The organism is Sphingomonas sp. M6A6_1c, assembly GCF_053345135.1.
On the sequence record NZ_JBKEZO010000002.1, the window covers coordinates 394,660 to 447,969 of the forward strand.

The window sequence follows — 53,310 nt, forward strand, 5'->3', positions numbered from 1 at the left end:
GAACCCCGGCGCGCGGCCGACGCTCTCGACCAGCACCGTTCCCAGCCCCGGACAGCGCGCCGCATCCGCCGCGGCGCGCAGCAGCGCCGCCTCGTCCGCGACGATGCCCAGCACCAGCGAGTCGGCGGACAGGCCGAGTTCGATCAGTCCGCCGGCATGCAGCCGTCCCTGCGTCCGCTCGCACGCCTCGGTCCGCAGCCACAGCAGCGGCACGGCCCGTGCCGCCAGCGCGACGGCGATGCCGAAGCCCGCACCGCTCGGCCCGTCACCCTCCTCGACCGCATAGATTTCATGCAGTTGCGCGCGCGTCAGCCCCTGCGCCAGCCAGGCGTCGACGGGCGCGGCGACGGCTTGCGTAGCGCCGTCACCGGCGGCAAGGCGCCGCAGACGGGCGATCAGGGCGGACGAGTCGCTCATGCATGTTCTTGTAATGTTCTAATGGCTGAGTCGCCAAGCCGAAATCGTGTTGCTGATTTTGTACGATTGCTGTTGCAGCCCCCGACAAGCGCTGCTAGTGGCGCGCCTCACCCAAACGGTGGCTCGCAGGAGCAACCGGAATACGGCGCCAGAGCGGGCGTAGCTCAGGGGTAGAGCACAACCTTGCCAAGGTTGGGGTCGAGGGTTCGAATCCCTTCGCCCGCTCCAGTTTCAGTTATCGTGACACGACAGAGCGGTCCTACGGGCCGCTTTTCGCGTGTCCGCGCGCTATCGGATGAAGTCGACGAAGGCGCGCAGCGGCGGCGGAACGAGGCGGCGGCCGGAATAATAAAGGAAGGGGCCGGAGAACGGCTGCCACCAGTCCTCCAGCACGGGCATCAGCGTGCCGCGGTCGAGATGCGGGCGCAGCCAGTCCTCGAACAGATGGACGATGCCGCTGCCCGCCACCGCCATGTCGACGACGAGGTCGGCGGCGCCGCCGACGCTGGCGATCAGCGGTCCCTGCGGCTCGATCCGGACGATCTCGGCGGCGTGCTCGAACTCCCATGGGCTGGTCGTCGCGCCGCTGCTGAAGCGGCCGCGCAGACAGGCGTGGCCGAGCAGGTCGCGCGGATGCGTCGGCCGGCCGTGGCGGTCGAGATAAGCGGGGGCGGCGGCGGTCGCGAACCGCTGGATTCTTGGGCCGATCGGCACCGCGATCATATCCTGTTCGAGCCGCTCGTCGTAGCGGATGCCGGCGTCGCAGCCCGAGGCGACCATGTCGACGAAGCCGTCCTCGGCGACGATCTCGACCTGAATGTCGGGATAGGCGGCGAGGAAGCCGGGCAGGATCGCCGGCAGTACCAGCCGCGCCGCGCTGACCGGCACGTTGAGCCGCAGCGTACCGGCGGGACGGTCGCGGAACAGATGGACCGTTTCGAGCGCCGCCGCGACCTCGCCTAGCGCCGGCGTCAGCCGTTCGATCAGCCGCGATCCCGCCTCGGTCGGCGTGACGCTGCGCGTCGTGCGGTGGAGCAACCGGACGCCGAGCCGCGCCTCCAGCCGCCGCACCGCCTCGCTCAACGTCGACGCGCTCGATCCGCTCGTGCGCGCCGCGTCGCGAAACCCGCGTGCCCGGGCGACGGCGAGAAACGCGTTGAGGTCGGCGAGATCGGCAATCATCGTTCGGTTTTCCGCACAGCCCGTGCCGATCATGCCGGCTTATCGCCCTGATCCGCAACGCCTAAATGATCGCCCAGCACTGATCGCTACGAGCAAGGAGACGGACATGACCGATCAACATTATTCCCTCGGCCAACGCAGCGTGAAGCGACTCGGCTATGGCGCGATGCAGCTCGCCGGCCCCGGCGTCTTCGGACCGCCGCGTGATCGCGACCAGGCGCTTGCGGTGCTGCGCGCCGCGGTGGCGGCCGGCGTCGACCATATCGATACGAGCGATTTCTACGGCCCGCACGTCACCAACCAGCTGATCCGGGAGGCCCTGTCGCCCTATCCGCAGGATCTGGTGATCGTCACCAAGATCGGGGCGCGGCGCGGCGACGACGGATCGTGGCTGCCGGCCTTCGCCCGCGACGAACTGGTCGCGGCGGTCGAGGACAATCTGCGCAACCTCGGGCGCGAAACGCTCGACGTCGTCAACCTGCGGCTGATGTTCGATGCGCATGGCCCGGCGGAAGGATCGCTCGCCGCGCCGCTTTCGGTCGTCGCCGATCTCCAGCGGCAGGGGCTGGTACGGCAGATCGGGATCAGCAACGTCACGCCGGCGCAGATCGAGGAGGCCCGCGGCATCGCCGAGATCGTCTGCGTCCAGAACCAGTATAATCTGGCGCATCGCGACGATGATGCGGTGATCGACATGCTGGCGGCGGCGGGCATCGCCTACGTGCCGTTCTTCCCGCTCGGCGGGTTCAGCCCGCTGCAGTCGGCGGCCCTGTCGGCGGTGGCGGCGGACCTGTCGGCGACGCCGATGCAGGTCGCGCTGGCCTGGCTGTTGCAGCGTTCGCCCAACATCCTGCTGATCCCCGGCACGTCGTCGCTCGCGCATCTGCACGAGAATCTCGCGGCGGCGTCGCTCGTCCTGCCCGATGCGGCGATCGCCACGCTCGATGCGATCGGCCGGCCCGCCTAACCGCCGGCGATCGACGTGCCCTCGATCATACCGCGGATGCGGGCGGTGAGCGCGTCGATCGCGAAGGGCTTGGTGATCATCTGCATGCCGGGTTCGAGGAAGCCGTTGGCGATCGTCGCATTCTCGGCATAGCCGGTCATGAACAGCACCTTCAGCTCGGGCCGCTGCTGGCGCGCGGCGTCGGCGACCTGGCGGCCGTTGAGCCCGGGCAGGCCGATGTCGGTGACGAGCAGGTCGACGCGCATGCCGGACTGGAGCAAATTCAGCCCGGCAGGCCCGTCCGCCGCCTCCACCGCGCGATAGCCGAGGTCGCGGAGCACCTCGACGACGAGGTCGCGCACCGCCGTCTCGTCCTCGACGACCAGCACCACCTCGCCCGCGGCCCGATGCGCCTCGTCCGGCCCAGGCGCGACCGCGTCGGCGGCATCCGCCGCACCGTGGTGGCGCGGCAGGTACATTTTGATCGCGGTGCCGCGGCCGAGCTCGGAATAGATACGGACATGGCCCTCCGACTGGCGGGCGAAACCGTAGATCATCGACAGCCCCAGGCCGGTGCCCTGGCCGATCGGCTTGGTGGTGAAGAAGGGTTCGAACGCGCGCGCGATCGTCTCGGGCGACATGCCGGTGCCGGTGTCGGTGACGCAGACGCAGACATAGTCGCCCGCGCGCACGTCGCGCTGCTGCGCGACATAGGCGGCGTCGAGCCGCGCGTTGCACGTCTCGATGGTCAGCGTGCCGCCGTCGGGCATCGCGTCGCGCGCGTTGATCGCGAGGTTGAGGATCGCGCTTTCGAGCTGGTGCGGATCGCAGCGCGTCCGCCACAACCCGATCGCGCCCACCATCTCGAACGCGATGCTCTCGCCGATCGTGCGGCGGAGCAATTCCTCCATGCCGGCGACCAGCCGGTTGGCATCCACCGCCTTGGGATCGAGCGGCTGGCGGCGGGAGAAAGCGAGCAGCCGATGCGTCAGCGCGGCGGCACGGTTGGCGGAGGTGATCGCGGCGGTGGCGTAGCGTTCGACCTTGTCCGTCTCGCCGCGCGCGAGGCGCCGTTGCAACAGATCGAGCGAGCCGATCACCCCGGTCAGCAGATTGTTGAAATCATGCGCGATGCCGCCGGTGAGTTGCCCGACCGCCTCCATCTTCTGCGCCTGGCGCAATTGCTCCTCGGCCTGCGCCAGCGCGGCTGCCTGCGCCTTCTCGGCGGTGACGTTGCGGCCGGAGGCATAGGTCATGTTTCCCGCCGGCGCCGCCACCCAGGCGATCCAGCGGATCGAACCGTCCTTGTGGCGATAGCGATTCTCGACGTTGGACCTGCCGCCCGCGGCGGCGCGTTCGTAGGCGTCGATCGTCTCGTCATGATCCTCGGCGACGATGAAATCGCTGACGTGGTGGCCGATCAGCTCGTCGGCGTCATAGCCTAGCATCCGCGTCCATGCCGGATTGGCGCGATGGATCACCCCGCCGGCATCCATCACCAGCATCAGATCGGGCGAGGTCTCCCACATCCGGTCGCGCTCGGCGGTACGCTCGGTGACCTCGTCGCCCAGCCGATCGTTGAGCCGTTGCAACGTCTCTTCGGCGGCGCGGCGTGCGGAGATGTCGTTGAACAGCACGGCTACGCGGCGATCGGCGGGGGCGCCGACGCGGAACGCTGCGATATCGAACCAGCGACCGAGCGCCGCCGATCCCTGTTCGAACCGCACCGGTTCGCCGCTCGCCGCGACACGGCCATAGACCTCGTACCAATGCTCTTCGAGATCGGGCATCGATTCGCGCAGCCAGCGGCCGTGGATCGCCGTGGTGAAGCCGGTCTGGCGGTAGAAAGCGGGATTGGCCTCGACGACGCGATAGTCGGTCGGCGTATCGGCGGTGGCGGGTGCGACCTCGACCACGCAGAAGCCCGATTCGATCGATTCGAACAGCGTGCGGTAGCGCGCCTCGCTGTCGGCGAGCCGCCGTTCCGCCTCGCGCCGGTCGTGGATGTCGATCACCGAGCCGATATAGCCGAGGAACTCGCCCTCCGGCCCGAACCGCGGCGAGGCGGCGTCGATCGCCCAATGATAGCTGCCGTCGGCATGACGCAGCCGATAGTCGAGGCGGAACGGCACGCGCGCCGCATGCGCCTCGCGGAAGAGGCGCGCCGCCTTCGCCCGGTCGTCGGGATGGGTGGCGTCGAGCCAGCCGGCCCCCTGCGCCTCGGCGGCGGTCTGGCCGGTGAAATCGTACCAGCGGCGGTTGAGATAGATGCAATGGCCGTCGCGATCGGTCACCCACATCATCACCGGGGCATGATCGGCCATGTTGCGGAAGCGCCCTTCGCTGTCGACCAGCTCGATGCGGGTGCGTGCCAGTTCCTCCGCCTGGCTGCGCTCGCGCGTCTCGTTGCGTGCGATCTTGAGGAAACCGCTGTGGCCGCCGTCGCGCTCGATGATCGGATGCGTCGATCCAGTCATGAACACGCGCGTGCCGTCGGCGCGCAGGTGCCAGCGCACGTCGGGCGCGCAGCCCTCCGCGGCGGCGGTGGCGCATTCGCGTGCGGGGATGCCGGCGCGGCGGTCCTCGGGCAGGAACAGATCGTCGATCGGCCGGCCGATCGCCTGCTGCTCGGTCCATTCGAACGTCGCCTCCGCGCCGGCGGACCAACTGGTGATGCGGCGATCGGTGTCGGTGGTGACGATCGCATAATCGCGCGCGCTGTCGAGGATCAGCCGCAGCCGCTCCTCGCTGGCGCGCAACTGGCCGTAGCGGCGATCGCATTCCTCCACCGCGCGACGCAGATCGAGCTGTGCCATCACCTGCCGGGAGAGCACGCGCAGCGTTTCCTGCTGGAGATCGGTGAACGGGCGGACGCGATGGTCGAGCACGCACAAGGTGCCGATCGCCAGCCCGTCCTCGGTCTTGAGCAAGGCGCCGGCATAAGCGCGGATATGCGGTTCGCCGATCACCAGCGGGTTGCAGTCGAAGCGGGGGTCGCGGGTGAGATCCGGCACGACGAGCAGATCGTCCTCCAGCAACGCCTTGACGCAGAACGAGCTTTCCAGCGGCGTCGCGCGCACGCCAAGGCCGACCTCGGCCTTGAAGAACTGGCGGTCCGCGGCGACCAGGTTGATCACCGCGATCGGCGCGTCGCACAACCGGGCGGTCAGCGCGGCGAGTTCGTCGAACGATGCTTCGCGCGGCGTATCCATCACCGCATAGCGGTCCAGCGCTGCGAGCCTCTGCGTCTCCCGCTCGGTGATGGGGTCCATTTCGCTCGTTGATCCAGCCATATGCGGGCGTGAACGGCCAGCGACCGCTTAACATCATGTACCGAAACGGTCCAAAAGCGGCAATGGCCGCGATGCGGCGGCCGGCCTGCCGCTACCACCCGAAGTAAAGCGCCAAGGTTGCAGAGACTTAACCCGCGCCGCCGGGCGCATTTCCGCTGGTCAACGTCGTTCGGGCGGGCCACCCTGCCCCGCGTCCACTCCAACAAGCGGTGTCGATAATGCGCTTTCTTCTCGCCGCCACACTGCTGGCAAGCGCCGCGCCCGCCGCTCAGGCACCCGAACAAGGCACCGGCCGCTATCCCGCGCTGTTCGAGGAGCGGCCCGACCTGCCCGACCATGTCGTCTATCGCCCCGCCGATCTGACGCGGCTGAAGGGCGAGCGACTCGGCATCTACGTCTGGGGCAATGGCGGATGCAGCGCCGACGGGACGAGTTCGCGCAATCATCTGCTGGAGATCGCCTCGCACGGCTATCTGGTCATCGCCGCCGGCCGCATTCCCGGCCCGACGCCGACGCCGACGCCGACGCCGCCGGCCGCCCCGCCCGCCACCGCGCCCGCGGCCAACCTCACCGTGGCGACGCCGACCCGGCTGCTCGCCGATGCGATCGACTGGGCGCAACGCGAGAACGGTCGTGCCGGCAGCCCGCTGCGCGGCCATATCGCGATCGATCGGGTGGCGGCATCGGGGTGGAGCTGCGGCGGGCTACAGGCGCTGGCGACCGCGCAGGACCCGCGCGTCAAGACCGCGATCATCATGAACAGCGGCTTCTTTCCCGAGGGGGCCAATCCGATCGCCGGAATCGTCTCGGACAAGGCGTTGCTCGCCGGGCTGCACGGGCCGGTGCTTTACGTGCTCGGCGGTCCGACCGACATCGCCGCCGCCAACGGCACCGACGATTTCCGGCGAATCGACCACGTCCCCGCGGCGCTGGTCAACATCCCCGTCGGCCATGGCGGCACCTATATGCAACCGCATGGCGGAGTCGGCGCTTTGGTCGCAACCAACTGGCTCGACTGGCAGTTGAAGGGCAAAACCGCCGCAAAAGCCGCTTTCGTGGGTCGGAATTGCCGATTCTGCCACGATCCACGGTTGACGCTGGCGCGCAAGAACTTCAATTAGGCGCATTGGTGCCCACCGAAAGCAAAGACCTTCCATGCAGATCATCGTTCGCGACAATAATGTCGATCAAGCCCTCCGCGCCCTGAAGAAGAAGCTCCAGCGGGAGGGTGTCTACCGCGAGATGAAGCTCCGCCGGCATTACGAGAAGCCGTCGGAAAAGCGCGCCCGCGAGCATGCCGCCGCGGTGAGCCGTGCGCGCAAGGCCGATCGCAAGCGCGCCGAACGCGACCGCTGATCCCCGTCGGATGATGCCACCGCCGTCCGGCCCCGGCCGGACGGCGGTGGTGCGTCAGCCGTTCGCGACCGCCTTGGCGAGGACCGGACTCTGCTGATGCTGGACGACCCGCCACACCTCGTGCTCGAGTCGGCGGATCGTCGAGGTGCAATGCGCCTCATAGGCTTCGCCGTCGCGCTGCGCGTGGACGTGATAGCCGATGACGATCAGGCCCTCCTGCGGCCGTGACACCTGCCGCTCGGTCAGCTCCGCCGCGTTCCACACCGGCGTGTCGGCGACCGCGTCGATCGCCTCGCTGCCGCGCAGCACGAACGGCGGTCGCGGCAGCACCATGACGACCTCGGGGTCGACCTTCTCGCGGTAATTGTCGGGACCTTCGGTCCACAGGCTCTGCTCGAAGCTCCACAAACGGCTGTCGTCCATCGCATTCTCTCCCATGAGGTCAGGGAGGAAGCGGGGCGCGACCCCGAATGTTCCCGCGGCACCGGATGCGAATCGCCTGCGCCGGCCGCGTCACCAACCGCGCGATGATGCGTTGGCGCCTCTCTCACAGGAGGCATCATGACCGACGACACCGCCATTCGTACCCGCCAGCGCGAGATCGCCACCGAGCATCTCTTGTTCAAGCTGATGGAATATGTCGAGGAGCGCCATCCCGGGCTGCTCGACTATATGGAGCGCAGCCTCGATCATCTCGGCGATCCCGCCGGCGACGGCAGCAAGGACGACGATGCGGTGCGCGCGATCGCCCGGCGCATAATCGTCGGCGCCCGCGCCGAGCGCAAGGACTGACGCTCCCCGGTCAGGCGGCGGCCGGTTCCGCCGCCGCCGGATCGAGCGCCAGCGCCCGGCGCAGCGCGGTCACCTCCGCGTTGAGCGCCGCGAGCCGTTCGCGGCTGATCCCGGTACGTTCGACGATCATCGGCGCGAGGCAGCCGGTCTCGCGCCAGCGGTCGCGGCCCGCGTCGGTCAGGCGCACGCGTACCTGCCGCTCGTCGGCCGGATTGCGCAGCCGCGTGACCAGCCCCGCCGCCTCCATCCGCTTCGCCAGCGGCGTGATCGTGCTCGGTTCGAGCGCCAGCCGTTCGGCGATCGTACCGACGGGCACGCCGTCCTCCGCGCCGCTCAACACCTGGAGCACCAGGAATTGCGGATAGGTGATGCCGAGGCGGTCGAGCACCGGCTTATACGCCCGGTTGATCGCGATCGTCGCGGCGTACAGCGAGAAGCACAATTGTTCATCGAGGGGTAGCGGACCCGGCATCGTCACTCTCCTTGCCAACGGCTTAGCACGAAAATGATTATCGCGACAAATAGTTCTGGACGATCATGTGCGCACGCCCTAGATGCTTATCGCGATAAGCAAGCAGGAGATTCATCATGTCCGTCGACGTCAAATACAGCACTGCGGCCACCGCCACCGGCGGTCGCGACGGTCACGCCCGCTCGGACGACGGCAGGATCGACGTCCAGCTCGCCACGCCAAAGGAACTCGGCGGCGCCGGCGGCGACGGCAGCAATCCCGAACAATTGTTCGCCGCGGGCTATTCGGCCTGCTTCATCGGCGCGCTGAAGGCGGCAGGCCGCGAGCTCAAGGTCAAGGTTCCCGACGATGTCACGGTCACCGCCAAGGTCGGCATCGGTCCGCGCTCCGAGGGCGGCTTCGGCATCACCGCCGACCTGCAGGTGTCGCTGCCCGGCGTCGAGCGCGACCAGGCGCAGCGGCTGGTCGACACCGCGCACCAGATCTGCCCTTATTCCAACGCCACCCGCGGCAACCTCGACGTCGGTCTGACGCTGGTCTGATCGTCCGTCATGTCCTCCCCGCCGGCGCGGTGAGGATATTATCCCGATGCGCGTCGGCCCGTCCGGGATACGGATGCGATCATACGGATTGTAGCCTGCGAACCCGTTTCGGAGAGCATTGCATGATCCGCTCGTTTCTCATCGGTCTCGTCGCCGGCCAGCGCGGCATCACCCCGCTGGCGGTGATCGCCACCGCCACCCGCCGCGAGGAGATTCCGGCGACGCTGCCGCTCCAGACGCTGTTGCGCAATCCGGTGATCGCCGCCGGCACCGCGGCTTTCGCCGCGGCGGAGATGGCGGGCGACAAGATGAAGACCGCGCCCGACCGCATCGTGCCGATCGGCCTCGCCGTGCGCAGCGTCACCGCCGCTTATGCCGGCGCCGCGCTGGCGCCGCGCGACAAGAAGGTGCTCGGTGCCGCCGTCGCGGTCGGCAGTGCGCTCGCCGCATCCTATTTCGGCTGGCGACTACGCCGTGCGGCGATGGCGCGCTATGGCCAGACCGCGACCGGCTTCGTCGAGGACGCGATCGTCTTCGCCGCCGGGCTGGCGATCGCCAACCCCAAACTGGTCTCCGGCAAGGCCTGACCTGGGACGCTCACCGCAGCGTGGCGAGCGCCGCCATCAGCAGCGCGGCGACGCTGGGGTAGAAGGTCAGCGCGAAGCCGAGCGCGCGCGCCTCGGCGCCATCGCGATAGCCGGTCCAGAACAACAATCGCCCGGCGGTGAAACAGGCGGCGAACAGCGCCACCGGCACCCGCGCATGATCGCTGAGCAAGGTCAGCGCGCCATAGGCGACAAGCGCGAGCACCACCTGTTCGGCGGTGTTGCGCAGAACCGCATTGGCGACGTCGACATGCGGGTCTGCGCCGTTACGGCCGTCGATCGCGCCGTCGGAGGCGAAACGCCGCCGCGCCACGTTGCCGATCGCCGCCGCCAGCCACAGGCCGAGCACCAGGGCGGCTATACCCAGCGTGGTCAGCCGGCTTTCGAGGATCGCCGCCGAACTGCGGCTATAGCCGAGGATCGCCGCGGCGATCGTCAGTCCCAATCCGATGCCGATCCCGCGCGCGACGCCGGTCTGCGCCTTGCGCAAGCTCGGGGCTGGCACGGGCTCCGTCACACCAGCAATCCCTGCAACAGCTTCGGCAGGGTGCCGGTTTCGCCCCGCGCCTCGGCCATGAAGCGGTTCTTGAGCGGCGGCAGTTTGTCGACCGCGCCGATGCCGAAGCGGCGGACGGCGCTGGCGGTCTTGCCGGGGATGCCGAACAATCGGGTCAGCGTGTCGGTGGCGGCGGCGACCATGAACGTGTCGAGCCCGCGCCAGCGCTGATAGCGGTCGAGCAAGGCGGGATCGCCGAGATCGAGACCGAGCCGTTTACCCTCGACCAGCACCTCGGCGAGCGTCGCGACGTCGCGCAGGCCCAGATTGAGCCCCTGCCCCGCGATCGGATGGATGCCGTGCGCGGCGTCGCCGACCAGCACCAGCCGCTCGGCGGTGACCCGCGCCGCATGATGGAAGCCGAGCGGATAGCTCGCGCGCGGGCTCGGCGCGGTCAACGCGCCGAGGAAGCCGCCCATCCGCTTGCTCGCTTCGGCGAGGAAGGCGCGGTCGCCGAGCTTCATCATCGCCGGGCCATCCTCGCCGTTCACCGACCATACGATCGCCGAGCGGTGGCCGATCTCGTCGTCGGGCAGCGGCAGCAGCGCGAACGGGCCGGAGGGGTAGAAGATCTCGTAAGCGATATCCTCGTGCGGATATTCGTGGTGGAAGGCGCCGACGATCGCGGCGTGATCGTATTGCCAGCGCGCGACGGTGATGCCGGCCGCCTCGCGCGTCGGCGAATTGCGCCCCTCCGCGGCGATCAGCAGCGGCGCGGTGACGGTCGCGCCGGAATCGAGCGTCGCGGTGACGCCGGCGGGGCCGCGCACCACGTCGACCGCGCGGGTCTGCATGCGAAGATCGACGTGGCTCGCCGCGCTCGCCGCCTCGAACAAGGCGGTACGCAGCCGCTTGTTCTCGTACATCGTGCCGAGCGCGCCATCGCCCGCGTCGGGCCGGAAATCGAGCTTGCCCGGCTCCAGCCCGTCGCTGACCCGGATGTGGCGGATCGCGCAGCCATGGCCGGCGAGCACCGCGCCGATGCCGATCGCATCGAGCATCCGCCCGCTCGCGCTGGCGATCGCCGAGGCGCGCCCGTCGAAGCCGGGCGCGAGCATCACCGCCGGATCGGCGGGATCGATGACGATGCTGGTGAGCCCATGCGCGTCGAGCGCGAGCGCGAGCGTCGCGCCGACCAGGCCACCGCCCAGGATGATGACGTCCGTGTCCATATCGTCTCCCTACGCCTGCCGCGCGCAGGTGCCAACGGTTGCCCGTGTCGATCCATCCTCGATCCATCGCAGCCAACCGCCTTGACGTAACGCGCGCGCGGCCCGATGATTTCCGCGCATTTTCGCACATTGAAGGGATCGGGCGATGGCGAGCCGTGCGCAGCCAGGGCTGTTGCGTGAGACGGTGAAGGCAGGGGCGGTACGCGGCGGTGCCTTGATCACCGCGATCGCGCTGTTCCTCGTCACCGCGCTAATGGTGCTGGCATTGACCAGCTATCACGCCAGCGACGCGGCTTTGAACACCGCGTCGGGCGGCCCGATCCTCAATCTGGCGGGTCCGCCGGGGGCGTGGTTCGCCGACCTGGCGCTTACTTTGTTCGGGCCGGCGGTGGCGCTGCTGCTGCCCGTCGCGCCGATCGTCGCGATGCGGTTGTGGCGCGACCAGCCGCCGGGCCGCTGGGTCGCGATGCTGCGCAATGCGGCGATCGGCGTCGCGCTGATGGCCGCCGCGCTCGCCTTCGTATCCGATTCCTCGGTGCTGGCGCTGCCCGCCGGCTGGGGCGGCGTGATCGGCCTGTCGGTCGCGCATCTCGTGCAATGGGGGCTGAGCTTCGTCGGCCAGCCCGGCGTCGAGCGCTGGGTGGCGCGCGGCATCGGCCTGGTCGCCGGGGTCGCGGGGATCGTCATCTGGGCGAAGAGCCTGGAGATCGACCTCGGCGAGCGCCGCTTCCGTCTGCGCCGGACGCGCGTCGCTGCCGATGGCGAGGATATCCTCGACGCCTATGACGATATCGACGACGACGAGGACGAGGAGCCGCTGCAGCTCGCGCGCAAGGTGATCGAGCCGCGCGCGGTCGCCGAGCCCGATACCCGCCCCGCGCCGGTCATCGCCGATCGCGCGGTGGCGCCGTCCGCCGCCAAGCCCAAGCCGCGCCAGCAGAGCCTCGACCTCGGCCACACTTATGCGCTGCCGCAGCTCGACCTGCTCACCCCCGCGCCGCCCGCGCCCAAGGGACAGATCGACAAGGCGGCGCTGGAGCGCAATGCGCGGCTGCTCGAGAACGTGCTCGACGATTTCAAGGTGCACGGCGTCATCAACGAGGTGCGCCCCGGCCCGGTCGTGACGATGTACGAGCTGGAGCCGGCCCCCGGCATCAAGGCGAGCCGCGTCATCGCGCTGGCCGACGATATCGCACGCAACATGTCGGCGGTGTCTGCTCGCGTCGCGGTGATCCCGGGCCGCAACGTCATCGGCATCGAACTGCCCAACCAGAAGCGCGAATCGGTATCGCTGCACGAACTCGTCGGCAGCCAGACGTTCGAGGATCAGGCGGCGCAATTGCCGATCATCCTCGGCAAGAACATCGCCGGCGATCCGGTGATCGCCGATCTCGCGCCGATGCCGCATCTGCTCGTCGCGGGCACCACCGGCTCGGGCAAGTCGGTCGGGCTCAACTGCATGATCCTGTCCCTGCTCTATCGGCTGACGCCGGACCAGTGCCGGATGATCATGATCGATCCCAAGATGCTCGAATTGAGCATGTACGACGATATCCCGCATCTCTTGTCGCCGGTGGTCACCGATCCGGCCAAGGCGGTGCGGGCGCTCAAATGGGCGGTCGAGACGATGGAGGATCGCTATCGCCAGATGTCGTCGGTCGGCGTGCGCAGCCTCGCCGGCTTCAACGACAAGGTGCGCGCCGCCAAGGCGAAGGGCCAGCGGCTCGGCCGTCGCGTGCAGACCGGCTATCATCCCGAGACCGGCCAGCCGGTGTATGAGGAAGAGCAGCTCGATTACGAGCCGCTGCCGCAGATCGTCGTCATCGTCGACGAGCTTGCCGATCTGATGATGACCGCGGGCAAGGAGGTCGAGTTCCTGATCCAGCGGCTCGCGCAGAAGGCGCGTGCGGCGGGCATCCACCTCATCATGGCGACGCAGCGGCCGTCGGTCGACGTCATCACCGGCGTCATCAAGGCGAACCTGCCGACGCGGATCAGCTTCCACGTCACCAGCAAGATCGATTCGCGCACCATCCTCGGCGAACAGGGCGCCGAACAGCTGCTCGGCAAGGGCGACATGCTCTACATGCCCGGCGGCAAGGGCATCGTCCGCGTCCACGGGCCGTTCGTCAGCGACGACGAGGTGCGCAGCATCGCCGATCACTGGCGCAGCCAGGGCCAGCCCGACTATATCACCTCGGTCACCGAGGAGCCCGAGGACGGCTTCACGCTGGAAGGATCGCCGGAGGGCGAGGATTCGGCCGAAGACCAGCAATATCGCGCCGCGATCCAGCTCGTCTGCGAATCGCAGAAGGCCTCGACGAGCTGGCTCCAGCGCCAGTTGCGCATCGGCTATAATTCGGCGGCACGGCTGATCGAGAAGATGGAGAAGGACGGCATCGTCAGCCGCCCCGATCACGTCGGCCGCCGCGAGGTGCTGCGCGATACCGAAGGGCACGCGATCTGAGCAAAGTGTTCCCCGGTGGGGGCACGGACCCTCCCCGCCCCTCGCGCGGTTAAGCGGTCATTCAATGCCACAGGACCACAGGACCCGCATGATCCGATACGCTCTAGCAATCGCCGCGATCGCGGCCCCCGCCGCGCTGCCCGCCCAGGCGACCGGCGACCTCGCCGCGGTACAGCGCCACCTCCAGTCGATCACGACGATGACGGCGGACTTCACCCAGACCGACCGCAACGGCAAGGTGCTGACCGGCACCTTCACGCTCAAGAAGCCCGGCAAGCTGCGCTTCCAATATGAGAAGGGCGTGCCGATCCTGATCGTCGCGGAAGGCGGCGCGCTGACCTTCATCGACTATTCCGTCCGCCAGGTGCAGCGCTGGCCGATCAAGAACTCGCCGCTGGGGGTGCTGCTCGATCCCGGCCGCGACATCACCCGTTATGCGCGGGTGGTGCAGACGGGTAACGATCGCGTCGTCTCGGTCGAGGCGAACGATCCCAAACATCCCGAGATCGGCCGGATCACGATGATCTTCGCGCGCGACGCCGCCGCGCCGGCAGGGCTGGCGCTACAGGGCTGGGTACAGCTCGACAGCCAGAACAACCGCACGACGATTCGCCTCGCCAATCAGCGCTTCGGCGGGGCGGTTAGCGACGGAACGTTCAAATGGGTCGACCCGCGGAGATCAAATACCCGTTAATGAACGGGAAGTGCCGGCGCCATTCATCATCGCGACAGGTTCGCGAGGGTAAAAGCTTCCTCGCGGATGTGGGGCGTCCGGGATTTTTCCCCCTGTTGCCCGGATGACCAAACCCACTTCCCGCCTGCGTGACGAACGCTAGGTCGGCCCTCGCTCCATGCCCCCGGAGCGGGGGCCTTTCCGTTTTCGGTGCCTATCGGCGGTTCTTGCCGGATCGATGCGATGGCTCGGCGGCTGTGGGCGGAAGGCGTCGTCGCTCTGGCGGTGTCGCCTGCCCCTCGCTACATGGCGGCGGTGAAGATCGTCTCCTGGAATATCAATTCCGTCCGCTTCCGGATCGCCATCGTCGAGCAGTTCCTGCGCGAGGCGGAACCCGATATCCTGTGCCTGCAGGAAACCAAGGTGGTCGACGACGACTTCCCGTTCGAGATGTTCCGCGCGCTCGGCTACGACCATATCGTCATCCATGGCCAGCGCATGCATCACGGCGTCGCGATCCTCAGCCGCGTGCCGATCGCCGAGGACGACCGGTTCGACTGGCAGGCCAATCGCGAGGCGCGCCACGTCGGCGTCCGCCTGCCCAACGGCGTGCGGCTGGAGAACGTCTATGTCCCCGCCGGCGGCGACGTGCCCGATCGCGACGTGAACCCCAAATTCGGGCAGAAGCTCGATTTTCTGGAGCGGATGACCGACTGGTCGGCGGGACTGGATGGCCCGACGATCCTGACCGGCGACTTCAACATCGCGCCGTTGCCGAGCGACGTGTGGAGCCACAAGGCATTGCTCAAGACGGTCAGCCACACCCCGATCGAGGTCGCGGCGCTCGACAGATTGCAGGCGTCGAACGACTGGGTCGATCTCGGCCGCCACTTCCACCCTGCCCCGGCGCGGCTGCATACCTGGTGGAGCTATCGCTCGCCCGACTTCACCAAGAACGATCGCGGCCGGCGGCTCGACCATATGTGGGCGACCGGCGATGCCGCAAAGGCCGCGCGCGCGCACACGGTGTTCGAGGATTGCCGTAGCTGGCTCAAGCCGTCGGACCATGTGCCGATCATGACCGAGTTCGCCTTTTGAGCGGCGCGCGCGACGTCGCGCGGGCGATCGACGCGCTGCGCCGCGGCTGGCCGATCGCGATCCATGCGCCCGGCGAGGCCCCCCTGCCCCTGCTCGCGGTCGAGACCGCCGATCCCCGCGGGCTCGACGCCTTCGCGGCGGGCGGCGCGGGACCGCTGCTGATCTCCAACGGCCGCGCCGCGACGCTGAAGCTGACCAACCAGCTCGCCGCCGCCGATCCCGATACGCCGGTGGTGGTCGAGGCAGCGCCCTGGCTCGACTTCAGCACCGCGGTGGCGCTCGCCGATCCGCAATTCGATCTGGCGACGCCGCTCAAGGGGCCGTTCCGCACCGCGGCGGTGACGCGGCCCGCCGCCAGCCTTGCCGCGATCCGGCTGGCGCGGATCGCCGGGCTGCTCCCCGCCTTCTTCATCGACGGCAACGACCCGGAAATCACGATCGCCCCCGCGGCGATCGACGCGCATCAGGACGCGCGCGCGCTGCAACTCGCCACGCGTGCGCGCCTGCCGGTCGAGGGTGCCGAAGATGCGGAGATCGTCGCCTTCCGCGCCCCGGATTCGAGCGACGAGCACGTCGCGCTGCTGATCGGCCAGCCCAATGGCAATGCGCCGCTGGTGCGGTTGCACAGCGAATGTCTGACCGGAGACGTGCTCGGCAGCCTCAAATGCGATTGCGGGCCGCAATTGCGCGCGGCGATCGCCGCGATCGCGGCGAACGGCTGGGGCATCCTGCTCTATCTGCGGCAGGAGGGGCGCGGGATCGGGCTGGTCAACAAGCTGCGCGCTTATGCCCTGCAGGATCAGGGATTCGATACCGTCGACGCCAACGTGCGGCTGGGATTCGCGGTGGATGCGCGCGATTTCGGCGTCGCGGCGCGGATGCTGGAGCTGCTCGGGCAACGCGCGGTGCGGTTGATGACCAACAATCCGGCGAAGGTGGCTAGCCTGGAAGCGGCCGGCGTAAGCGTGGTCGAGCGGGTGCCGCACCAACTGCCGCCCAATCCGCATAATGCGCGCTATCTCGCGACCAAGCGCGATCGGACCGGTCACCAATTGTGACGGACCGCCCGCCCTCGGCGGGCAACGCTAGGCGCTGAACGCTTCGGGATCGACCAGACCGGTCACCCGCCGCGCGGCGCGGCGCGCGAACGCCAGGGTGTCGCGCTTGCGGACGTGCGCGGGGAGCGGCACGGTATGCGCCTCGCGGATGATCGCGGCGTCATAGCGATCGGCGACGATCACCCCGGTGCGTTCGGGCAGAAACGCCGCGCCGTCGAGCGGCGCGGTATCGAACCCCGCCGGCACCGCCCAATAATAGCGATCGCAATGCGCGAGATAGTCCGGCCATTTGGCGTCGCCGAGCAGGTCGGCGCGCGACACCTTGATCTCGACGACGATCAACTGGCCGCGCGAATCGATCGCCATCAGGTCGGCCCTACGGCCGCCCTCCAGCGGAACCTCCGCGATGGTGGTGATATCGTGGCGCAGCAGCATCCGCGTCACGCCGCGGGCGACATCCGCAGCACAGATCGCGGGATCGCCGCCGTCCAAACACGAAGCGGGGGCCATGTCCAACATGACCCCCGCTTAGGAACATTCCGCGAACGGGACAAGCCCGCTCGAAACGATCAGCGATAGAAGACGTGGTTGCCGATCATCGCGATCTTGGTGACGTTGCCGGCTGGGCGGCGGTTCGGCGTGTTGAAGAACAACGCCTTGGGGGCGGGGCTTTCCCACGCCGCGGCGAGCGCGATCTTGGCGACGGCGAGCGCGGTGCGATAGGCGGCGCGGCCTTCGTCGATCGACGGGATCTCACCGCCGCGCACGAAGCTGAACTGTCCGCGCTGCTTGACCACCGAGCAGACGTTGGTCGGGAAACGTCCCGACTTCGAACGGTTGATGATCACGTTGGCGACCGCGAGCTGGCCGGCGAGCGGCTCACCCTTGGATTCGAAATAGATCGCGCCGGCGAGGCAGCGCTGCGTCGCGTCGACCTGCTCGGCGTCCTGCGCGGCGACGGCTTCGGCGAGGCTATTGAAACGGTCGTCCTCGGCCTGCTGCACCGTGGGGATCGGCTCGACCGTCGCGGCGACCTGCGGCGTGGCGCTGGCGGCGGGGACGGGAACCGACACGGGGCTGACCGAGTTGATGATCTGAATGGTCGAGGCCGGCGCGGGAATCGACGTACGGTCGATGTCCGAGGCCTTGACGGGCGAGCTGTGGCTGATGAGGCCCGCCAGAGAGAAAGTCATCGCCGCGATGGCCGCGGCGCGCTGCATAATCGTCATCTACGTATTCGATATGCGGTTGGACCACGGACCCGATCGGCCAGGCCGATCGTCCGGGCATCCCCCCGACTGCGTCACCGACCCGGATCGCACCCAGGCACAGCACAACGCGCATTCACTGTGCGCGTGGCATTCGTCACACCGCTGTCATGAGTCAATTCGACGCGATCGTTTCAGCGGCGAACCGTTCGGCTTCCGGGATGTCCAGTTCGATTACCCACAAATCCGGATCGTATTCGCGTCGCCGCCGCCAATAGGCCTCGGCATCGTCGGTCTTGTCCGAATCGGTCAGGATCGCATGCCCATCGAAGGCGATCCGGCGCTCGAGCACGCGCGTCGGACCGTGGCGATCCTCGATCAGCAGCAGGATCGCGCCGCCCTGCGGCTCGCCCTTGGCGCGTACCATCGCGCTGCCGCCGGCGTCGTTGACCCGCCGGAGCAGCGCGCCGACGATCAGATGCGTCGGCAGCCGGCCGGTCATGCGCTGCGATAGCCGGGCAGGCCCGACAGCGCGATCTGCGAGCGCATGAAGGTGCCGGTACCGCGCGCGACCTCCTCGCCCTCGGCGTCGATCAGCCGCGCGTCAGCGACGTAGACGCGGCGCTTGCCGCTGATCCAGCGGCCTTCGGCGACGACCAGCCCGGATTTCAGCGGCCGGGTCAGCAGCAGGTTGAACGCGGTGGTGAGCAGGAAGCGATCGGTGACCAGGCTGTTCGCCGCATAGAAAGCGGCATCGTCGAGCATCTTGAAATAGCTGGTGCCGTGGACCGCGCCGGCGGCGTGATAATGATCCTCGGTCAGCCGGAAGTGGATGCGCGCGACGCCCGCCTCGACGATCTCCAGGCGGGATTCGAACAACCGGTTGATCGGCGCCGCGGCGTAGAGCGATTCGAGCGCGCGATAATGCGCCAGCGCGCCGGCGTCAGGCGGCATCGCGCGCGGCATCGGCGGTGAACAGGGCATACAGCGCATCGCGCGACCCGGCGCCGCGCAATTTGGCGAGGAAGGTGCGGTCGCGCAGCCGCCGCGAGACGCGGGCGAGCGCTTTCAGATGCTCCGCCCCCGCATCGACCGGCGAGAGCAGCATGAAGACGAGATCGACGGGCAGGTCGTCGACCGCATCGAATTCGATCGGCTGCGCCAACCGCACGAACACGCCGGTGACGCCGGACAGATCGGGCAGCCGCGCATGCGGGATGGCGACGCCGCCGCCGAAACCGGTCGAGCCGAGCTTCTCGCGCGCCGCCAGCCGCTCGGCGGCCAATTTGCCGTCGAGGCCCATCGCCTCGGCGGCGGTGCAGAGCTGGGCGAACAGCGCCTTCTTGTGCGCGACGGCCACGCCCTCATAAACCGCCTCGGGGCGCAGCAGATCGCTGAAGTCGTGCATGCGTCACTCGAATGGAAGGCCCCGCCGGCCTCTATCGGAACCGGCGGGGCGGGGGAAGGTCAGCGCGCGGCGGGCTGCGCCGCCTGCTCGCGCTGCGGCTCGACCCAGCCGATCGTGCCGTCGCCGCGGCGATAGACCATGTTGTACGAGCCGGTACCGGCGTTGCGGAACAGCAGCGCGGCGGTGTTGCGCAGATCGAGCATCATCACCGCATCGGACACGCTGGCATCGGGCACGTCGACGCGCGTCTCGGCGATGATCAGCGGTGCGTCGCCGACGTCCTCCTCGCTCTGCGGCGTCTCCTGGAACAGGGTGTAGCCGGCATTGTCATAGCCCATGTCCTCCTGGATCGCGGCGGCTTCGCTCGCATGGCGATCCTTGAGGCGGCGCATGTAGCGGCGCAGTTGCGTCTCGATCTTGGCGGCGGCACCGTCGAAGGCGGGATGCGCGTCCTGCGCCTGGTGGCTGCCCTTGAGCACCAGCCCCTTCATCACGTGCACGACGATATCGCAGCCGAAGCCGACGTCGTGCGGGCCTTTGCCGAACGTCACCTCGGCCGAAAGGGCGCGGGCGAAATGCTTGCTGGCGATACCCTGGAGTCGGTCGCTCACATGATCCTTGAGCGCGTCGCCGGTCGCGACCTGATGACCAGAAATCCGGATATCCATCGTATTCTCCATCATTAAGGGCTGGCCTGTTGGCCTTTGCCCGGTTGGGGTCATTCCAACGCCCCGACCCCCCAAAGCGGATCCTGTAGCTTCGAAACAAATGCTGCGTGGGCTGCAAGTTCCGCGTCCGACGGGCGGAAGACGCGCGGCGGACGGACGGTGACGGGGCGGCGTACCGCGACTTGCGTCGTGGTGGCGATGGGCACGTCGCTGACCAGGCCGAGGCCGATCTGGCGACCGCCGAGCAGTTCGACATAGACCTGCGCGAGGAGCTGCGCGTCGAGCAGCGCGCCGTGGAGGACGCGGTGCGACCGGTCTACGCCGAAGCGCGAACACAAAGCGTCGAGCGTATGCTTGGCGCCGGGGTGGCGGCTGCGCGCGATCTGCAGCGTGTCGACCATCCGCTTGACGTGGACGATCGGCCGGCCGCAGCGCTGCAGCTCACCGTTGAGGAAGGAGAAGTCGAAGCCGGCGTTGTGCGCGACCAGCGGCGCGTCGCCGAGGAACTCGATCAGTTCGTCCACGCCCTGCGCGAACTTCGGCTTGTCGCTGAGGAAGGCTTCGGAGATGCCGTGCACCGCCTGCGCTTCGGCGGGCATGTTGCGTTCCGGGTGGTAATAAGCGTGGAAGGTGCGGCCGGTCTCGACGCGGTTGACCATCTCGACGCAGCCGATCTCCACCAGCCGGTCGCCGCCGGCGAAGCTCAGGCCGGTGGTTTCGGTGTCGAAGACGATCTCGCGCATCCGACCTCTATCCGCCTGCGCGGGCCGCCATGCAAGCGATCACGCGGCGAACCGCGGCGCGGGTCTGGTCGAGCGGCACGTCGGTGGCGATGACGTGCGTGGCGCGGGCGCGCTTGTCGGCGTCGGGAAGCTGGCGGGCGAGGATCGCGTCGAACTTGGCGGGCGTCATGCCGGGGCGGGCGAGCGTGCGGGTACGCTGGACGTCTGGCGCGGCGGAGACGACGACGATCGCGTCGACATGGCGGTCGCCCCCCGTCTCGAACAGCAGCGGCACGTCGAAGACGACCAGCGCGGCGTCGGCATGGGCGGCGAGGAAGGCGGCGCGCTCCTCGGCGACGGCGGGGTGGACGATCGCTTCGAGCCGCTTCATCGCGGCGTCGTCGCCCAGCACCGCGGCGGCGAGGGCAGGGCGGTCCACCCCGTCGGCGCCGGTGGTGCCGGGGAAAGCGGCCTCGATCGCCGTAACGAGACGGCCACCGCGGCCTTGCAGACGATGGACCGCGGCGTCGGCGTCGAAGACGGGCACGCCCTCGGCGGCGAACATCGCCGCCACCGTCGATTTGCCCATGCCGATCGAGCCGGTGAGGCCCAATATCTTCACGCCAGCAGCGCCGCGCGCAGGTCGTCGTCGCGATCACGGGGCGGCGCGGCGCCGAAGAACAGTTCGAAGGCGAGCGCGGCCTGGCCGATCAGCATCTCCAGCCCGTCGACCGTCTCCAGCCCGCGGGCACGGGCGGCGGCGAGCAGGGGGGTTTCGAGCGGCGAATAGACGATGTCGTAGACGACGCTATCTTCACCAAGCTCCCGCAGATCGAGGTCGAGCGGCGGCTGGCCGGTCATGCCGAGCGTGCTGGCGTTGACCAGCAGGCCGGTGTCCGGGGGCAGGGGCGCCGACAGCGGCAGCGCCTGGCCCTTGAGCCCGAACGCCGATAATAAAACGCCTGCCTTCAATACGTTACGATTGAGCAGCGTGACCGGGCCGACCCCCATCCGGGCGAGCGCGAAGAGGATCGCGCGCGCCGCGCCACCGGCACCGATCACCGTCACCGTCACCGCGCGGCCGGTAAAGTCGAAACCGGCGAGCGGCGCATAGAAGCCGCCGGCGTCGGTGTTGGTGCCGATCGCGACGCCGTCCGCGTCACGGAAGACGGTGTTGATCGCGCCGATGCCGCCGCGCACGTCGCCGCGGTCGTCGACATGGTCGAGCGCGGCGAGCTTGTGCGGCATGGTGACGTTGCAGCCGCGCCAGTCGGGATCCGCGCGCCGTTCGGCGAAGAAGGCGGGCAGGTCGTCCGCCGTCACCAGCGTCTTGCGATAGGCGGCGTCGAGGCCGAGCTGATCGAGCCAGAATTGGTGGATGATCGGCGATTTCGACTGGGCGATGGGGTCGCCGATGACTTCGGCATATGGCTGGCCTTCGCCGGCGGGTGCATAGGGACGGGTCATGCGGGGATCACTTCACGGGTTCGGAGATAGTCGAGGACGTTGAGCAGCGGCAGCCCGAGCACGGTGAACTGGCTGCCGTCGATGCGGGTGAAGAGCTGCGCGCCGGGGCCTTCGATCCGGTAGCAGCCGACGCAGCCAGAGATCGCCGGCCATTCCGCATCGAGATAGCCCTGGATGAAGCCCGGGGAGAGCGGGCGGACGTGCATCTTCGCCGCCTCGACGTGGCGCCAGACCGGGCGGCCGTTCTCGGCGATCACCGCGGCGCTCCACAGATCGTGGCGCGCGCCGGACATGCGGGCGAGATGATCGGCGGCCTGGTCGCGGCTCTCGGGCTTGTCGAGCAGGCTGCCGTCGGCGAGCGCGACGACGCTGTCGCTGCCGAGCACCAGCCGGCCGGGATGGCGAAGGCTGACCTTGACCGCCTTCATTTCGGCGAGCGCATCGGCGAGGTCGCGCGGCTTGATTCCGGCGAGACCGGCCTTGGCGGCGTCTTCGTCGACGCCGGCGGCGGTCGCCTCGAACGGCACGCCGGCGGCGGCGAGCATCGCGCGGCGGGAGGCGCTCTGCGAGGCGAGGAGGATCATGCGGGGGCTTTCTTCATCGGGGTATTTGTCCCCGCCTCTTCATCCCGGCGGAGGCGGGGATCCATAGACGCTGACGGTCGCGATGGCGCCGCGAGGTCCGCGCGTATGGATCCCCGCCTGCGCGGGGATGACAGACTGGGCAGCGGTGACGGAAGGAGCGGGGGTGACGAAGAAGGGGCGGGGGCCGTGCGCATCGCTGTCACGTCCGCACCGCCTTGCGGTCGTTGGCCAGCGCGATGATCGCGGCGGCGGTTTCCTCGATCGAGCGGCGGGTGACGTCGATCACCGGCCAGCCGTTGTCGGCGAACATGCGGCGCGCATAAGCGATCTCGCGGGTCACCGCTTCCTCCTCGACATAGGGGGTGTCGGGCATCTGGTTGAGCGACAGCAGGCGGTTGCGGCGGATCTGGATCAGCCGGTCGGCGCTGGTGGTGAGGCCGACGACGAGCGGGTTGCGCAGCGTGAACAGGATGCGCGGCGGCGGGCTTTCGACCACCACCGGGATGTTCGCGGTCTTCCAGCCGCGGTTGGCGAGATAGATCGAGGTCGGCGTCTTCGACGAGCGGGAGACGCCGGCGAGGACGATCTCCGCCTCCTCCCAATCCTCGGACGCGATACCGTCGTCGTGCGCGATCGTCCATTGGATCGCATCGACGCGCGCGAAATAGGCGGCGTCGAGCGCATGCTGGCGACCGGGGCGCGCCTTGGCCTGCTGGCCGAGCAGCCCGGACAGCGCGTCGTTGACCGGATCGAGCGGCGCCACCGCGGGCAGGCCGAGCGCGAGGCAGCGCTGTTCGAGGATGCGGCGCGTCGCGACGTTGACGAGCGTGAAGACCACCAGCCCCGGGTTCTGCGCGATCTCCTGCAGGATGCGTTCGAGGTGCGCCTCGGTCCGCACCATCGGCCAGAAATGGCGGACCGTCTCGACATCGTCATATTGGGCGAGCGCCGCCTTGGCGATGTTCTCCAGCGTCTCGCCGGTCGAGTCCGAGAGGAGGTGGAGGTGGAGGCGCATCATCGCGCGCTCCGGGGCAGACCTGTGGACAACATGGGCATAAGGGATAGGGCAAGTCGGCACCCCCGCCAAGCGACCCGACGGCGGTGGACAACCCGCATTCCATCCACAATTGCGCACACAGGGCATGGTTTTATCCACAGGCTGTGGATCGTGTTGATGGCCTGCCCCGAATCCCCGGCGTTGTCCCGATCCTTGCCGGTCAACCTGTGGGTGATTACGGGACGAAACGCTTTATCCCGCGTTCCACGTGCCAACCACTGCAACAATCTTCTCTAGATTCTTCTTAGATAGGAAGAAGGCCCTGTCCGATCCTGTGAACAAGCCGCTCCTTGCCGTCCTGAAGGGCGCGAAACCGTCGGTGCCGCCGATGTGGCTCATGCGTCAGGCGGGGCGCTACCTTCCCGAGTATCGCGCGCTGCGGGCGGAGAAGGGCGGCTTCCTCGCGCTCGCCACCGATCCCGACGCGGCGGCGGAAGTGACGGTGCAGCCGATCCGACGCTTCGGCTTCGACGGCGCGATCCTGTTCTCCGACATCCTGATGGTGCCCTGGGCCTTGGGCCAGGATTTGACCTTCGGGCCGGGCGAGGGACCGCGGCTGACGCCACCGCTCGTCGATCATGCGCTGGCGGCGCTGCAACGGGTGCCTGAGCGGCTCGATCCGGTTTACGGTACCTGTGAACGGGTGGCGACCCTTTTGCCGCCTGAGACGACGTTTCTGGGCTTTGCAGGATCACCCTGGACCGTGGCGACCTATATGGTCGCGGGCGCCGGGTCGAAGGACCAGGGCGAGACGCGCGGGTTCGCCTATGCCGATCCGGCGGCGTTCGGTGCGATCATCGATGCGATCGTGACGATGACGATCGAGTATCTGGCGCGGCAGATCGAGGCGGGCGTCGAGGCGGTGCAATTGTTCGACAGCTGGGCGGGATCGCTGTCGCCGGCGCAGTTCGAACGCTGGGTGATCGCGCCCAATGCGGCGATCGTCGCCGGGCTGCGCGCGCGCTGTCCGGATGCGTGCATCATCGGTTTCCCCAAGGGGGCGGGCGGCAAGTTGCCGGCCTATGCGCGCGAGACCGGCGTCGATGCGATCGGGCTGGACGAAACGGTCGATCCTTTGTGGGCGGATGCGATGCTGCCCGCGGGGCTGCCGGTGCAGGGCAATCTCGATCCGCTGGCGCTGCTCGCCGGCGGCGCGGCGCTCGACGACGGGATCGACCGGGTGCTGGCGGCGTTCCGCGACCGGCCGCACGTCTTCAACCTGGGCCACGGCATCGGCCAGTTCACGCCGATCGCGCATGTCGAGCAGCTGGTCGCGCGGGTAAGGGGATCGTGATGGATATGCTGGCAGGCGCCTATCTGTGGATCGTCGCGGCGCATGTGATCTTCGTCATCTTCTGGATGGCGGGGCTGTTCATGCTGCCGCGCTATCTGGTCTATCATCAGGAGGCGCTGGTCGCCGGGCGTGCCGACGAGGCGTCCTTGTGGGTCGAGCGCGAGAGCAAGCTGCGCGCGATCATCCTAACGCCGGCGATGATCGTGGTGTGGGTGCTCGGGCTGACGCTCGCGACCGTCGGCCACCATTGGGCCGAAGGGTGGCTGCACGCCAAATTGCTCTTCGTGGTGGTGCTGTCGGGCTATCATGGCTGGGCGGTCGGCTATGCAAAGACGCTGGCACGCGGCGTGATGAAGCTCGACGGGCGACGGTTGCGGATGATCAACGAAGTGCCGGCGCTGGCCGCGGTGGTGATCGTGGTGCTGGTGTTCGTGAAGCCGTTTTGATCATCGCGGATGGGGGACGATGTGACGCGTTGCGCAGTCCTCCTCCTCCGTCATCCCGACGAAGGTCGGGACCCATGGTCACGGTGGGCGTGCGGTTGCGCGCATCATTACCGACGTCGTGACCATCGGTCCCGGCATTCGCCGGGATGACGGCACGGGTTTCGGCCGAAGCGGCGGCCGGTCGACGGAGGGGGCCGATCGCCAATCCGCTTGACGAACCCCCTCCACGCTCTTACCTCCTGAACACGCGTAGAGCTGCCGTCCGGTGGTTCCGCGTTCCTCCTTGGCTATCGTCGCTGCGAGTCCTTCGCCGATTTGAGCCAGCCCCCCGACTACGCATTCGGATTATTCCATGCATCTTAAAGACTTGAAGAAAAAGACCCCCGCCGAGCTGGTCAGCATGGCCGAAGAGCTGGGGGTCGAGGGCGCCTCGACGTTGCGCAAGCAGGACCTGCTGTTCGCGATCCTGAAGGTGCAGGCCGAGAATGGCGACCAGATCATGGGCCTCGGCACGATCGAGGTCCTGCAGGACGGCTTCGGCTTCCTGCGCAGCCCGGAGGCCAATTACCTCGCCGGGCCGGACGACATCTACATTTCGCCCAATCAGGTGCGCAAGCACGGCCTGCGTACCGGCGACACGGTCGAGGGCGAGATCCGCGCGCCCAAGGATGGCGAGCGCTATTTCGCGCTGACCAAGCTGATCACGGTCAATTTCGACGATCCCGATGCGGTCCGTCATCGCGTCAATTTCGACAACCTCACGCCGCTCTATCCGGAATCGAAGCTGACGCTCGATCCGGCCGATCCGACGCAGAAGGACAAATCGGCGCGCGTCATCGACATCGTCTCGCCGCAGGGCAAGGGCCAGCGGACGTTGATCGTCGCCCCGCCGCGCGTCGGCAAGACGGTGATGCTCCAGAACATCGCGCGCGCCATCTCGGACAACCATCCCGAGGTGTTCCTGATCGTGCTGCTGATCGACGAGCGGCCCGAGGAGGTCACCGACATGCAGCGCAGCGTGAAGGGCGAAGTGGTGTCGTCCACCTTCGACGAGCCGGCGCAGCGCCACGTCCAGGTCGCCGAAATGGTGATCGAAAAGGCCAAGCGGCTCGTCGAGCACAAGAAGGACGTCGTGATCCTGCTCGACAGCATCACCCGCCTCGGCCGCGCCTACAACACCGTCGTGCCGTCGTCGGGCAAGGTGCTGACCGGCGGCGTCGACGCCAATGCGTTGCAGCGGCCCAAGCGCTTCTTCGGCGCGGCGCGCAATATCGAGGAGGGCGGCTCGCTCTCCATCATCGCCACCGCGCTGATCGATACCGGCAGCCGCATGGACGAGGTGATCTTCGAGGAGTTCAAGGGCACCGGCAATTCCGAAATCGTGCTCGACCGCAAGGTCGCCGACAAGCGCGTCTTCCCGGCATTGGATGTCGGCAAGTCGGGCACGCGCAAGGAAGAGCTGCTGGTCGACAAGGACAAGCTGTCGAAACAGTGGGTCTTGCGCCGCATCCTCATGCAGATGGGCACGATCGACGCGATGGAGTTCCTGCTCGACAAGATGAAGAATTCGAAGACCAACGAGGATTTCTTCGACTCGATGAACCAGTAAACGCCGGTTTGGCGAGCCCGTCGAAGGGCGGGTGGTTTCACCGGGATTCGACGGGCTCAGCCCGAACGGGCACGGGCCGTATCGAGATCGCGACGCGCGGAAGCATGGCTTTCGCGCGTCGCTGCGTTATGGACCTATCGATCAACCGGGAGTTTGAAACGTGTCCATCATCGCCATGCTGAGCGCTGCCGCCGCCAGCGGGCCGGGGTCTCCGGCCGAGATCTGGCAACATATCCTCAACGACTTTTCCAACATCGGCACACCCGCCGCACTCGCCGCCTTCGTGCAGGTGCTGATGATCGACGTCGTGCTCGCCGGCGATAATGCGATCGTCGTCGGGGCGCTCGCCGCGGGCCTGCCGGTCGACCAGCGCAAGAAGGTGATCCTGATCGGGATCATGGCCGCGCTGGTGCTGCGCATCATCTTCGCGCTGGCGGTGAGCTGGCTGCTCGGGGTGATCGGGCTGATCTTCGCGGGCGGTATCCTGCTGCTGTGGGTGGCGTGGAAGATGTGGCGCGAGCTGCGCGAGCATAGCAACGCCGGCTCGCCCGAGGTGGACGGCGACGAGGCGTCGGGGCTGAAGCCCGCCAAGAGCTTCGCCGCGGCGGCCTGGGCGGTGGCGGTCGCCGACGTGTCGATGAGCCTCGACAACGTCCTCGCCGTCGCCGGCGCGGCGCGCGATCATCCCGGCATCCTGATCATCGGCCTGCTGCTGTCGGTGGCGATGATGGGCATCGCGGCGAATCTGATCGCCAAATATATCGAGCGCTATCGCTGGATCGCTTATGTCGGGCTGCTCGTGATCCTCTACGTCGCGGGCAAGATGATCTACGAAGGGGTCGTCGACCCGCAGGTCGGGGTGCTGACCTTGTTCTGATGCAGAAAGGGGGGCCATCGAGCCCCCCTTTTTCGTTTCAGCCGAGTTGCTCGGCGAAGAAGGCCGCGGTGCGTTCGTCGGCCAGGCGGGCGGCGTCCTCGGAGCGGCGCTTGCCGAATTGCGCGGCGAAGCCGTGGTCCTCGCCGGGATAATCGTAGAGCGTCACCTTGGGGTGATCGTCGAGGCCGGCGTGCATCCGCGCCTGCGCGTCCTTGTCGACGAAATGATCCTCCTGCGGCACGTGGAGGAGGACGGGATTGGCGATGGCGTGCTTCTCGCCGAGCAATCCATCAATGCCGACGCCGTAATAGCCGACCGTCGCGTCGACGTCGGTGCGTGCGGCGGTCATGAAGGCGAGGCGGCCGCCGAGGCAATAGCCCACCGCGCCGACCTTCGCCGCGAGCCCGCTGCCCGCCTGCGCATCGTTGAGCGCTGTCCGCGCGGTGCGGATCGTCGCCTCGATATCGCGGATGCCCGCGTCCTGGTCGAACCGGCCCATCAGCTCGAGCGCCTGCTGCATTTCGGCGGGAACGTCGGGGTCGAGCTGGATACCCGGGGCGATCTGCCAGAACAGGTCGGGGGCGAGGGCGAGATAGCCGTCGGCAGCGAGCGCGTCCGCCTTGGCGCGGATGCCGGCGTTGACGCCGAAAATCTCCTGGATGACGACGATCGCCGCGCGCGGCGTGCCTACGGGTTCGGCGACGTAGACGTCGAAGCGGCCGCGGTCGTCGAGTGTCTCGATCTGGATGGTCTTGGTCATGGGGGTCCTCTCGCGCGTGGGAGCGCGCTGAGCTATGCAGCGGGGCTGAGGGCTGCTCAAGGGGCGACGCGCATGAAGGTGACGGTGAACGTGGATCTGACCCCGGAGGAGGCACGCACCGCGATGGGGCTGCCCGATCTGACGCCGCTGCACGACCGCTATGTCGCGTCGCTGCTCGAAGCGATGAACGGACAGGTGCGGCCCGAACTGCTCGAGACGATGATGAAGAATTGGGCGCCGATGGGCGATGCCGGTCTGGCGATGTGGCGGCAGATGTTCGACCAGGCCACCGGCGGGGGGAAGACGGGCAATTGAGCGACACGATCTTCGCGCTGTCGAGCGGCGCGGCACCCGCGGGGATCGGCGTGATCCGGGTGAGCGGACCGCAGGCATTCGTAGCGGTGGCGCGCATCGCGGGCAGCCTGCCGCCGGCACGGACGGCGCGGGTGCGCGCGTTGCGCGATGCCGAGGGGGCGTTGCTCGACCGCGCATTGGTGCTGACGTTCCCCGGACCGGGAAGCGCGACGGGAGAGGACCTCGCCGAGCTGCATTGCCATGGCGGGCGGGCGGTGATCGCCGCGGTGCTGAATGCGCTCGGCACGCAGCCCGGCCTGCGATCGGCATTGGCCGGTGAGTTCACCCGGCGCGCACTGACCAACGGTCGGATCGATCTCGCGGAGGCGGCGGGCCTCGCCGATCTGCTGTCGGCGGATACCGAACGGCAGCGGGTCGCGGCACTGGCCGCAGCGGAAGGGATCGTCAGCCAGCGGGTGCGCGGCTGGCTCGACCGGCTGGCGATGCTCGCTGCGCTGACCGAGGCGCAACTCGACTTCGCGGACGAGGACGATGTCGGCGACGATCATATGGCGGCGGTGCGCGAGGGGCGGGCAGCTCTTGCCGCCGAGTTGCGCGGGGTGCTCGCCATGCCGCCGGTCGAGCGGTTGCGCGATGGCGTGCATGTCGTACTCGCCGGACCGCCGAACAGCGGCAAGTCGACGCTGATCAATCTGCTGAGCCAGCGCGAGGTCGCGATCGTCTCGGCGATCGCGGGGACGACGCGCGACCGGATCGAGGCGACGGTGACGCGCGCTGGGCTCGTCTATGTGTTGACCGATACCGCTGGGCTGACCGAGAGCGACGATCCCATCGAGCGGATCGGCGTGGAGCGCGCCGAGGGATCGATCCTGCGCGCGGACCTGCTGTTGTGGCTGGGTGATGATGCCCCGCCGCGTGGGGACGCGATCTGGGTACAGGCGCGGAGCGATGCGCCGGGGCGGGGGACGATCGCCGGTGCGGATGTGGCGGTTGCCCAAGGCGATCCGGAGAGCGTCGAGCGGCTTTGGCTGACGCTGGCGGAGCGGGCCGAGACGTTGATGCCGCGCGGGGATGCGGTCGCGTTTCGGGAGAGCGAGCGGGCGGCATGTCGTGTGGCATTGTCGGCGATCGAGCAGGACGAGGCCGACGCGTTGATCGTTGCGGAGCAGCTCCGATTGGCGATCCAAGCGCTAGCGGGAATCCTCGGCGTGGATGCTACCGAGGTGATGTTGGACACGCTGTTCGGACGGTTCTGCATCGGGAAATGATGTTCCACGTGGAACGTCGCCGCAGGAGTGATAGTGCCGACCTTCAACGAAGTGACTCTCCATCCTTATGGAGCGTTATAATTCGAAGGCTCCGTTGACGGCATGATACCGTCGGACGTTTGAAAAAACCGCGGCAATGTTCCACGTGAAACATTACCCGCCAGCCCAACAGCTGTGTTCCACGTGGAACACTTTTGACCTCGCGCCTCCGCTCGCATAGGCGGATCGCATGTATGACGTGATCGTCGTTGGCGGTGGACACGCCGGAACCGAAGCCGCTGCTGCCGCTGCGCGGCGGGGTGCGCGGACCCTTCTCCTCAGTCACGACCGGCGCCTGATCGGCGCGATGTCGTGCAATCCCGCCATCGGCGGGCTCGGCAAAGGCCATATCGTTCGCGAAGTCGATGCCTTTGATGGGCTCATCGGCCGCGCTGCCGATGCCGCAGCGATCCATTATCGGATGCTCAATCGCAGTAAGGGAGCGGCCGTACAGGGTCCGCGGGTGCAGGCCGATCGGCGGCGCTATGCCGCGGCGATCCAGCACATGCTCGCGGCGCTGCCGACGCTGACGATCGCGGAGGGCGATGTCGAGGCGCTTAGCCTGAACGGCACGCGGGTCGACGGCGTGGTGCTGGCGGACGACAGCCGCGTCGCCGGCCGCACGGTCGTGCTCGCGACGGGGACGTTCCTCGGCGGGCGCATGTTCCGTGGCGACGAGCGTCACGAAGGCGGACGGATCGGCGAGCGGCCGGCACGCAAGCTCGCCGAGCAATTGCGCGCGCTGGCGCTGCCGCTCAGCCGGCTGAAGACCGGGACGCCACCGCGGCTCGACGGGCGGACGATCGATTGGGGGCGGCTCGAGGAGCAACGATCGGACGTCGAACCGTGGACGATGTCGCCGATGACCGAGCATCGGTTGCTCCCGCAGATCGCCTGCGCGGTGACGCGGACGAATGCGGCGACGCACGACCTGATCCGCGGCGGGCTCGATCGCTCGCCGCTGTTCGGCGGCGCGATCGAGGGGCAGGGCCCGCGTTATTGTCCGTCGATCGAGGACAAGGTGCATCGCTTCGGCGACCGCGACGGTCATCAGGTGTTCCTCGAACCCGAGGGGCTGGATGACGCCATTGTCTACCCGAACGGCCTGTCGACCTCGCTGCCGACGGACGTGCAGGACGCGATGATCCGCAGTATCGCCGGCCTGGAGCGCGCGCGGATCACGATGCCGGGCTATGCGGTGGAATATGATTATCTCGATCCGCGCGCGCTCGACGCGACGCTGGCGCTGGCGGCGATCCCCGGCGTCTATTGCGCGGGGCAGCTCAACGGGACGACTGGCTATGAGGAGGCGGCGGGGCAGGGGCTCGTTGCGGGGCTCAACGCAGCGGCCGCTGCCTGCGATCTGGCGCCCTGCGTGCTCGATCGCGCGTCGAGCTATACCGGCGTGATGATCGACGATCTCGTGCTGCAGGGCGTCACCGAACCCTATCGGATGCTCACTGCGCGCGCGGAATATCGTTTGTCGCTGCGCGCCGATAATGCCGAGACGCGGTTGGGGCCGGTTGCGGAGGCGCTGGGGTGCCTGGGTGACGAGCGGCTGGCGCACCAGCGGCGGCGTGCGGATGCGCGGGTGGCGGTGCGGGCGGCGCTGACGCAGACGGTCACCGCGGCGGGGATTGCGGCGGCCGGTGTGCACGTCGCGCAGGATGGCAGCCGCCGCAGCCTGTACGAATGGCTGCGCATGGCGGAGCTCGATCTCGATCGGGTCGCCCCTGAGGTACGGCGGATGGCACCCGCGGCGATCGTCGATGAGGTGATCGAGGATGCGCGCTACGCGCCGTATATCGAACGCCAGGCGGAGGAGGTCGCGCGGATGCGCCGCGAAGAGGCGGTGCCTTTGGCGGCGGAGCTGGATTATGCGGCGATCCCCGGATTGTCGAACGAGATGATCGATCGGCTCGGTAAGGCGCGACCGGCGTCGCTCGGGGCGGCGGCGCGGGTGCGCGGCGTGACGCCGGCGGCGCTGTCGGCGATCTATCTCTATGCACAACGGCGGGCGGCATGACGGAGGACGAGGCACGGGAGTGGTTTGTCGAGCGGTTTGGCGAGGACAAGACGGCGCAGGTCGGTGCGTTTCTCGAACTTGTCCGGCAGGAGAATGAACACCAGAATTTGATCTCGCCTGCGAGCGTCGCGGCGATCTGGGCCAGGCACGCCGTCGACTCCGCACAGCTATTGTTCCACGTGAAACAATCCGGCGGGAGCTGGCTCGACATCGGGACGGGTGGTGGTTTCCCCGGAATGATCGTGGCGATCCTCCGTGCCGATCCGGTCACGATGGTCGAACCACGCAAGAAGCGGGCGGCGTTCCTTGAGGCGTGCGTCGAGCAACTCGGGCTGCGTCACGCCAACGTGGTGACGGCGAAAGTCGAGGCGATCGACGGGCGGTTCGCGACAATCTCGGCGCGTGCGGTCGCCTCGGTCGAAAAGCTTTTGCAAGCGGCGGAGCATTGCGCCACACCGGCAACACGCTGGATCCTCCCCCGCGGACGGATCGAGGCCGAAGAATTGGCCCGCCTACAGCGTGACCGGACCAGAGTGTTTCACGTGGAACATAGTTTGACCGATCCTCAATCCTCGATCCTGATCGTGGATCGCAACCAAGGACGCGCGCGATGACCTGTATTGCGGTGGCCAACCAGAAGGGCGGCGTGGGCAAGACCACCAGTGCGATCAACCTCGCCACCGCTTTGTCGGCGACGGGCAAGACCGTGCTGCTGATCGACCTAGACCCCCAGGGTAATGCCTCGACCGGCCTCGGCATCAGCCAGGCGCAACGCGGCCGGTCGAGCTATCATGTGCTGATCGGCGAGGCCGAGATCGGCGAGACGGTGATCACCACCAAGGTGCCGCGGCTCGATCTGGTGCCGGCGACGCAGGATCTGTCGGGAGCGGAAATCGAACTGGTCGAGTTCGAGCACCGCACGCATCGTCTCGATCGCGCGCTCGCGCAGACCAAGGATCGCTGGGACATCGTGCTGATCGACTGCCCGCCGTCGCTGGGATTGCTGACGATCAACGCGATGGTCGCCGCGGACAAATTGCTGGTGCCGCTGCAATGCGAATTCTTCGCGCTGGAGGGGCTGTCGCAATTGCTGACCACGGTGGAGCGTATCCGCGAGCGGTTCAATCCGGGCCTCGCGATCCTCGGCGTCGCGCTGACGATGTACGATCGCCGCAACCGGCTGACCGAGCAGGTGTCGGCCGACGTGCGTGCGGTATTGGGGCAGGTGGTGTTCGATACGGTGATCCCGCGCAACGTCCGCCTGTCCGAGGCGCCGAGCCATGGTCTGCCGGCGCTGATCTACGATTATCGCTGTTCGGGGTCGCAGGCCTATATCGATCTCGCGCGCGAGCTGATCGCGCGTCTGCCGCAGACGCCGGCGACTGCGGCGGCGGCATGAGCGATGCGGCGAAGCGCAGCCGGCCCGCGGGGCTCGGCCGCGGGCTGAGCGCGCTGCTCGGCGAGATGGCGAGCGAGGCACCGGTCAGCCCCGGTACGGAGGGTAAGGTGCCCTCCGGCGTGCGGATGCTGCCGGTCAGCGCGCTGACCCCGCATCCCGGCCAGCCGCGACGGCATTTCGACGATGCGCTGCTCGACGAGCTGGCGGCGTCGATCGCGTCGCGCGGGTTGATCCAGCCGATCGTCGTGCGGCCGCATGGCCATGACTATCAGATCGTCGCGGGGGAGCGGCGTTGGCGGGCGGCGCAGCGTGCCCGGCTGCACGAGGTGCCCGTCGTCGTCCGCGACTTCGACGATGCGCAGACGCTCGAAATCGCGCTGATCGAGAATATCCAGCGCCAGGACCTCAATGCGATCGAAGAGGCGCAGGCCTATCAACGGTTGGCGGGCGAATATGGCCACACGCAGGAGGCGCTCGCCAAGATCGTCCACAAGTCGCGCAGCCACGTCGCCAATCTGTTGCGGCTGCTGGAACTGCCCGAGGCGGTGCAGGATCGGGTGACCGACGGCTCGCTGTCGATGGGCCATGCGCGTGCCTTGCTGGGATCGCGCGACGTCGAGATGCTCGCCGAACAGGTGGTGGCGCGTGGCCTGTCGGTGCGCGAGACCGAGAAGCTCGCCAAGGGCGCCAAGCCGGAGCGGGCAGGGGGCAATCGCGAACGTTCGCAGGCGCCCGCGCCGGATGCGGATATCGCGGCGCTGGAGCGGCAATTGTCCGACCTGCTCGGCCTGCACGTCCGCGTCGCGCATAGCGAGAAGGGCGGGACGATTACGCTGACCTATTCGACGCTCGATCAGCTCGACATGGTCTGTCAGCGGCTGACCGGGGATTCGATCTGATGATCCTGCGCAGCGACGAATATGACGATCTGCCGACCGCGGCGGGCGGGACGATGCGGGTGCATTGGTTCCGGCCCGCGGGGGAGGGGCGGTTTCCAGGGCTGGTGCTCTATTCGGAAATCTACCAGGTCACCGATCCCATCCGGCGGCTGGCGGCGTTCTTCGCGGGCCATGGCTATGTCGTTGCGGTGCCAGAGGTCTATCACGATTATGAGGCGCCGGGGACGGTGCTGCGCTACGATGCCGAGGGGACGGCGCGGGGCAACGACCTGAAGTTCACCAAGCCGGTGGCGGGGTTCGACGCCGATGCGACGTTGGTGCTGGATGCGCTTGCCGGGCATGCCGCCTGTTCGGGGCGGCTGGGGACGGTCGGCGTGTGTCTCGGCGGGCATCTCGCCTATCGCGCGGCGCTCGATCCGCGGGTGAGCGCAGCGGCGTTATTCTATCCGACCGATATCCATTCGGGGACGCTGGGCGAGGGGCGGTCGGACGACAGCCTCGCGCGGATGGCGGATTTGCGCGCCGAGACGCTGTTCGTGTTCGGGCGGCAGGACCCGCATGTGCCGTTCGCCGGGCGCGAGACGATCCGGGCGCGGCTGGAGGCGGTCGGCGCGCGCTATGAATGGCATGAGGTCGACGGACAGCATGCCTTCCTGCGCGACGAGGGGCCGCGCTACGATCCGGCGTTGTTCGTCGCGGCCACGGGCTGGGCGCTGGCGTTGTTCGGGCGCGTGCTGCGGTAGGATGTATCGCGCGCACTAACCGCGGCGTTCGACGCCCCGCGTCAGTTCGGTCAGCGCATGGTCGGCCAGCACGCTGCCGGCGTTACCGCTCGCCATGATCGCGCGTTCGGTGTGGCGGACTCGGGTAAGGGCGGTACTGAGCATCGCCGGGGTCCAGCGGCGCAGCGCCTGGCCGGTGGCGGCTTCCTCCTTGAAGAAGATGCGGTGGCGTTTGAAGACGGTGTCCTGCGTTGCGCCGGCGTCGATCTCCGCCTTCATCTCGGCGAGCGTCATCAGCCGGCGGGCGAGCAGGCGCAGCCAGGGGATGGGGGAGGTGCCGGCCTCGCTGAGGCGGCCGAGTTCGGCACCGAGCGCCGCGGTGTGGCCGGTGACGACCGCCTCGACCACCTGCGTCATCTCCGCCTCGCCGAGGTCGGCACCGATCGCGTCGAGTGCGGCGTCGTCGAGGTCGTGCGGGCGATCGGGGGCGGCATCGAGGAACAGCGCGAGTTTCTCGATCTCGCGCGCCAGCACCGCGCGATCGCCGCCGCAGGTCGCCGCGAGCCGCGCCGCGGCGGTGTTGGTCGGGCGCAGGCCCTGGTCGCGCGCCATCGCTGCCGCCAGCCGCTCGAGATCGGCCGCGCTTGGCTCATAGGCGGCGAAGGCCATCGCACGGCGGGAATCGATCGCCAGCTTGACGATCTTGGCGGTCGACTTGACCGTGGGGGCAAGCGCAACCACCGGGTTGCCCGCATGATTCGCCGCGAGCAGCGCGGTGAAGGCGTCGAGGCATTCTTCGCCGGCCGGCGAAACGCGGATATGCCGAGCGCCACCGAACAGCGACATCGACGCGGCTTCGTCGGACAGACGCGCCGGATCGGAGCGCAGCGTCGCCCCGTCGAGATCGACGCGCTCCGCCTCCGGTCCCATCGCCTTGGCGAGCAATGCGGCGAGTTCGGCGGTCGCCGAGCCGTCCGGCCCATGCAGCAGATACAGGCGGATATCGGGCGAAGGGCGTTCGAGCGCGGACCTTATGTCGCGCGCGTTGGCTTTCATCGCGCCGGGCGGCTGCGCGCGTAGACGGCGACGCGCGCGACGATCTGGTCGGCGACGATGCCGGCGAGCCGTTCGAGCGCGGTATTCTCCGCGGCGATCGTCGCATATTCGGACTGGACGACGTCGATGCCCGCATCCGAACCGGCGGTGTCGTCGAGCAGCACGCTGCCGTCGGCGAGGTTCACGAGCTGGAAGCGCGCGCGCAACGTACGGCGTTCGCGGGTGACGCTGTCGTCGCGGCGAACGCCGAAGCCGGCGATCTTGTCGTCGAGCCGTACGTCGAGCCGATATTGCGGCGTGCCACCGGCGGCGAGCCGGTCGCGCAGCGCATTGCTCATCAGCCAGCCCGATTTGCCGTCGATCGGCGTTACTTCGATATGCGCGAGCGTACCGGCGACCGCGCCGCCCGACCCGCCGCTGTACAGCGGGCGCAGGCCGCAGCCCGAGACGAGCAGCGCCAGCGGTGCGAGCAGCAGGATGGTTCTGATCGGAGCCTTGGTCATGCGACGATGTTCACGAGGCGTCCGGGCACGACGATCACCTTCTTGGGGGGCTTGCCGTCGAGCAGGCGGGCGATCTTGTCGGCGGCGAGCGCCGCCGCCTCGATCTCCTCGCGCGCCATGTCCTTGGGCAGGGTCAGCGTGTCGCGCAGCTTGCCGTTGACCTGCACCGCGATCGTCACCTCGTCCTCGACGAGGAGCTTGGGGTCGACCTCGGGCCAGGCGGCGTCGGCGATCAGCCCGTCGAAGCCCCTGGCGGCCCACGCCTCCTCGGCGACATGGGGGACCATCGGCGCGACGAGCAGCATCAGCGTATAGATTGCGTTGTTGCGCGACGGGCTCGGCTCCGCCCGCTCGATCGCGGTGCACAGTTCGTACAGCTTGGCGACCGCCTTGTTGAAGGCGAGCGCCTCGATATCCTGTTCGATGCCTAGGATGGTCTGGTGCAGCTTGCGGTCGAGCGCGACATTGCCACCCTCGCCGGGAGCGGCGTCATCGCCGTCGAACAGCCGCCACAATCGCTGGATGAAGCGCCACGCGCCCTCGATCCCCGATTCGCTCCACGGCAGGTCGCGTTCGGGCGGCGAATCGGAGAGCATGAACCAGCGCGTCGCATCGGCACCATAGCGATCGACGATCGGCTCGGGATCGACGGTGTTCTTCTTCGACTTCGACATCTTCTCGACGCGGCCGACGGTGACCGGCTGGCCGGTGGCGACCTCCAGCCCGTCGCGGACGTCATCGGGAGAGAGCCAGCGGTTGTCCGCCGATTTGTACGTCTCGTGCGTCACCATGCCTTGGGTGAACAGGCCGGTGAACGGCTCGGCGATATCGAGCTGCCCCATATGCTTGAGCGCGCGCGTCCAGAAGCGCGCGTAGAGCAGGTGGAGGATCGCATGCTCGACCCCGCCGATATACTGGCCGACCGGCAGCCAGCTTTCGGCGACCGCGCGATCGAACGGCCGGTCCTTGGGCTGGCTGGCGAAGCGGATGAAATACCACGACGAATCGGCGAAGGTGTCGAGCGTGTCGGTCTCGCGCACCGCCGGCTTGCCGCATGCCGGGCAATCGACGTGCTTCCACGTCTGGTGCCGGTCGAGCGGGTTGCCGGGAACGGCGAAGGACACGTCCTCGGGCAGCACGACGGGAAGCTGGTCCTTGGGCACCGGCTGTACGCCGCACGTCCCGCAATGGATGATCGGGATCGGCGTGCCCCAATATCGCTGGCGGCTGACGCCCCAGTCGCGCAGGCGATAGACGGTCGAGCCCTTGCCCCAGCCGCCCGCTTCGGCGCGGCGGATGACCTCGCGCTTGGCGTCCTCGATGTCCATGCCGTCGAGAAAGTGCGAATTCACCAAGGCGCCGGGGCCGGTATAGGCTTCGTCGCCGGTGAAGACGGGATCGGTCTGGTCGCCGTCGGAGACGACGCGCTGGACGGGAATGTCGTATTTGCGCGCGAAGTCGAGGTCGCGCTGGTCGTGCGCGGGGACACCCATCACCGCGCCGGTGCCGTAATCCATCAGCACGAAATTGGCGATGTAGATCGGCAACCGGCGGGTTGCGTCGAACGGATGCGCGGCGGTGAGGCCGGTGTCGAAGCCGAGCTTCTCCTGCGTCTCCAGCTCGGCGGCGGTGGTGCCGCCCTGCTTGCAGCGCTCGATGAATGCCGCGACCTCGGGCCGTTCGGCGATGCCCTGCGCGATCGGGTGATCCGCGGCGACCGCGACGAAGCTCGCGCCGAAGATCGTGTCGGGGCGGGTGGAGAAGACCTCGACCGTGCCGCCGTCCGAGACCGCGAAGCCGAACGTCAGCCCCTGGCTCTTGCCGATCCAGTTTTCCTGCATCAGCTTGACCTTGTCGGGCCAATGGTCGAGCTTGCCGAGGCCTTCGATCAGCTCGTCGGCGAAGTCGGTGATCTTGAGGAACCACTGGCTGAGCTTGCGCTTCTCGACCAGCGCGCCCGAGCGCCAGCCGCGCCCGTCGATCACCTGTTCGTTGGCGAGCACGGTCATGTCGACCGGGTCCCAATTGACCGCCGATTCCTTGCGATAGACCAGCCCGGCGGCGAACATGTCGAGGAACAGCGCCTGTTCATGGCCGTAATAATCGGGCTCGCAGGTGGCGAGTTCGCGGCTCCAGTCGAGCGCGAAGCCGAGCCGTTTCAGCTGCGCCTTCATCGTCGCGATATTCTCGCGCGTCCAATTGCCGGGATGGACCTGCTTTTCCATCGCCGCATTCTCGGCGGGCATGCCGAACGCGTCCCAGCCCATCGGGTGGAGCACTTCATAGCCGCGCATGCGGCGGAAGCGCGCGAGCACGTCGCCCATCGTGTAATTGCGGACGTGACCCATGTGGATGCGCCCCGACGGATAGGGGAACATCTCGAGCACGTAGCTCTGCGGCTTGCCGCTATCGTCGCGGGCGGCAAAGGTCTGGCGGTCGTCCCAGACCTTCTGCCAGGTCGAGTCCGCTTGCAGCGCGTTGAAACGCGTAACCATGGTCTGGATTAGCCCGCGATGGACGCGCGGCGCAGATCGCGGGCCCGGGTGAGGATGACGTCTTCCAGCTTCTGCGTGGTCGCCGCGGCGACGGGGGCGGAGACCCACTGGCCGCTGCGGTTGACCTCCCGCAGCGCCGCGACGCGGACCGCGTCGGCGCGCAGATCCTGATCGAGGATCGAGACGGTGACCTTCATCCGCTCGGTCGGCACCTGCGGGTTGACGTACCAGTCGGTGACGATGACGCCGCCGTTGGAATCGGTCTGCACCAGCGGCATGAACGACAGAGTGTCGAGGCTCGCGCGCCACAGATAGGCGTTGACGCCGATCGTCGTCACCTTCGACGCGGCGAGGTCGGTCTTGGCGACGGCGTTGCCACCGCGGCCGCCGCAAGCGGCGAGCGGCAGCGCAATGGCGGCGACCATGAGGGCGGTGCGCAACGAGCGGATCATGGGCGTAACTGTCCTGCGATAAAAAGGGCGCTTTTCGCTCTATAGATGCAGGGGGGGAGCCGCAAGCGACGCGTCATGGCGCGATGGGGCCGCAATATGTGGGACTAATGCAACAGTCGGGGGAAATGATGCATCGGGCGGTCAAGGTTCCATATTGGTGTGGGCCTGAATCGTGTTAGGCGCGTTGCAGCGGGAGTCGAGGGGACTGCTAGTGTTTGCCAAGCGTGCCATAGGGCGTGCAGTGACTGGAATGATGACGGCGACGCTGTGCGTTACCGCTATCATGGTCGCGCCTGCCTTCGGCGCCAGCGAACGCGCCGTCCCCGCCAAGCGTGCGGTCGCGTCGCGCTTCGCCGGGTCGTTCACCCCGGCCGCCGCCGATCCGCGGCTCGCCGCGGCGATCGCGCGCGGTGGCCTCGACGAGGCCGATTTCCGGTTCACGCCCGCCGAGGCGCAGCAGGACAAGCGCGCGGTGACCGTCGCGGTCCGCGCCCGCTCGACCCGTACCGCCTTCGCCGATGCCGGCCGCAGCAGCGCGGTGACCGCGCCGACCGTGGGTATCCAGCCGATCGCCTATAACCTCGGCGTGTCGGTGGGCTGGAAGCGGTTCGCCGTCTCCGGCGCGGTCAACCGCATCGATCTGGGGCCGATCCCGGGCAGCCGCGAATCGACCGACGTCGCGGTCAGCTATCGCGCGGGTCGTGCGAGCAGCCGTCTGGTCGCGGTCGCCGACCGGCCGCTGGAGAACACGCCCAAGCTGACGCAGGAACTGCCGAGCTATTCGGTCGACGTCAGCAGCTCCTATTCGCTGACGCGCAACCTCGATGTGACCGCGGGCATGCGCTATCGCTCGGATCGCGAGCGGCTGGCGCGGCTCGACGACGACCGGCGCGACAGCCAGTCGGTCTACGTCGGGACGGCGTTCCGCTTCTGACCTGATGCATGATCGGACCGGGCTGGTCCGATCATGATCCGCGCGGGACGATCAGCGGGCCGTCAGCCCGTCGATCGCCGCCCAGCCGTCGAATCCGTACCGCCGCAACCTGAGCCAGCGTGCCGCGGTCATTCCGCCCAATGCGATCCGCCGGCCGCCCTGCGCCAGAGCCACGGCCCGTCGCAGGCCGAGTGGCGCCGCCCCGGGATGCGACCGCGTCGCATGGACCGGCGAGACGAACAGCCACGTCGCCCCCGCCCGCTTCGCCGCGACCGCCTGCCGCCGATCATGGACCGGGTAGGTCGCCGCCCGCGCTCCGCCATGCGCCGGCGCGCCGGGTAGCGCGCCGCCCGCGGTGATCCGCAACCTGCGCGCCTGCGCCAGCCGCCGCACCTTGAGGAACAGCCGGTGCCGCTCGCCCCGCGACAGACCGTAATGCCGGAACACCACGCCCGCACCGGGTGGCAGGGCGCGCAGCGTCGCGAACAATGCCTCGTCGATCCGCGGATCGGTCATCAGCCAGGCGTGGCGGCGCGGATCGATATTGCGGTTCAGATTGGCCACCACGCCGCTATAGGGCGCGCATGACCGCCGCTACCAGCCCGCTCGACCACGTCACCGCCGGCATCGCGCACGCCGCCCGCCTCGCGGGCCGCGAACCCGCCGACGTCACGCTCATCGCCGTCTCCAAGACGCACGACGCCGAGACGATCCGGCCGCTGCTCGACGCGGGCCAGCGCGTGTTCGGTGAGAACCGGGTGCAGGAGGCCGCCGCCAAATGGCCGGCGCTGCGCGACGCCTATCCCGGCGTCGCGCTCCACCTGATCGGGCAGCTCCAGTCGAACAAGGCGGAGGAGGCGGTGGCGCTGTTCGATGCGATCCATGCGGTCGACCGGCCGTCGCTGGTCGACGCGCTCGGCAAGGCGATGGCGAAGACCGGGCGGCGGCCCGATTGCTTCCTGCAGGTCAATATCGGTGCCGAGGAGCAGAAGGGCGGCTGTGCGATCGCCGATCTGCCGGCGCTGCTCGATCGCGCGCGCGCCGCGGCGCTGCCGGTGGTCGGGTTGATGTGCATCCCGCCCGCCGAGGTCGAGCCAGCGCCTTATTTCGCGTTGCTCGCCAAGCTGGCGCGCGAGGCGGGGCTGGCGGGGCTCAGCATGGGCATGTCGTCGGATTACGAGACGGCGGTGACGCTCGGCGCGACGCACGTGCGGGTGGGCAGCGCCTTGTTCGGCGTACGGGGAGACAAGGCATGAACTGCAAAGGCCTGTTGTTCGACTTCGACGGGGTGCTGATCGAGAGCGAATATGCCGGGAACCGGCAGATCGCCGAATGGCTGAGCGCCGCGGGGCATCCCACGACGCCGGAACAGTCGATGGCCAATTTCATGGGACTGGCCGGCGCCGACTTCCGTGCCGCGGTCGAGGGTTGGATCGGCGGGCCGCTGCCCGAAAGCTTCACCGCCGCGCGCCAGGCGGAGGACGCGCGCGCGATGGCCGAGGGGATCGACGCGGTTGCCGGTGCCGTGGCGTTCGTCCGGTCGCTGCCCGCGGATCTGCCACGCGCGGTGGTGTCGTCCAGCCCGACCGCGTGGATCCGCCGTCATCTCGATCATATCGGCCTGTCGGATGCGTTCGGCGACCATATCTACAGCGGCCGCGAGCATGTCGCGAAGGGCAAGCCGGCGCCCGATCTCTATTGGTATGGCGCCAAGGCGATCGGCGTCGACATCGCCGATTGCGCGATCCTGGAGGATTCGCCGGTCGGCGCGACCGGTGCGGTGGCGTCGGGCGGCTATGTCATCGGCCTGTGCGCGGGGACGCATTGCGGCGTCGGCCATGACGCGCGGCTGCGCGCGCTCGGCGTCGATGCGGTGGCGTCCGACTTCGGCGAGGTGGCGCGGTTGCTGGGGCTGCAAGGCTGAGGGCGGTGAGCCCCATCGTGCTTCGACAGGCTCAGCACGAACGGTGATGTCCCAGGCGGGATCGACATTCGATATCCCCGCCGTTCCCCGACCACTCTCCCGTCACCCCGGGCTTGACCCGGGGTCCCGCTTATTCCCGATCGGCATCCGCAAAGGACGTAGCGGGGACCCCGGATCAAGTCCGGGGTGACGGATCGAAGGGGGCGAGGTCGCCATTCGGTGGATGGGTCTTCCGACCGATCAGAATTTCGGCCCCGCAACCTGCGCGCGCGTCTTCTTGGGGGTGTCCTTGAACAGCGCGATCATCGTCGGATTGCGCGAATCGCGCAGCGCATAGGCGCGCGCCGACAGGCCGGCGAGATTGTCGGTCTGGTCGGGATCGGCGCCCTTGGCGAGCAGCTTGCGCGCGATCGGCTCGTTGCGCGCGTTGACCGCGAGGATCAGCGGCGTCTGGCCCGATCCGTTGGCGAGGTTGATGTTGGCGTTGTAGGTGAGCAGCAGGTCGATCAGATCCTCGCGCCCGGCCAGCGCCGCCAGCATCAGCGGCGTATTGCCCTTGCCGTCGCGGATGTTGGGGTCCGCCTTATGCTGCAGCAGATATTGCATGTAGAGGCTGCCGGAATGGCCGACGAGGATGTGCAGCGCGCCCTTGCCGGTGGTCACCGCCTTGGTGTTGATGATCGTGCTGCCGGGCGTCTCGATCATCGTCGTGACCTCCTTGCCGTCCTCCTTCTCGATCGCGGAGAGGAATTTGTAGCTCTCCGACTGCTGCTGCGCCGCGGCCGGCATGGCGAGCGTGGAGAGCGCGAGCGCGAGGAGAAGGCGCGGACGGTTCATGGCGGGGTCCCTGACGAGGAAAGCTTGCAGCCCTGCCGGTAACAGATCAGAGCTGGCGAGGTCATGAACATTCTGCGTCTCGCCCCGCTCGCCGCCGTTGCGCTGGTCGCCTGTCACGCCGCGCCGCAGGAGGCGCCGCCGCTCGCCGGTGCCCGGATCGGCGGTCCGTTCACGCTGGTGAACCAGGACGGGCGGACCGTCAGCGATCGCGATTTCGCGGGCAAATACCGCATCATGTATTTCGGCTACACCTTCTGCCCCGACGTCTGCCCGACCGACGCGGCGGCGATCGGCAAGGCGGTGGCGGAACTCGACGGCAGCGACGCCGATCTCGCCCGCCGTATCGTGCCGATCTTCGTCACCGTCGATCCCGAGCGCGACACGCCCAAGGTGCTCAAGAGCTTCACCGCCGCCTTCCACCCGCGCATGGTCGGGCTGACCGGCACGCCGGCTGAGATCGCCGCGGTATCGAAGGCTTATGGCGTCTATGCCGGCAAGGGCGCGATGCAGCCGGGCGGCGGCTATCTGGTGAACCATAGCCGCACCACCTATCTGATGGACCCGGACGGCAAGCCGCTTGCGCTGCTGCCGACCGAGCAGGGGCCGCATGCCGTGGCCGCCGAGATCAAGCGCTGGGCGAAATGAACAAATTCTGGGAGCTGCCGATCGAGCAGCTCGACCGCGGCCAATGGGAAGCCTTGTGCGACGGCTGCGGCAAATGCTGCATCCACAAGCTGGAAGACGAGGAGACGGGCGAGATCGTTCCGACCAACGTCGCCTGCCGGCTGCTCGACCGGCGCAGCGGCTTCTGTTCGGACTATAAGCATCGCCACGCCTACGTCCCCGAATGCGTGCGGCTGACCGCGGGCAACGTCCGCGGCATCGACTGGCTGCCGTCGACCTGCGCCTATCGGCTGCGCGCGGCGGGCGAGCCGCTGCGCGACTGGCATTATCTCATCAGCGGGAATCGCGAATCGGTGCATGCCGCCGGCATTTCGGTGCGCGGCTGGACGGTGAGCGAGGACGATGTCGGCGATATGGAGAACCATATCGTCGAACGCGAATTGTGAGCGAGCCGTTCGAGGTCGTGCGGCACCCGACCGCGCGGCGTATCCGCCTGTCGCTCGATCCGGCGAGCGGCAGGGCGCGGCTGGTGGTGCCCAAGCGTGCGGCGTTGAAGCCGGCGCTCGCCTGGGCGCAGGGCAAGGCCGAATGGATCGCCGAGCAGCGCGCCCGCCTGCCGCAGCCGCGCCCGTTCGCCCCCGGTATGGCGCTCACCGTCGCCGACCGGGCGCTGACGATCGTCTGGCAACCGGGCAGCCGTCGCCGCGTCGAGGTGGACGGCGACATCCTGTCGCTCTCGGGGCCGCTCGATACGCTGCCGCGACGGGTGGAGACATGGCTGAAGCGGCAGGCGCTCGACCTGCTCACCCGCGAGACCGCCGATTATGCCGCCAAGGCCGGCGTCACCGTCGCACGCGTCGCGATCGGCGATGCGCGGGGCCGCTGGGGCAGTTGCGCGCACGATGGCGCGATCCGCTATAGCTGGCGGCTGATCCTCGCCCCCGGCTGGGTACGCCGCGCGACGGTGGCGCACGAGGTCGCGCATCGCGTCCATATGAACCACGCGCCGGTGTTCCACGCGTTGGTCGCGCGCCTGTACGGCGAGGACCCGACCCCGGCGCGGGCGTGGCTGCGCGACCACGGCGCCGCGCTTCACTGGGTCGGTCGGTCGTCCTGAAGCGGGCGGGGCGGCTGGCGGTTCGCCGGGGCCCCATCGCGGCGATCGTCGCGTAGCGGCTGGCGCGCCGGCGCGGCGGGGTCGCGCCGGTCGTCGCGGGGCTGCGGCGCATCGCGGCCGGTGACGCGGTCGATGAGATCGTCGAGCTGCTGCGGCGCGCTGTCCTGCGGGCGGATGCTCTGCTCGTCCTGCTGCTGCTCGTCGCGCGGCGCCTGCGCGGTCGGGTTGCCGTCCTCGTCGACCATCGCCGCCCCGTTATCGGGCGGGCCGTAATAGGTCTCCTCGTCGGGTTCGAGCTGCCATTCGGGCAAAGTCACCTGCGTCTCGAACTGCTCGATCGGCCGGTTGGCGGTGGCCGGCTTCATGAAGGCGGCGAAGGCGCGTGCCGGTGCGGTGCCGCCGTGCAGGCCGGCGATCGGCCGCGCATCGTCGCGGCCCATCCACACGCCGGTGGTGAGTCCGCTGGAAAAGCCGAGGAACCAGCCGTCCTTCGACGAACTGGTCGTGCCGGTCTTGCCCGCGACCGGACGGCCGATCTGCGCGGCGCGGCCGGTGCCGGTGTTGACCGCGGTCTGCAACAGGTCGGTCATCTCCGCCGCGACATAGGGCGCGACCAGCACGTGGCTGCGGTCGACCTCGTGCGTGTAGATCGTCTGGCCGTTGGCGGTGACGCGGGTGATGCCATAAGGCGTCACCGCGACGCCCTTGGCGGCGACGCTGGCGAAGGCGCGGGTCATGTCGATCAGCCGCACGTCGGAGGTGCCGAGCACCATCGAAGGGTGGGTGTTGATCGGCGTGGTGATGCCGAAGCGCCGCGCCATGTCGGCGACGGTGGTGAAGCCGACCTCCTGACCCAGTTTCGCCGCGACGGTGTTGAGCGAGAAAGCGAAGGCGGTGCGCAGCGTCACCGGCCCGGAATTGTGGCGCGAATCGTTGCGCGGGCTCCAGCCGTTGATCGTCACCGGCTCGTCGACGATCGTGTCCTCGGGCTTGTGGCCGGCCTCCAGCGCGGCGAGATAGACGAACAGTTTGAACGCCGAGCCCGGCTGGCGCTGCGCCTGCGTCGCGCGATTGTAGATCGACGAGACGTAATCCTTGCCGCCGACCATCGCCTTGACCGCGCCGTCGCGATCGAGGCTGACCAACGCGCCCTGCGCACCGTCGGGGGCGTTGGCGCGGACCGCGGCATCGGCGTCGCGTTGCATGCCCAGGTCCAACGTCGTCCACACGTCAAGCGGTGCCTGCGTCTCGTCGATCAGCGTGTCGAGCTGCGGCAGCGCCCAATCGGTGAAATAGCGCGCGCTGTTCTGCCTGGGTTCGGGGGCGAGGCGCAGCGCCTGCGGATCGGCCTCGTTCGCCTGCTCGCGGGTGATCGAGCCGTGGCGGACCATCGCGTCGAGTACGACGCCGGCGCGGCCGACCGCGGCCTGCGCGTCGGCGGTCGGCGAATAATTGGACGGCGCCTTGACCAGCCCGGCGATCACCGCCGCCTCGGCGAGGTTGAGCGTGTTGGCGCCATGACCGAAGAATTTGCGCGACGCGGCGTCGATGCCATAGGCGCCGCCGCCGTAATAGACCTTGTTGAGGTACAGCTCGAGCACCTGGTCCTTGCTGAACTTGCGTTCGAGCGCGAGCGCCAGGATCCATTCGCGGAACTTGCGGCCGAACTTCTTCTGATTGTTGAGGAAGACGTTGCGCGCGAGCTGCTGCGTGATGGTCGATCCGCCCTGGATCCAGCGGCCACGTTCGTAGCGGATCAGGACCGATCGCGCGATGCCGAGCGGATCGACGCCGGGATGGCTGTAGAAGCGGCGATCCTCGACCGCGACGGTCGCCTCGCGCATCACCCGCGGGATGCTGTCGTAGGACAGCCATTCGCCGTAGCTCGGCCCCATCGAGACGATAACGCTGCCGTCGGCGGCATGGACCCGGATCATCTGGCCGTTGGGGGAGGATTTCAATTCCTCGAAACTCGGCAATTGCGCGCGCGCGACATAGACCGCGATCGCCAGCGCCCCGAACGCCAGCACGACGAGCGCCACCGCGATCTGGGCGGACAGGACAAGCCGCCGGCGCCATGGCGAGCGGCGGGCAGGAGCGGAGCGGGGGGTGCGCGCACGGGCCATGAAGATTTGCGCGATTACCGGATGACCGCGGTGCCGACAAGCGGGCGAGGCGATGTTTCGCGCCGGTAACGGCGCGCGGGGAGGGACGTGGTGGGAGCCGAGCGCGGCAATCCTCCCCCGTAAGGGCGAGGGGGACCGTTTGGCGTACGCCGAATGGTGGAGGGGGAGGACAGGGCGGAAGCCTTGTTAGAAAGCTCCCATCCCGTCCTCCCCCTCCGTCAGCACTTCGTGCTGCCACCTCCCCCTGGCGGGGAGGACGTGGGTTACGCCGCCTTGCGGGCGCGGAATTCCAGGGCGATGGAGTTCATGCAATAGCGCAGCCCCATCGGCGGCGGGCCGTCGGGGAAGACGTGGCCGAGGTGGCTGTCGCAGCGGGCGCAGCGCGTTTCCGTGCGGGTCATGCCGTGGCTGGTGTCGCTATGGTCGGCGACGCGATCGGGCGTGATCGGCTGGATGAAGCTCGGCCAGCCCGAGCCGCTGTCGTACTTGTCCGCGCTGTCGAACAAATCGAGGTGGCAGGCGGCGCATTGGTACAGCCCGTCCGCCTTGTTGTCGGTGAGCGCACCCGCATAGGCGCGCTCGGTGCCTGCTTCGCGCAGGACGTGATATTGCGCCGGGCTCAGACGCTTGCGCCATTCGGCTTCCGAAAGATTCAGGTGATCCATAGGGTCAATCTCGTGACGGAGGGGGTCAGCGTCAACCATCATGGGGTCATTCTGGTCGCATGCGCCACGACCTGTATCAGTCCCGGCGGCAACCAGCGCAGCGCGCCGCCCGACCAGCGGCTTTCGGCGAGGCGGCGGACGAACCCGGCGACCGCCATCGGCCGCGCCAGCCGCGCCGCGAAATCGCGTTGCCAGGCGATCGCGGCCTGCGGTCCGCCGCTTAGATAGGCCTCGGCCGCGGCGACGCCGCTGGCGAGCGCGATGCCCATGCCTTCGCCGGCGAGGCTGGGGATGACGCCGGCCTGGTCGCCGAGCCGGAACAGCCCGGCGCTGCCGCCCTGCTGCCGCCAGCCATAAGGGACGTTGGCGATCGCATCGATCGGCGCGCCGGGGGCGAGTCGCGCCAGCCGCTCGCCGAGCCGCGGCAGCTCGCGGCCGAGCTCGTCGAGCAGATCGGCGGGGCTGCCCGCCGCCTGGAGGCGCGAGCGGTGCACCGCCATGCAGACATTCGCGCTGCCATCCTCCTGCAAGGCGATGCCGGCATAGCCGCGATCGAACAGATGCAGCTCGATCCGGCCGGCGAGCGCGCGCGACAGTTCGGGATCGGCGGCGAGGTGGACGCGGATGCCCAGCGTCGGGTCGCGCCCGCGCGCCGCGGCGGGCCGCGCCAGCCCGCGCACGTCATGCTTGCCGCTGGCGAGGAACAGCGCTTCGGCGGCGATGTCTGGGCCGTCGGCGAGCTGCGCGGTGAGCCCGTCGATGCTGCGCACGGTGACGCCGGTCTCGATCTGCGCGCCGCCCGCAATGGCGGCGTCGCGCAAGACGGTGTCGAGCCGCCGCCGCGACACACCGATCGCCGGACGCGGCAGCGCCGCCTCGCGAACGGACCCGCCGGCGAAGATCGTCACGCGGGTCAGCCGGTCGCGGTTGAGCATATCGGGGTCGACGCCGAGCGCGGCGATCCGGTCGATCGTCCGCCAGCTGACGAAGCCGCCGCACAGGGCATCCGCCGCCGGCTGCCGCTCGACCAGCAGCGCGCGGGTGCCGCCTCGGGCGAGGCGAATCGCCGCCGCCGCGCCCGCCGGCCCGCCGCCGACGATCAGCGCAGCCGTTCGACGCATAACCGGAAGGGGAAGGCGCGGAACACGCGCGCGTCGGCGATACCCGCCGCGGCGAGCAGCGGCGGCCATTCGTCCGGCCGATACGACCGCGCGATCGACAGCCGGCCGTCGTGACGGACGATGGGATGCCAGCGGGCGAGCGTCGCGAGCAGCGGGAAGCCGGCATGCGCGAAGCCATGGCGGTGCAGGTCGTTGACCAGCCAGCCGCGCGCCGCTTCGGCCTCCATGAAGCGCAGGAAGGCGACGAGCTGCGCCTGCGTCATGTGATGCGCGACGAGGCTGGAGATCACCACGTCCCAGCCTTCGCCGGCGCAATCGGCGTAATCGCCGGTCCGCCAAGCGATCGGCAGCCCGGCGGGGGTGTGGGCGCGCGCCGCCGCCTCGCTGCGCGGGTTGAGATCGACGCCGACCAGCTCGGCGGCGATGCCGCGCTTGCCCGCCCAGCGCGCGATGCGACGCAGCATGTCGCCATCGCCGAAGCCGACGTCGAGCAGCCGCAGCGTCCCGGCGCCGGCGAGCGCGCGATCGAGGAAGGCGAGCGTCGGCCGTGCCGCCAGCGTCACCGTGTTGACCCGAGCGAGATCGGCGACGACCGCGGCATAGGTCGCGGCGGGCAGGTCGTCCGCGTCCATCAGCTCCTCGCCCTGCGCGCGGGTGGCGAGGCTCATGGCACCGCCCGCAGCGCCAGCCCCTCGGCGGCGAGGCCCGGCCCGAAGGCGAGCGCGACGCCCTCGCCCTGCGCCGGCGGTGCGGCGAGCAGCCGGGCGAGCACGAACATCAGCGTCGCCGACGACATATTGCCATAATCGGCGAGCACGCCGCGCGACGGCGCCAGCGCAGCCGGGGGAAGGGCCAGCGCGGCCTGCACCGCGTCGAGGATCGAGCGGCCGCCGGCGTGGACCGCCCAGAACAGATCGGCGGGCACCGCGCCGCCGGTCACCGTCGCGACGAAGTCGGCATCGCCGAGCGCGTCGCCGATCCGCCCCGGCACCGCGCCGTCGAGGTGCATCGCGAAGCCGGTATCGGTGATCGTCCAGCGGATCAGTTCGGCGCTGTCGCCCAGCGTCGCGGCGAAGGGTTGGCCGAGTTCGATCCCGGTCGGCTCGGCGCTGACGATCCCGGCGGCGCCGCCATCGCCGAACTGGAGCATCGCCAGCAGCGGCTCGATCGCGGTCTCGTCCTGCAGGTGGAGCGACGACAGCTCGACCGTCACCACCAGCACGCGCGCATCCGGTTCGGAGCGGACGATATGACGCGCGGCGCGCAGCGCGACGATCGCCGCATAACAACCCATGAAGCCGATCAGCAGCCGCTCGACCGACGGCGCCAGGCCGAGCCGGCGGGCGATGATCTGGTCGATCCCCGGCGCGACGAAGCCGGTGCAGCTCGCCACGACGAGATGGGTGATGCCGGCGGGCGCGACCGCCGCGTCGCCGGTCAGCGCGGCGATCGCGGCGAGCGCCAGCGCCGGTGCCTCCGCGGCATAGAGCGCCATGCGCGCCGCGGTGCCGGGCGTCGCGTCGCCGTAGAACCCGCCGACGTCGACCGCGCTGCCGCCGTTCTCACCGGGCAGCACCGACCAGCGGTGTGCGATCCCGGCGCGCGAGGCCATCCGGGCGAACAGCGGTCGTGCGCGCGGCTCGACCCGCGCGCCGGCCCAGTCGATGAAGGCGTGGTGGACGTCATGGGGCGGGACGGCGGTGCCGACGGCATTCAGATAAGCAGCCACCGAAATCCTTTACACCCGCGTCCGACGATCGGGACAGCAGCAACGCACGATCGGTCGACAAGGATGCAGCACGGCGGATGGCGCCGATCGCGCGTCCGGGCCGGTCGACGACCCAATATTGGTCATGTCCCCTAAATAGTTGTGTTTTTTCTTTGCCTGAATGGTAGGCAGACGATCGACAAACGACGCTTGGGGAACGCGACGTGCCACATGAGTCCATCGCCGGACTGGTCAAAGACCTGACGACGCAACTCTCCGCGATCGCGGTGGAGTTCGGGACGCGCGCCGATCGCCTCGCCGATACGACGGGCGGCACCGGGGAGGCGCAGGCCGTCGCCACGCCGCTCAACGGGCGCGAGCTGGCCAAGCAGTTGCTGGCGCAGCGCCAGGCGCGGTTCGACCATTTTCCCGCCGAACTGTTCCACGAACCCGCCTGGGACATGCTGCTCGCATTGTTCGTCGCGCACGAGGAGCGCCGGACGATGAACGTCAAGACGCTGGTCGGCAGCGCGCATGCGCCGGTGACCACCTCGCAGCGCTGGATCGACCATCTGCACAAGCTCAAGCTGATCGACCGGGTGATCGACCCGATTGACCGGCGCCGCATGGAAATCTCGCTGAGCGATTCGGGCTATGCCGCGATCACCGCCTATTTGCGGCGGATGGGAGCGGGGTGAGGGGCAGACTTTTGACATCGCGCGTCGCCACGACCGTTTGAATTATTTGCTTGCATTTTTCAATTACCATCAAGGAGCGAAGGCTCCAAGGATAGATCAACTGGAATATCTCTCACAAATTTATCATCACCCTCGTCGTACTCAGATGATATGTTTTCAAAGGCTGTGACTAATTTTCTTAAGAATGACTTGTCTAAGGATTCTAGATCGGCGGAAATCTGTTCTATAAGATGTACGGTAATATCGTTTTCAATGGCATCTTCATCTAATCCTTCTATAAATAACAGCAGGTTCGCTATTAAACGAGCAATTTGGGACGCGATTAGGTCATCGTTCATAGCTCTGCCTTTCTTGTACTGATGTTTGTAGTTTTCAGCTTATTTAGGATTTTGTTGGCCGTAAGGACCTTTTGGTCGGTAGGAAGTTCGTAGATCGCATGAACGCCGTGTTCCCTCAAAACCGCATCTTGCCGTAAAATTTGTTTTTTAGAATTTGGTCTGGAAGTCAAATTCCATTTGCGATCTATTAGATGCTTACCGTCTATACCGTCAAATTTGACTGGGCGCTTTGTGCCATCCGCTAGCGTTCGCATCAAGGCGGGGGCATGGCCCGGGCGGGCGCCTGGCGCAGCATCATTGTACAACTTATGTATACTTTTTCCGCCGACGTTCTCTTTGACCCATACTAACTTAGGAGTCGGAGAGCGGACTGGCAGCGACACGCGCATCTTCGCGAGTTTGGAGATTTGTCCCAAGACCTTCGCGCCGCGATACATCGCAAAGTCAGTGGCGTTTTTGCTAAGAAAATAGCCAAATTCCTCCGGGGATTTTTCGCTGATTTTGGTAGCTATGTTTTTGAGTCTTTCGACCGTCGGCTTTTCTTCGTCAGCAACAAACCTGTCAATACTACTGGCTAAAGATAGATTAGAATTAACTATTGTTGTAACTGGGTGAGCGGCTAATGATTTTGCTGAACGCACTACCCCTGAGAAACTGCCAGCTACTCCTTTGATGACGCCGATATCAAAATTTACTTGTGATTTAATAGGCGCCAATAGCAAAGTAGCTGCTTTATCGGCCATATTTGGTTTTTCATTACCGACTTCAGGTAACTGTCTTCCAGTCGGTATTATCCCTCTCCGCTGCACCTTTGCAGGAGGCGTCGTGGCCTCAACACTTCCGCTTCCCGCGGTAGTAAACCGGCCGTCCCTCGGATCATGCCAGGGATTGAACTTCCATTCGGTGCCATCCGCACCCCTAGCGACTGGCCATCGTCCGGTCCGCAACCAGACCGCATAGGCCCGCCGTTTCGCCTCGATCGACACCTGCATATCGCCGCTCCATCCCGTTGCGACGAGAACAGATCAGCAACATTTTCCAACAAGACAAGAGAAAACCCGCAACCTCATGAGGCGCGGGCTATAACTCTGTCTGCAAACAGTGGTGCGGCCGAGAAGACTCGAACTTCCACGGGCTTTCGCCCACAACGACCTCAACGTTGCGCGTCTACCAATTCCGCCACGGCCGCACGTGAAGAACACCGGGCTGAGCCGGCATCTGGCAGGCGCAGGCCCCTAGCAAAGGCTCGTGCGCTCCGCAACGCCCCTTTTTCATATCCTGCGCTTTTCGCTGTCATCAGGACGCGGTAGCGCGC

The 53,310-nt window shown here is 68.0% G+C and carries 60 protein-coding genes and 2 tRNA genes (1 of these 62 only partly in view); 29 read left to right on the top strand and 33 right to left on the bottom strand.

The window, feature by feature from the left end; translation table 11 throughout:
- A protein-coding gene (locus tag ACLBWH_RS04890) for a hypothetical protein (RefSeq protein WP_447797181.1) crosses the window boundary here: on the bottom strand, positions 1-417 show its 5' portion. It extends 357 nt beyond the left edge of the window; 417 of the gene's 774 nt are visible here — the first part of the coding sequence; it begins with the start codon at positions 415-417; the stop codon falls past the left edge of the window.
- A gap of 153 nt (positions 418-570) precedes the next feature.
- Here ACLBWH_RS04890 and ACLBWH_RS04895 point away from each other — a divergent pair.
- A tRNA-Gly gene (locus tag ACLBWH_RS04895) sits at positions 571-645 on the top strand.
- A 60-nt stretch (positions 646-705) separates the two neighbouring features.
- Here ACLBWH_RS04895 and ACLBWH_RS04900 read toward each other — a convergent pair.
- Positions 706-1,599 carry a LysR family transcriptional regulator gene (locus tag ACLBWH_RS04900; protein ID WP_447797183.1) on the bottom strand — a complete coding sequence of 298 codons (894 nt, stop codon included), beginning with the start codon at positions 1,597-1,599 and terminating at the stop codon, positions 706-708.
- Positions 1,600-1,705: 106 nt separating this feature from the next.
- On the opposite strand from ACLBWH_RS04900, the gene ACLBWH_RS04905 reads away from it, so the two are divergent.
- Complete coding sequence (locus tag ACLBWH_RS04905; protein WP_447797185.1) at positions 1,706-2,566, top strand: aldo/keto reductase family oxidoreductase; 861 nt, start codon at positions 1,706-1,708, stop codon at positions 2,564-2,566.
- Here ACLBWH_RS04905 and ACLBWH_RS04910 read toward each other — a convergent pair.
- Positions 2,563-5,817, bottom strand: a complete 3,255-nt coding sequence (locus ACLBWH_RS04910; RefSeq protein ID WP_447797187.1) for a PAS domain S-box protein — start codon at positions 5,815-5,817, stop codon at positions 2,563-2,565. The genes ACLBWH_RS04905 and ACLBWH_RS04910 overlap by 4 nt on opposite strands.
- Positions 5,818-6,056: 239 nt before the next feature.
- Between ACLBWH_RS04910 and ACLBWH_RS04915 the strand changes: the two genes are divergently transcribed.
- A complete protein-coding gene (locus tag ACLBWH_RS04915; protein ID WP_447797189.1) occupies positions 6,057-6,959 on the top strand; it encodes a hypothetical protein in 903 nt (300 codons plus the stop codon).
- Positions 6,960-6,993: 34 nt separating this feature from the next.
- Complete coding sequence (rpsU, locus tag ACLBWH_RS04920) at positions 6,994-7,194, top strand: 30S ribosomal protein S21 (protein WP_037535892.1); 201 nt, start codon at positions 6,994-6,996, stop codon at positions 7,192-7,194.
- 54 nt (positions 7,195-7,248) lie between these two features.
- On the opposite strand, the gene ACLBWH_RS04925 is transcribed toward rpsU, so the two are convergent.
- Positions 7,249-7,617 (bottom strand): nuclear transport factor 2 family protein, encoded by a 369-nt coding sequence (locus tag ACLBWH_RS04925; RefSeq protein WP_322848272.1) that lies wholly within the window; start codon positions 7,615-7,617, stop codon positions 7,249-7,251.
- Positions 7,618-7,755: 138 nt separating this feature from the next.
- Here ACLBWH_RS04925 and ACLBWH_RS04930 point away from each other — a divergent pair, with 138 nt between their 5' ends.
- Positions 7,756-7,986, top strand: a complete 231-nt coding sequence (locus tag ACLBWH_RS04930; RefSeq protein WP_447797190.1) for a hypothetical protein — start codon at positions 7,756-7,758, stop codon at positions 7,984-7,986.
- A gap of 10 nt (positions 7,987-7,996) precedes the next feature.
- Here the strand turns inward: ACLBWH_RS04930 and ACLBWH_RS04935 are convergent, their stop codons facing one another.
- A complete protein-coding gene (locus ACLBWH_RS04935) occupies positions 7,997-8,458 on the bottom strand; it encodes a MarR family winged helix-turn-helix transcriptional regulator (RefSeq protein ID WP_447797191.1) in 462 nt (153 codons plus the stop codon).
- A gap of 116 nt (positions 8,459-8,574) precedes the next feature.
- Here ACLBWH_RS04935 and ACLBWH_RS04940 point away from each other — a divergent pair, with 116 nt between their 5' ends.
- Positions 8,575-9,000 (top strand): organic hydroperoxide resistance protein, encoded by a 426-nt coding sequence (locus ACLBWH_RS04940; RefSeq protein WP_447797193.1) that lies wholly within the window; start codon positions 8,575-8,577, stop codon positions 8,998-9,000.
- Positions 9,001-9,122: 122 nt separating this feature from the next.
- Positions 9,123-9,587: a DUF4126 domain-containing protein gene (locus tag ACLBWH_RS04945; protein WP_447797195.1), complete on the top strand. Its 465-nt coding sequence runs from the start codon at positions 9,123-9,125 to the stop codon at positions 9,585-9,587.
- Between the two features lie 10 nt (positions 9,588-9,597).
- On the opposite strand, the gene ACLBWH_RS04950 is transcribed toward ACLBWH_RS04945, so the two are convergent.
- Together ACLBWH_RS04950 and ACLBWH_RS04955 are read right to left on the bottom strand one after the other, a co-directional pair.
- On the bottom strand, positions 9,598-10,110 hold the full coding sequence (locus ACLBWH_RS04950) for an MAPEG family protein (RefSeq protein WP_447797197.1): 513 nt from the start codon (positions 10,108-10,110) through the stop codon (positions 9,598-9,600).
- A gap of 8 nt (positions 10,111-10,118) precedes the next feature.
- Positions 10,119-11,333 carry a UbiH/UbiF/VisC/COQ6 family ubiquinone biosynthesis hydroxylase gene (locus tag ACLBWH_RS04955; RefSeq protein ID WP_447797198.1) on the bottom strand — a complete coding sequence of 405 codons (1,215 nt, stop codon included), beginning with the start codon at positions 11,331-11,333 and terminating at the stop codon, positions 10,119-10,121.
- A 145-nt stretch (positions 11,334-11,478) separates the two neighbouring features.
- Between ACLBWH_RS04955 and ACLBWH_RS04960 the strand changes: the two genes are divergently transcribed.
- From ACLBWH_RS04960 to ribA, 4 genes are all read left to right on the top strand, one after another.
- Entirely contained in the window at positions 11,479-13,800 is a 2,322-nt protein-coding gene (locus ACLBWH_RS04960) for a DNA translocase FtsK (RefSeq protein WP_447797200.1), read from the top strand.
- Positions 13,801-13,888: 88 nt separating this feature from the next.
- Positions 13,889-14,494 carry a LolA family protein gene (locus tag ACLBWH_RS04965; protein ID WP_447797202.1) on the top strand — a complete coding sequence of 202 codons (606 nt, stop codon included), beginning with the start codon at positions 13,889-13,891 and terminating at the stop codon, positions 14,492-14,494.
- Between the two features lie 285 nt (positions 14,495-14,779).
- Positions 14,780-15,571 carry an exodeoxyribonuclease III gene (locus ACLBWH_RS04970; RefSeq protein WP_322848632.1) on the top strand — a complete coding sequence of 264 codons (792 nt, stop codon included), beginning with the start codon at positions 14,780-14,782 and terminating at the stop codon, positions 15,569-15,571.
- A complete protein-coding gene (ribA, locus tag ACLBWH_RS04975; protein WP_447797204.1) occupies positions 15,568-16,629 on the top strand; it encodes a GTP cyclohydrolase II in 1,062 nt (353 codons plus the stop codon). Before ACLBWH_RS04970 ends, ribA begins: the two co-directional genes overlap by 4 nt.
- 27 nt (positions 16,630-16,656) lie before the next feature.
- Here the strand turns inward: ribA and ACLBWH_RS04980 are convergent, their stop codons facing one another.
- The 11 genes from ACLBWH_RS04980 to ACLBWH_RS05030 form a co-directional block, all read right to left on the bottom strand.
- The gene (locus ACLBWH_RS04980; RefSeq protein ID WP_447797206.1) at positions 16,657-17,148 is read right to left on the bottom strand and encodes an MmcB family DNA repair protein; all 492 of its coding nucleotides are present in this window, start codon (positions 17,146-17,148) and stop codon (positions 16,657-16,659) included.
- A gap of 50 nt (positions 17,149-17,198) precedes the next feature.
- Positions 17,199-17,858, bottom strand: a complete 660-nt coding sequence (locus ACLBWH_RS04985) for a cell wall hydrolase (RefSeq protein WP_447797208.1) — start codon at positions 17,856-17,858, stop codon at positions 17,199-17,201.
- 154 nt (positions 17,859-18,012) lie between these two features.
- Complete coding sequence (locus tag ACLBWH_RS04990) at positions 18,013-18,339, bottom strand: DUF1491 family protein (RefSeq protein WP_447797210.1); 327 nt, start codon at positions 18,337-18,339, stop codon at positions 18,013-18,015.
- Positions 18,336-18,791, bottom strand: a complete 456-nt coding sequence (locus tag ACLBWH_RS04995; protein ID WP_447797212.1) for a PaaI family thioesterase — start codon at positions 18,789-18,791, stop codon at positions 18,336-18,338. Before ACLBWH_RS04995 ends, ACLBWH_RS04990 begins: the two co-directional genes overlap by 4 nt.
- The gene (locus ACLBWH_RS05000; RefSeq protein WP_322848259.1) at positions 18,781-19,245 is read right to left on the bottom strand and encodes a PTS sugar transporter subunit IIA; all 465 of its coding nucleotides are present in this window, start codon (positions 19,243-19,245) and stop codon (positions 18,781-18,783) included. The genes ACLBWH_RS04995 and ACLBWH_RS05000 overlap by 11 nt, the downstream gene beginning before the upstream one ends.
- Before the next feature lie 59 nt (positions 19,246-19,304).
- On the bottom strand, positions 19,305-19,913 hold the full coding sequence (gene hpf, locus ACLBWH_RS05005) for a ribosome hibernation-promoting factor, HPF/YfiA family (RefSeq protein WP_322848258.1): 609 nt from the start codon (positions 19,911-19,913) through the stop codon (positions 19,305-19,307).
- 50 nt (positions 19,914-19,963) lie between these two features.
- Positions 19,964-20,656: a DNA polymerase III subunit epsilon gene (dnaQ, locus tag ACLBWH_RS05010; protein ID WP_322848257.1), complete on the bottom strand. Its 693-nt coding sequence runs from the start codon at positions 20,654-20,656 to the stop codon at positions 19,964-19,966.
- A 7-nt stretch (positions 20,657-20,663) separates the two neighbouring features.
- Positions 20,664-21,257: a dephospho-CoA kinase gene (gene coaE / locus ACLBWH_RS05015; protein WP_447797215.1), complete on the bottom strand. Its 594-nt coding sequence runs from the start codon at positions 21,255-21,257 to the stop codon at positions 20,664-20,666.
- Positions 21,254-22,102, bottom strand: a complete 849-nt coding sequence (gene aroE / locus ACLBWH_RS05020) for a shikimate dehydrogenase (RefSeq protein WP_447797217.1) — start codon at positions 22,100-22,102, stop codon at positions 21,254-21,256. The genes coaE and aroE overlap by 4 nt, the downstream gene beginning before the upstream one ends.
- Positions 22,099-22,686 (bottom strand): Maf family protein, encoded by a 588-nt coding sequence (locus ACLBWH_RS05025; RefSeq protein ID WP_447797219.1) that lies wholly within the window; start codon positions 22,684-22,686, stop codon positions 22,099-22,101. Before ACLBWH_RS05025 ends, aroE begins: the two co-directional genes overlap by 4 nt.
- A 199-nt stretch (positions 22,687-22,885) precedes the next feature.
- Positions 22,886-23,704 (bottom strand): pyruvate, water dikinase regulatory protein, encoded by an 819-nt coding sequence (locus ACLBWH_RS05030; RefSeq protein WP_322848253.1) that lies wholly within the window; start codon positions 23,702-23,704, stop codon positions 22,886-22,888.
- Positions 23,705-24,017: 313 nt separating this feature from the next.
- On the opposite strand from ACLBWH_RS05030, the gene hemE reads away from it, so the two are divergent.
- The 4 genes from hemE to ACLBWH_RS05050 all read left to right on the top strand — a co-directional run bounded on the left by hemE (position 24,018) and on the right by ACLBWH_RS05050 (position 27,969).
- Positions 24,018-25,037 carry a uroporphyrinogen decarboxylase gene (gene hemE, locus ACLBWH_RS05035; RefSeq protein WP_447797220.1) on the top strand — a complete coding sequence of 340 codons (1,020 nt, stop codon included), beginning with the start codon at positions 24,018-24,020 and terminating at the stop codon, positions 25,035-25,037.
- Complete coding sequence (locus tag ACLBWH_RS05040) at positions 25,037-25,483, top strand: CopD family protein (protein WP_447797222.1); 447 nt, start codon at positions 25,037-25,039, stop codon at positions 25,481-25,483. Before hemE ends, ACLBWH_RS05040 begins: the two co-directional genes overlap by 1 nt.
- A gap of 352 nt (positions 25,484-25,835) precedes the next feature.
- Complete coding sequence (rho, locus tag ACLBWH_RS05045; RefSeq protein ID WP_293875928.1) at positions 25,836-27,092, top strand: transcription termination factor Rho; 1,257 nt, start codon at positions 25,836-25,838, stop codon at positions 27,090-27,092.
- Between the two features lie 175 nt (positions 27,093-27,267).
- The gene (locus tag ACLBWH_RS05050; RefSeq protein WP_322848631.1) at positions 27,268-27,969 is read left to right on the top strand and encodes a TerC family protein; all 702 of its coding nucleotides are present in this window, start codon (positions 27,268-27,270) and stop codon (positions 27,967-27,969) included.
- Between the two features lie 37 nt (positions 27,970-28,006).
- On the opposite strand, the gene ACLBWH_RS05055 is transcribed toward ACLBWH_RS05050, so the two are convergent.
- Positions 28,007-28,729, bottom strand: coding sequence for a dienelactone hydrolase family protein (locus ACLBWH_RS05055; protein ID WP_447797224.1), 723 nt, complete (start codon positions 28,727-28,729; stop codon positions 28,007-28,009).
- A gap of 72 nt (positions 28,730-28,801) precedes the next feature.
- Here ACLBWH_RS05055 and ACLBWH_RS05060 point away from each other — a divergent pair, with 72 nt between their 5' ends.
- The 7 genes from ACLBWH_RS05060 (at position 28,802) to ACLBWH_RS05090 (ending at position 35,418) form a co-directional block, all read left to right on the top strand.
- The gene (locus ACLBWH_RS05060; RefSeq protein WP_447797226.1) at positions 28,802-29,044 is read left to right on the top strand and encodes a DUF6489 family protein; all 243 of its coding nucleotides are present in this window, start codon (positions 28,802-28,804) and stop codon (positions 29,042-29,044) included.
- Positions 29,041-30,312: a tRNA uridine-5-carboxymethylaminomethyl(34) synthesis GTPase MnmE gene (gene mnmE, locus ACLBWH_RS05065; protein WP_447797227.1), complete on the top strand. Its 1,272-nt coding sequence runs from the start codon at positions 29,041-29,043 to the stop codon at positions 30,310-30,312. The genes ACLBWH_RS05060 and mnmE overlap by 4 nt, the downstream gene beginning before the upstream one ends.
- Before the next feature lie 229 nt (positions 30,313-30,541).
- The gene (gene mnmG, locus ACLBWH_RS05070) at positions 30,542-32,377 is read left to right on the top strand and encodes a tRNA uridine-5-carboxymethylaminomethyl(34) synthesis enzyme MnmG (RefSeq protein ID WP_447797229.1); all 1,836 of its coding nucleotides are present in this window, start codon (positions 30,542-30,544) and stop codon (positions 32,375-32,377) included.
- Positions 32,374-32,991, top strand: coding sequence for a 16S rRNA (guanine(527)-N(7))-methyltransferase RsmG (gene rsmG / locus ACLBWH_RS05075; RefSeq protein WP_447797231.1), 618 nt, complete (start codon positions 32,374-32,376; stop codon positions 32,989-32,991). Before mnmG ends, rsmG begins: the two co-directional genes overlap by 4 nt.
- Positions 32,988-33,776, top strand: a complete 789-nt coding sequence (locus ACLBWH_RS05080; protein WP_322848245.1) for a ParA family protein — start codon at positions 32,988-32,990, stop codon at positions 33,774-33,776. The genes rsmG and ACLBWH_RS05080 overlap by 4 nt, the downstream gene beginning before the upstream one ends.
- Positions 33,773-34,675: a ParB/RepB/Spo0J family partition protein gene (locus ACLBWH_RS05085; protein ID WP_447797234.1), complete on the top strand. Its 903-nt coding sequence runs from the start codon at positions 33,773-33,775 to the stop codon at positions 34,673-34,675. Before ACLBWH_RS05080 ends, ACLBWH_RS05085 begins: the two co-directional genes overlap by 4 nt.
- A complete protein-coding gene (locus ACLBWH_RS05090) occupies positions 34,675-35,418 on the top strand; it encodes a dienelactone hydrolase family protein (RefSeq protein ID WP_447797235.1) in 744 nt (247 codons plus the stop codon). The genes ACLBWH_RS05085 and ACLBWH_RS05090 overlap by 1 nt, the downstream gene beginning before the upstream one ends.
- Before the next feature lie 15 nt (positions 35,419-35,433).
- On the opposite strand, the gene holA is transcribed toward ACLBWH_RS05090, so the two are convergent.
- The 4 genes from holA to ACLBWH_RS05110 are packed head-to-tail and all read right to left on the bottom strand — an operon-like array spanning position 35,434 to position 39,903.
- Entirely contained in the window at positions 35,434-36,453 is a 1,020-nt protein-coding gene (gene holA, locus ACLBWH_RS05095; RefSeq protein WP_447797237.1) for a DNA polymerase III subunit delta, read from the bottom strand.
- On the bottom strand, positions 36,450-36,956 hold the full coding sequence (gene lptE / locus ACLBWH_RS05100) for an LPS assembly lipoprotein LptE (RefSeq protein ID WP_447797238.1): 507 nt from the start codon (positions 36,954-36,956) through the stop codon (positions 36,450-36,452). The genes holA and lptE overlap by 4 nt, the downstream gene beginning before the upstream one ends.
- On the bottom strand, positions 36,953-39,451 hold the full coding sequence (leuS, locus tag ACLBWH_RS05105) for a leucine--tRNA ligase (RefSeq protein ID WP_447797240.1): 2,499 nt from the start codon (positions 39,449-39,451) through the stop codon (positions 36,953-36,955). The genes lptE and leuS overlap by 4 nt, the downstream gene beginning before the upstream one ends.
- Before the next feature lie 8 nt (positions 39,452-39,459).
- Positions 39,460-39,903, bottom strand: coding sequence for a DUF3576 domain-containing protein (locus tag ACLBWH_RS05110; protein WP_322848239.1), 444 nt, complete (start codon positions 39,901-39,903; stop codon positions 39,460-39,462).
- 283 nt (positions 39,904-40,186) lie between these two features.
- On the opposite strand from ACLBWH_RS05110, the gene ACLBWH_RS05115 reads away from it, so the two are divergent.
- A complete protein-coding gene (locus ACLBWH_RS05115) occupies positions 40,187-40,837 on the top strand; it encodes a hypothetical protein (protein ID WP_322848238.1) in 651 nt (216 codons plus the stop codon).
- A gap of 51 nt (positions 40,838-40,888) precedes the next feature.
- On the opposite strand, the gene ACLBWH_RS05120 is transcribed toward ACLBWH_RS05115, so the two are convergent.
- On the bottom strand, positions 40,889-41,401 hold the full coding sequence (locus ACLBWH_RS05120; RefSeq protein WP_322848237.1) for a thiamine phosphate synthase: 513 nt from the start codon (positions 41,399-41,401) through the stop codon (positions 40,889-40,891).
- Between the two features lie 20 nt (positions 41,402-41,421).
- Between ACLBWH_RS05120 and ACLBWH_RS05125 the strand changes: the two genes are divergently transcribed.
- Together ACLBWH_RS05125 and ACLBWH_RS05130 are read left to right on the top strand one after the other, a co-directional pair.
- Positions 41,422-42,093 (top strand): YggS family pyridoxal phosphate-dependent enzyme, encoded by a 672-nt coding sequence (locus ACLBWH_RS05125; RefSeq protein WP_447797242.1) that lies wholly within the window; start codon positions 41,422-41,424, stop codon positions 42,091-42,093.
- Positions 42,090-42,761, top strand: a complete 672-nt coding sequence (locus ACLBWH_RS05130) for an HAD family hydrolase (RefSeq protein WP_447797244.1) — start codon at positions 42,090-42,092, stop codon at positions 42,759-42,761. Before ACLBWH_RS05125 ends, ACLBWH_RS05130 begins: the two co-directional genes overlap by 4 nt.
- A gap of 240 nt (positions 42,762-43,001) precedes the next feature.
- Here ACLBWH_RS05130 and ACLBWH_RS05135 read toward each other — a convergent pair whose 3' ends face one another.
- On the bottom strand, positions 43,002-43,598 hold the full coding sequence (locus tag ACLBWH_RS05135; RefSeq protein WP_322848234.1) for an ankyrin repeat domain-containing protein: 597 nt from the start codon (positions 43,596-43,598) through the stop codon (positions 43,002-43,004).
- A gap of 63 nt (positions 43,599-43,661) precedes the next feature.
- On the opposite strand from ACLBWH_RS05135, the gene ACLBWH_RS05140 reads away from it, so the two are divergent.
- The 3 genes from ACLBWH_RS05140 to ACLBWH_RS05150 are packed head-to-tail and all read left to right on the top strand — an operon-like array spanning position 43,662 to position 45,339.
- Positions 43,662-44,243 carry an SCO family protein gene (locus tag ACLBWH_RS05140; RefSeq protein WP_447797247.1) on the top strand — a complete coding sequence of 194 codons (582 nt, stop codon included), beginning with the start codon at positions 43,662-43,664 and terminating at the stop codon, positions 44,241-44,243.
- Positions 44,240-44,668, top strand: coding sequence for a YcgN family cysteine cluster protein (locus ACLBWH_RS05145; RefSeq protein ID WP_322848232.1), 429 nt, complete (start codon positions 44,240-44,242; stop codon positions 44,666-44,668). Before ACLBWH_RS05140 ends, ACLBWH_RS05145 begins: the two co-directional genes overlap by 4 nt.
- Positions 44,665-45,339 carry a M48 family metallopeptidase gene (locus tag ACLBWH_RS05150; protein ID WP_322848231.1) on the top strand — a complete coding sequence of 225 codons (675 nt, stop codon included), beginning with the start codon at positions 44,665-44,667 and terminating at the stop codon, positions 45,337-45,339. The genes ACLBWH_RS05145 and ACLBWH_RS05150 overlap by 4 nt, the downstream gene beginning before the upstream one ends.
- On the opposite strand, the gene ACLBWH_RS05155 is transcribed toward ACLBWH_RS05150, so the two are convergent.
- From ACLBWH_RS05155 to ACLBWH_RS05175, 5 genes are all read right to left on the bottom strand, one after another.
- Complete coding sequence (locus tag ACLBWH_RS05155; RefSeq protein WP_447797249.1) at positions 45,315-47,465, bottom strand: PBP1A family penicillin-binding protein; 2,151 nt, start codon at positions 47,463-47,465, stop codon at positions 45,315-45,317. The two genes, ACLBWH_RS05150 and ACLBWH_RS05155, sit on opposite strands and share 25 nt — an antisense overlap.
- Positions 47,466-47,728: 263 nt before the next feature.
- Positions 47,729-48,130 (bottom strand): peptide-methionine (R)-S-oxide reductase MsrB, encoded by a 402-nt coding sequence (gene msrB / locus ACLBWH_RS05160; RefSeq protein WP_447797250.1) that lies wholly within the window; start codon positions 48,128-48,130, stop codon positions 47,729-47,731.
- 38 nt (positions 48,131-48,168) lie between these two features.
- On the bottom strand, positions 48,169-49,251 hold the full coding sequence (locus ACLBWH_RS05165; protein WP_447797252.1) for an NAD(P)/FAD-dependent oxidoreductase: 1,083 nt from the start codon (positions 49,249-49,251) through the stop codon (positions 48,169-48,171).
- Positions 49,230-49,919, bottom strand: a complete 690-nt coding sequence (locus ACLBWH_RS05170; RefSeq protein WP_447797254.1) for a methyltransferase domain-containing protein — start codon at positions 49,917-49,919, stop codon at positions 49,230-49,232. The genes ACLBWH_RS05165 and ACLBWH_RS05170 overlap by 22 nt, the downstream gene beginning before the upstream one ends.
- On the bottom strand, positions 49,916-50,986 hold the full coding sequence (locus tag ACLBWH_RS05175; RefSeq protein WP_447797491.1) for a type III polyketide synthase: 1,071 nt from the start codon (positions 50,984-50,986) through the stop codon (positions 49,916-49,918). Before ACLBWH_RS05175 ends, ACLBWH_RS05170 begins: the two co-directional genes overlap by 4 nt.
- A 197-nt stretch (positions 50,987-51,183) precedes the next feature.
- Here ACLBWH_RS05175 and ACLBWH_RS05180 point away from each other — a divergent pair, with 197 nt between their 5' ends.
- Complete coding sequence (locus ACLBWH_RS05180; protein WP_322848226.1) at positions 51,184-51,657, top strand: hypothetical protein; 474 nt, start codon at positions 51,184-51,186, stop codon at positions 51,655-51,657.
- Positions 51,658-51,716: 59 nt separating this feature from the next.
- Here the strand turns inward: ACLBWH_RS05180 and ACLBWH_RS05185 are convergent, their stop codons facing one another.
- The 3 genes from ACLBWH_RS05185 to ACLBWH_RS05195 form a co-directional block, all read right to left on the bottom strand.
- Positions 51,717-51,995, bottom strand: coding sequence for a hypothetical protein (locus ACLBWH_RS05185; RefSeq protein WP_447797256.1), 279 nt, complete (start codon positions 51,993-51,995; stop codon positions 51,717-51,719).
- Positions 51,992-52,987, bottom strand: a complete 996-nt coding sequence (locus ACLBWH_RS05190; protein ID WP_447797258.1) for a hypothetical protein — start codon at positions 52,985-52,987, stop codon at positions 51,992-51,994. The genes ACLBWH_RS05185 and ACLBWH_RS05190 overlap by 4 nt, the downstream gene beginning before the upstream one ends.
- A gap of 110 nt (positions 52,988-53,097) precedes the next feature.
- Positions 53,098-53,184, bottom strand: a tRNA-Leu gene (locus ACLBWH_RS05195).
- Positions 53,185-53,310: the final 126 nt, after the last annotated feature.

Coding starts and splice junctions, on each gene's coding strand:
- ACLBWH_RS04900 (WP_447797183.1), bottom strand. CDS start 1,599: ATGATTGCCGATCTCGCCGACCTCAACGCGTTTCTCGCCGTCGCCCGG.
- ACLBWH_RS04905 (WP_447797185.1), top strand. CDS start 1,706: ATGACCGATCAACATTATTCCCTCGGCCAACGCAGCGTGAAGCGACTC.
- ACLBWH_RS04910 (WP_447797187.1), bottom strand. CDS start 5,817: ATGGACCCCATCACCGAGCGGGAGACGCAGAGGCTCGCAGCGCTGGAC.
- ACLBWH_RS04915 (WP_447797189.1), top strand. CDS start 6,057: ATGCGCTTTCTTCTCGCCGCCACACTGCTGGCAAGCGCCGCGCCCGCC.
- rpsU (WP_037535892.1), top strand. CDS start 6,994: ATGCAGATCATCGTTCGCGACAATAATGTCGATCAAGCCCTCCGCGCC.
- ACLBWH_RS04925 (WP_322848272.1), bottom strand. CDS start 7,617: ATGGACGACAGCCGTTTGTGGAGCTTCGAGCAGAGCCTGTGGACCGAA.
- ACLBWH_RS04930 (WP_447797190.1), top strand. CDS start 7,756: ATGACCGACGACACCGCCATTCGTACCCGCCAGCGCGAGATCGCCACC.
- ACLBWH_RS04935 (WP_447797191.1), bottom strand. CDS start 8,458: ATGCCGGGTCCGCTACCCCTCGATGAACAATTGTGCTTCTCGCTGTAC.
- ACLBWH_RS04940 (WP_447797193.1), top strand. CDS start 8,575: ATGTCCGTCGACGTCAAATACAGCACTGCGGCCACCGCCACCGGCGGT.
- ACLBWH_RS04945 (WP_447797195.1), top strand. CDS start 9,123: ATGATCCGCTCGTTTCTCATCGGTCTCGTCGCCGGCCAGCGCGGCATC.
- ACLBWH_RS04955 (WP_447797198.1), bottom strand. CDS start 11,333: ATGGACACGGACGTCATCATCCTGGGCGGTGGCCTGGTCGGCGCGACG.
- ACLBWH_RS04960 (WP_447797200.1), top strand. CDS start 11,479: ATGGCGAGCCGTGCGCAGCCAGGGCTGTTGCGTGAGACGGTGAAGGCA.
- ACLBWH_RS04965 (WP_447797202.1), top strand. CDS start 13,889: ATGATCCGATACGCTCTAGCAATCGCCGCGATCGCGGCCCCCGCCGCG.
- ACLBWH_RS04970 (WP_322848632.1), top strand. CDS start 14,780: ATGGCGGCGGTGAAGATCGTCTCCTGGAATATCAATTCCGTCCGCTTC.
- ACLBWH_RS04980 (WP_447797206.1), bottom strand. CDS start 17,148: ATGTTGGACATGGCCCCCGCTTCGTGTTTGGACGGCGGCGATCCCGCG.
- ACLBWH_RS04985 (WP_447797208.1), bottom strand. CDS start 17,858: ATGACGATTATGCAGCGCGCCGCGGCCATCGCGGCGATGACTTTCTCT.
- ACLBWH_RS04990 (WP_447797210.1), bottom strand. CDS start 18,339: ATGACCGGCCGGCTGCCGACGCATCTGATCGTCGGCGCGCTGCTCCGG.
- ACLBWH_RS04995 (WP_447797212.1), bottom strand. CDS start 18,791: ATGCCGCCTGACGCCGGCGCGCTGGCGCATTATCGCGCGCTCGAATCG.
- ACLBWH_RS05000 (WP_322848259.1), bottom strand. CDS start 19,245: ATGCACGACTTCAGCGATCTGCTGCGCCCCGAGGCGGTTTATGAGGGC.
- hpf (WP_322848258.1), bottom strand. CDS start 19,913: ATGGATATCCGGATTTCTGGTCATCAGGTCGCGACCGGCGACGCGCTC.
- dnaQ (WP_322848257.1), bottom strand. CDS start 20,656: ATGCGCGAGATCGTCTTCGACACCGAAACCACCGGCCTGAGCTTCGCC.
- aroE (WP_447797217.1), bottom strand. CDS start 22,102: ATGACCCGTCCCTATGCACCCGCCGGCGAAGGCCAGCCATATGCCGAA.
- ACLBWH_RS05025 (WP_447797219.1), bottom strand. CDS start 22,686: ATGATCCTCCTCGCCTCGCAGAGCGCCTCCCGCCGCGCGATGCTCGCC.
- ACLBWH_RS05030 (WP_322848253.1), bottom strand. CDS start 23,704: ATGATGCGCCTCCACCTCCACCTCCTCTCGGACTCGACCGGCGAGACG.
- ACLBWH_RS05040 (WP_447797222.1), top strand. CDS start 25,037: ATGGATATGCTGGCAGGCGCCTATCTGTGGATCGTCGCGGCGCATGTG.
- rho (WP_293875928.1), top strand. CDS start 25,836: ATGCATCTTAAAGACTTGAAGAAAAAGACCCCCGCCGAGCTGGTCAGC.
- ACLBWH_RS05050 (WP_322848631.1), top strand. CDS start 27,268: ATGCTGAGCGCTGCCGCCGCCAGCGGGCCGGGGTCTCCGGCCGAGATC.
- ACLBWH_RS05055 (WP_447797224.1), bottom strand. CDS start 28,729: ATGACCAAGACCATCCAGATCGAGACACTCGACGACCGCGGCCGCTTC.
- ACLBWH_RS05060 (WP_447797226.1), top strand. CDS start 28,802: ATGAAGGTGACGGTGAACGTGGATCTGACCCCGGAGGAGGCACGCACC.
- mnmG (WP_447797229.1), top strand. CDS start 30,542: ATGTATGACGTGATCGTCGTTGGCGGTGGACACGCCGGAACCGAAGCC.
- rsmG (WP_447797231.1), top strand. CDS start 32,374: ATGACGGAGGACGAGGCACGGGAGTGGTTTGTCGAGCGGTTTGGCGAG.
- ACLBWH_RS05080 (WP_322848245.1), top strand. CDS start 32,988: ATGACCTGTATTGCGGTGGCCAACCAGAAGGGCGGCGTGGGCAAGACC.
- ACLBWH_RS05085 (WP_447797234.1), top strand. CDS start 33,773: ATGAGCGATGCGGCGAAGCGCAGCCGGCCCGCGGGGCTCGGCCGCGGG.
- ACLBWH_RS05090 (WP_447797235.1), top strand. CDS start 34,675: ATGATCCTGCGCAGCGACGAATATGACGATCTGCCGACCGCGGCGGGC.
- holA (WP_447797237.1), bottom strand. CDS start 36,453: ATGAAAGCCAACGCGCGCGACATAAGGTCCGCGCTCGAACGCCCTTCG.
- lptE (WP_447797238.1), bottom strand. CDS start 36,956: ATGACCAAGGCTCCGATCAGAACCATCCTGCTGCTCGCACCGCTGGCG.
- leuS (WP_447797240.1), bottom strand. CDS start 39,451: ATGGTTACGCGTTTCAACGCGCTGCAAGCGGACTCGACCTGGCAGAAG.
- ACLBWH_RS05110 (WP_322848239.1), bottom strand. CDS start 39,903: ATGATCCGCTCGTTGCGCACCGCCCTCATGGTCGCCGCCATTGCGCTG.
- ACLBWH_RS05115 (WP_322848238.1), top strand. CDS start 40,187: ATGGTCGCGCCTGCCTTCGGCGCCAGCGAACGCGCCGTCCCCGCCAAG.
- ACLBWH_RS05125 (WP_447797242.1), top strand. CDS start 41,422: ATGACCGCCGCTACCAGCCCGCTCGACCACGTCACCGCCGGCATCGCG.
- ACLBWH_RS05130 (WP_447797244.1), top strand. CDS start 42,090: ATGAACTGCAAAGGCCTGTTGTTCGACTTCGACGGGGTGCTGATCGAG.
- ACLBWH_RS05135 (WP_322848234.1), bottom strand. CDS start 43,598: ATGAACCGTCCGCGCCTTCTCCTCGCGCTCGCGCTCTCCACGCTCGCC.
- ACLBWH_RS05140 (WP_447797247.1), top strand. CDS start 43,662: ATGAACATTCTGCGTCTCGCCCCGCTCGCCGCCGTTGCGCTGGTCGCC.
- ACLBWH_RS05145 (WP_322848232.1), top strand. CDS start 44,240: ATGAACAAATTCTGGGAGCTGCCGATCGAGCAGCTCGACCGCGGCCAA.
- ACLBWH_RS05155 (WP_447797249.1), bottom strand. CDS start 47,465: ATGGCCCGTGCGCGCACCCCCCGCTCCGCTCCTGCCCGCCGCTCGCCA.
- msrB (WP_447797250.1), bottom strand. CDS start 48,130: ATGGATCACCTGAATCTTTCGGAAGCCGAATGGCGCAAGCGTCTGAGC.
- ACLBWH_RS05165 (WP_447797252.1), bottom strand. CDS start 49,251: ATGCGTCGAACGGCTGCGCTGATCGTCGGCGGCGGGCCGGCGGGCGCG.
- ACLBWH_RS05170 (WP_447797254.1), bottom strand. CDS start 49,919: ATGAGCCTCGCCACCCGCGCGCAGGGCGAGGAGCTGATGGACGCGGAC.
- ACLBWH_RS05185 (WP_447797256.1), bottom strand. CDS start 51,995: ATGAACGATGACCTAATCGCGTCCCAAATTGCTCGTTTAATAGCGAAC.
- ACLBWH_RS05190 (WP_447797258.1), bottom strand. CDS start 52,987: ATGCAGGTGTCGATCGAGGCGAAACGGCGGGCCTATGCGGTCTGGTTG.